Origin of the sequence: Sphingomonas sp. BE138 (assembly GCF_031456125.1) — a bacterium.
GTDB lineage: Bacteria > Pseudomonadota > Alphaproteobacteria > Sphingomonadales > Sphingomonadaceae > Sphingomonas.
Map to the genome: position 1 here is coordinate 171498 of NZ_JAVDUC010000004.1, position 56440 is coordinate 227937.

The window sequence follows — 56440 nt, forward strand, 5'->3', positions numbered from 1 at the left end:
ACCCCATCGCTCATCCGAAAATCCTCTTCACTCGCTCGATCCCGACCGCCAGCGCCGCCACGTCTTCGGGGCCGTTATAGACCGCGAAGCTGGCGCGCGCGGTCGCCTCCACGCCCAGCGCGGCCATCAGCGGCTGCGCGCAATGATGCCCGGCGCGAATCGCGACCCGGCTCTCGTCCAAGATGGTGCCGATGTCGTGCGGATGCACCCCCTCCATGACGAAGGAGACGATCCCGGCGCTGTCGTCCGGCCCGAGCACGCGGATCGAATTGACGTGCGCCAGCGCGGCGCGCGCCTCGCGTACCAGCGCGGTTTCGTGGGCGTGGATCCGGTCGAGCCCGATCGCACGGACGTAGTCCACCGCCGCCGACAGGCCGAGTGCGCCGACGATATGCGGCGTCCCCGCCTCGAACCGTGTCGGAGCGGGAGCATAGGTGGTGCGCTCGAACGACACGCGGTCGATCATCGAGCCACCGCCCTGATACGGCGGCATGGCGTCGAGCAGCTCGGCACGCGCCCAGAGCACGCCGATGCCGGTGGGGCCGTAGAGCTTGTGCCCCGAAAATACGTAGAAATCGCAGCCGAGCGCCGCGACGTCGACCGCGAGGCGGGGGACCGCCTGACAGCCGTCGATCAGGATCTTCGCGCCAACCGCATGCGCGATCGCGCTCGCCTTTTGCACGTCGAGGATCGAGCCGAGCACGTTCGAGACGTGCGCCAGCGCGACCAGCTTGTGTTCGGGACGGATCATCGCCGCCATCGCGTCCAGGTCGATGCGGTGATCCTCGGTCAGCGGGATCACGTCGATCGCCGCGCCGACGCGCTCGGCGACCATCTGCCACGGCACGATGTTGCTGTGATGCTCGAGCATCGACAGCAGGATACGGCCGCCGGGCTTGAGGTTCATCGCCGCATAGGAGTGGGCAACGAGGTTGATCGCCTCGGTCGCGCCGCGCACGAACACGATTTCGTCGGCCTTGGCGCCGATCAGGCCGGCGACGTTGGCGCGCGCCGCCTCATAAGCGAGCGTCATGTCGGCGGAGCGCTGATACACGCCGCGATGGACCGTGGCGTAGGAAGTGTCATAGCCGCGCGCGATCGCATCGATCACGACCTGCGGCTTCTGCGCGGTCGCGGCGGTGTCGAGATACGCCCAACCCTCCGGGATCGCGGGAAAATCCGCGACCAGATCGAGCGGGCGGTCGGTGACGGTCACGCTCATGATCGCGCCCGAATGTTGCGAATGTTGAGACGCTGGCGGGGTATCACAACGCGCTCTCCAGCCACGCATCGGCATCGGCGGCGAAGGCGTCGCGGACGGTCTCGTCCGCGATACGGTCCAGCGCGTCGGCGACGAACGCCTTCGTCAGCAGCGCCTTGGCGCGGGCTGCGGGGATGCCGCGGCTTTCCATGTAGAACAGCGCGCGGGCATCGAGTTCGCCGACCGTCGCGCCGTGCGCGCACTTCACGTCGTCGGCGAAGATCTCCAGCTCGGGCTTGAGGTTCACGGTCGCGGTGCGGTGGAGGAGCAGTCCCCGCAAGCTCTGTTCGCCGTCGGTCTTCTGCGCGTGGCGCGCGACCTCGACCGCGGCGGCGAGGCTCGCCTGCGAGTGATCGGCGGCGACCGCGCGCCACAATTGGTGCGACTGACCGGTCGGCTCGGCATGGCGGACGCGGACCGCACATTCCTGCCGGAGCCGGTCGCGGGTCAGCAGCGCGCCGCCATATTCGGCGTAGCCGCCCTCGCCCGCCAGCGTGATCGCGGCATCGATCCGCACGCCCTGATCGCCCGCGGCGAGCATCGTACCGACGAGGCTGGCGCCCTCGCCCAATTCGGCCTCGTCACGGATCGTGACGAACCCCGCGGCCTGCGTCATGCGCACCGCGCGCATCAGCCGCGCGGCCTTGCCAAGCCGGATGCGGGTGTTGCGGTTCGACCAACCGGCACCGACGAACGTTTCGACCACCTGTGCGGAGGTATCGGAGCCGAGCACGATCTCGGCAGCGACGTGGTTGTCGGCGGCGGTGGCGACATGGACGACCTGCACCGGATGCGCGACCGCCTGATCGTCGAGGTGCAGCGACCAGCCGGCGGTGGCGCGCTTGCCGAGCGCGTGGGTGCCGGGCGTCAGGTCGCCAACACGGACGCGGTGCAGGTCGCTGGCATTCTCATCGAGCACGCCGTCGACGAACAGCAGCTTGGCGCCGGGCAGGTCGAGAAACTGCGCCTGCGGGCGGGCGATCGGCGCCAGCGCGGCGGCGGCGGCAATCCCGCCGAGATCCGCCCAGCGCCACGCTTCCTCGCGGTTGGAGGGAAGGTCGAGCGTCACGCCGCGACCTCGGCATAGCCCTGACGCTCCAGCTCGTGTGCCAGCTCCGGGCCGCCGGTGCGGGTGATACGGCCGTCGGCGAGGACGTGCACGCGGTCGGGCTGCACATAGTCGAGCAGGCGCTGATAATGGGTGATGAGCAGCACCGCCTTGGTCGGCTGGCGCATGATGCGGTTGATGCCGTCGCCGACGATGCGCAGCGCGTCGATGTCGAGCCCGGAGTCGGTTTCGTCGAGGATCGCGAACGCCGGGTCGATGATGCCCATCTGCACCATCTCGTTGCGCTTCTTCTCGCCGCCCGAAAAGCCGACGTTGACGGGGCGCTTGAGCATGTCCTGCTGGAGCCCGAGCACATCGGCCTGCGCGCGGGCGAGCTTCAGGAACTCCGCCCCCGACAGCGGCTTCTCCCCGCGGCTGGTGCGCTGGGCGTTGAGGCTCTCGCGAAGGAACTGGACGTTCGAGACGCCGGGGATCTCGACCGGATATTGGAAGCCGAGGAAGACGCCGGCGGCGGCGCGCTCGTGCGGCTCCTTCTCCAGCAGATCCTCGCCGTTGAAGGTGATCGCCCCCCCGGTCACCTCGTACCCGGGGCGACCGCCGAGGACATAGCCGAGCGTCGACTTGCCCGCGCCGTTCGGTCCCATGATCGCGTGGATCTCGCCCGCATTTACTTCGAGCGAAAGGCCCTTGAGGATTTCCTTGCCGTCGATTTCGGCGTGGAGGTTTTCAATCTTTAACATCGTCATCCCGGCGTAGGCCGGGATCCCGTCCCGACCGGTGTAACTGGACCCCGGCCTTCGCCGGGGTGACGGAAGGGATTACCCCACCGAACCTTCGAGGCTGATCCCCAGCAACTTCTGCGCCTCGACCGCGAACTCCATCGGGAGTTGCTGCAAGACCTCGCGCGCGAAGCCGTTGACGATCAGCGCGACCGCCGCCTCCGCATCCAGCCCGCGCGACATGGCGTAGAAGAGCTGGTCCTCGCTGATCTTGCTGGTCGTCGCCTCATGCTCGATCTGCGCGCTGGGGTTCTTGACCTCGATATACGGCACGGTGTGGGCGCCGCACTGGTCCGACAGCAGCAGCGAGTCGCATTGCGTGAAGTTGCGGACGTTCTCGGCGGTCGGTGCAACGCGGACGAGGCCGCGATAGGTGTTGTCGGAGCGACCGGCGCTGATCCCCTTCGACACGATCGTCGACTTGGTATTCTTGCCCAGGTGGATCATCTTCGTGCCGGTATCGGCCTGCTGACGGTTGTTGGTGACCGCCACCGAATAGAATTCGCCGACCGACCCGTCGCCCGCCAGCACGCACGACGGATATTTCCAGGTGATCGCGCTGCCGGTCTCGACCTGCGTCCAGCTGACCTTGCTGTTTTTGCCCTGACAGAGCGCGCGCTTGGTGACGAAATTGTAGATGCCGCCGACGCCGTTCTCGTCGCCGGGATACCAGTTCTGGACGGTGGAATATTTGATCTCGGCATCGTCGAGCGCCACCAGTTCGACGACCGCGGCGTGGAGCTGGTTCTCGTCGCGCATCGGCGCGGTGCAGCCTTCGAGATAGGAGACGTAGGCGCCCTCGTCGGCGACGATCAAGGTCCGCTCGAACTGGCCGGTGTTCTCGGCATTGATGCGGAAATAGGTCGACAATTCCATCGGGCAGCGCACGCCCTTCGGCACGTAGACGAACGTGCCGTCGGAGAAGACCGCGCTGTTGAGCGTCGCGAAGTAATTGTCGCGCTGCGGCACGACCTTGCCCAGCCACTTGCGGACGAGGTCGGGATATTCGCGGATCGCCTCGCTGATCGACAGGAAGATGACGCCCGCCGCCTTCAGCTCGGCGCGGAAGGTGGTGGCGACCGAGACGCTGTCGAACACCGCGTCGACCGCGACCTTGCGCGCGCCCTCGACCCCCGCCAGCACTTCCTGCTCGGCGATCGGGATGCCAAGCTTCTCATAGGTGCGGCGGATTTCGGGATCGAGCTCGTCGAGCGAGGCGATCGTCTTCTTCTGCTTCGGCTCCGCGTAGTAATACGCGTCCTGATAATCGATCGGGGGGACGTTGAGCTTCGCCCAGTCGGGCGCCTCCAGCGTCTGCCAGAGGCGGAACGCCTTCAGCCGCCAGTCGAGCATCCACTCCGGCTCGCCCTTCTTCGCCGAGATGTAGCGGACGGTATCCTCGCTCAGCCCCTTGGGCGCGAAATCCTGCTCGACCTCGGTCGCGAAGCCCCATTCGTACTTCTTGGCGACGGCGGCATGCGCCTCGGCGTTCTTGGTGGCCATGATTATGCCTCAACCTTCATCTGCTGCTGCGCCAGCGGCGCGTCGGCGGCGAGTTGCGCCAATGTGATCCCCGCAAGCGCACCGCGGACGGCGCGATTGACCGCGCCCCAGTGCGGCTTCACCCGGCAATTGCCCTCGATCGCGCAATCGTGGTTCGCCGCATCGACGCACGAGGTCATCGCGATCGGCCCCTCGACCGCCTCGACGATGTCGGCCAGCGTGATCGAGACGGGCGGGCGCGACAGCCGGATACCGCCGCCGGTGCCGCGCGCACTGTCGATCAGCCCCGCCGCCGCCAGCTTGCTGACCAGCTTCTGCGCGGTCGGCAGCGGCACGCCGGTTTCCTCCGCCAGCACGGTCGCATTCTGCCGCGCCAGCCCACCGCCCACATCTCCACTGCGGCGGGTAGCGGCGCTGAGCAGCACCACGGCGTAATCGGTCAGGCTGGACAGTCTCATGACGGGCGCATCAGTTGCGAACCACTCTCAAATCGGATCAGATCGTTCCGATTGGGCAGATGGTCGCTTTGGCGCTGAAAATCAACCGTTCCGACGGGCACAAAAAAAGGGCCCGGCATCGCTGCCGAGCCCCTTCAGGAAAGAGACTTCCCTGCGGAAGCCCTTCGGGTCGCAAGAGCCTTATGACGCTGATTCGGCTCCCAAGATTGGATAGATGCGACGCGAGCGCCAGCAAAACTTACAATTTCCCGGCGCTTGATCTCGCGTCGCCGTGGGGCGAAACGCATCCGCATGGCCGACCTGCTTTCCCGCGTCGCACGAACGCTCGATCCCGAAACCGCGCATATCTGGGCGATCCGCGCGCTGGGCGGCTGGGGCAAGGCGGGCGCGCCGCTGGCGGGGGCGATGCCGCGGCTGGGAACGCGGGTGGCGGGGGTGAGCTTCCCCAATCCGGTGGGGCTGGCCGCGGGGCTCGACAAGGATGCACGGGCGGTGTCCGGGCTGATGGCGCTGGGTTTCGGCTCGGTCGAGGTGGGCACGCTGACCCCGCGTGCGCAGCCGGGCAATCCGCAGCCGCGGCTGTTCCGGCTGAGCGAGGACCGCGCGGTCATCAACCGCATGGGGTTCAACAACGGCGGGCTGGCAGCAGGAGTGGCGCGTGCCGCCGCCGCCGATCGCCGCGGCGGCGTGCTGGGGATCAACGTCGGCGCGAACAAGGACGCCGCCGACCGCGTCGCCGATTACGTCGCGGGGGTCACCCGGGCGGCACCGGTGGCGGATTACGTGACGATCAACGTCAGCTCGCCCAACACGCCGGGGTTGCGCGATTTGCAGGCGGGCGCGGCGCTCGACGAGCTGCTGGCGGCGTGCGTGGCGGTGCGCGGGGCCACGCCGTTGTTTCTGAAGATCGCGCCCGATCTCGATCGCGCCGGGATCGACGGCGTGGCCCGGGCGGTGATCGACCGCGGGGTCGACGCGCTGGTGATCGGCAACACGACGATCTCCCGACCGGCGTTGCGCAGCGCACACGCCGCGGAGACGGGCGGTCTGTCGGGCGCGCCGCTCCGATCGCTGGCGGCGGCGAAGCTGGGGGAAGTGCGCGCGGCGACCGGCGGACAGGTGCCGCTGGTGGCGGCGGGCGGGATCGACAGCGGCGCGGAAGCCTATGCGCGGATCAGGGCGGGTGCTTGCCTGGTGCAGCTCTATTCGGCGCTGGTTTACGAAGGGGCGGGGCTGCCGCGGCGGCTGGTCGGAGAATTGGCGGCGTGCCTGGCGCGCGACGGCTTCGCCAACGTGGCGGAGGCGGTGGGGGCGTAGCGCCGCCTACCGCTCCACCGGGGCGGGTTCGATTGCGACCTTGCCTTCGCGACGCGGGTCGTAGCCGCCGTCGAGGCGACCGTCGCGCAGGATGATGCCGTGAAGGCCCGAATCCTCACCCTGACCGGCGCGCACGACGATGCCGCGCGCCGCGAGGCCATCGCGCACCGCGGGCGGGAAGCGTGACGCCTCGCCCTGGAAGCTGTCGCCCCGCGCGATCAGATTGGGGAGCGCCAGCGCCTGCTGCATCGGCAGCTTCCAGTCGACCGCGCCGACCATCGCCTTGCCGACATAGGCGAGGATCGCGTTGCCCCCCGCCGAGCCGAGCGCGCCGACGAACCCGCGGCCCGAATCGAGCATCACCAGCGGCGTCATCGACGATCGCGGGCGCTTGCCGGCCGCCACCGCATTGGCGGCGGGACGGCCGGCGGCGTCGCGCGGGCTGAACGCGAAATCGGTCATCTGGTTGTTGAGGAAGAAGCCGTCGACCATTCGCCCCGATCCGAAGATCGATTCGACGGTGGTGGTGATCGACACGACGTTCCCGCGCGCATCGCCGACGATGAAGTGCGAGGTGCCGGTCGGCTCCAGCGTACGGTCGGCACCGGCCACGGGCGCGCCCGGCGGGGTGCCGGGAACCGGCGCGGGGCCGGCGCGCGTGCCGATCGCCGTCGCGCGCTGCGCCAGATACGCCGGGTCGAGCAGCCCGGCGACCGGCACGTCCACGAACGCCGGGTCGCCGACGTAGCGGTCGCGGTCGGCGTACATCAGCCGGCTCGCCTCGGCGAAGAGAAACCATGCCTGCGGATCGTCGGCGCTGCGGGTGGCGATGTCGGTCCGCTCGAGCAGCCCGAGCAGCTCGAGCAGCCCGACGCCGCTGGCGGGCGGTGGCGGCGCGCAGACGATCAGCACGCGGTACGGCGCGCACACCGGCTCACGCACCACCGGGCGGTAGCCGGCGAGATCGGCGAGCGTCATCGTGCCGGCGAGCGGCCCCTGCGTCGTCCGCGCGACGATCCGCCGCGCGGTCGGGCCGATGTAGAGCGCGTCGGCCCCTTCGTTGGCGAGGCGCGACAGGAAGGCGGCATAAGCCGGGTTGCGGAGCCGGTCGCCGGCCTGAAGGAGCCCGCCGCCCGGGCGCGCGAAATAGGCGCGGACGTCGGGGGCGCTCAGCTCGGCATAATCGCCGCCCAGGAAGCGTGCGAGCCGGGGCGAGACGATGAATCCCTCGCGCGCGGTGCGCTGCGCATCGCCGAACAGCGTGCGCCACGGCAGCCGGCCATGTTCGCGCTGCACCATCGCCAGCATCGCGACCGCGCCGGGCACGCCGGTCGCGCGCCCGCTGAGCACGGCCTGCGCAAAGGGCAGCGGGCGGCCGCCGTCGTCGAGAAACATGTCGGGCGTGGCGCCGGCGGGGGCGGTCTCGCGCCCGTCGTAGACGCGCACCTGTCGCGCCGCCGCGTCATAATAGGTCAGGAACGCGCCGCCGCCGACGCCGGAGCTCTGCGGCTCGACCAGCGACAGCATCGCCTGCACCGCGACCGCGGCGTCGATCGCCGAGCCGCCGCGGCGAAGCACCGCCATGCCCGCGTCGGTCGCGAGCGGGTTGGCCGAGACGACGAAGATCTGCGGCCTCTGCGCCGCCACCGCCGACGTGGCCGGCGCGACCGCGGCGTGCGGCGCGGCGCAGGCGCCGAGCAGCAGCACGGCGGCGGACAGGAAGGAGCGGATGCGCGTGGTGCGGTGCCTGGTGCCGGTCATCGCCACCCGCGATAGCGTCGGCACGGGACAGCGTCCATGCTGGCGCGGCGACGAATTCCTTGGCATGACGCGGGCACCATGACGCAGGGGAAAGGGCGATACGCCCGCCCGTGGAGAGAGGAACGCTGTCATTACCCGCCGGCTCGAACATTTTCCAAATCTGGTCACGATGTTCTTCACCCGCGCGGCGGAGAAGGGCGACGCACCGTTCCTGTGGCACAAGCAGGACGGCGCCTGGATGTCGATCAGTTGGCGCGAGGCGGCCGAGACGGTGGCCCGGCTGGCCACCGCATTCCGCGCGATCGGGCTGGAGCGCGGCGACCGTGTGATGCTGGTCAGCGAGAACCGCCCGGAATGGTGCCTGTCCGACCTGGCGATCATGGCCGCGGGCTGCGTCACCGTGCCGACCTATACGACCAACACCGAGCGCGACCACGCGCATATCATCGAGAATTCGGGGGCGAAGGCGGTGATCGTCTCGGCCGCGAAGCTCGCCAAGGTGCTGATGCCCGCCATCCTGCGCTCGATCCGGCCGCAAATGCTGATCGGGATCGACGCGATGCGGCTGGGGCAGACCGCGATCGACGTCCACGACTGGCGCACGCTGATCGACCGTCACCCCGCCGAAGTCGCGACGGTGGCGGCGCAGGCCGATTTCGCGCGGGCCGATCTGGCGTGCATCATCTATACCAGCGGCACCGGCGGCGCGCCGCGCGGGGTGATGCAGCACCACGGCGCGATCCTGCACAACGTGGGCGGCTGTTCCGCGGTGGTCGCGGAGGATTTCGGCTGGGGTGACGAGGTATTCCTGTCGTTCCTGCCGCTGAGCCACGCGTATGAGCATACCGGCGGGCAGCATTTCCCGATCGGGATGGGCGGGCAGATCTATTACGCCGAGGGCATCGACAAGCTGGCCGCGAATATCGAGGAGGTGCGCCCGACGATCATGTTCGTGGTGCCGCGGCTGTTCGAGGTGCTGCGCACGCGGATCAGCAAGGCGATCGAGCGGCAGGGCGGCCTGCCCGCCAAGCTGCTGGCGGCCGCGCTGGACATCGGGGCGAAGCGGGACGCGGGAACGTTGCGGCTGGCCGACCGGCCGAAGGCGCTGCTGGTCGATACGTTGTTCAAGCCGAAGATCGCGCGCAAGTTCGGCGGGCGGATGAAGGCGATGATCTCCGGCGGGGCGCCGCTCACTCCGGAAGTGGGCGTGTTCTTCCAGTCGCTGGGGGTGACGTTCCTGCAGGGCTATGGCCAGACGGAGGCGGCGCCGGTGATCTCGTGCAACCGGCCGAGCGCCGGGGTGACGATGGATTCGGTCGGCCCGCCGCTCGCCGAGACCGAGGTGCGGATCGCGGAGGACGGCGAGATCCTGGTGAAGGGCGAGCTGGTGATGCACGGTTACTGGCGCAACGAGGCGGAGACCGCGCGCGTCCTGAAGGACGGCTGGCTGCACACCGGCGACATCGGCGAGATCGACGCGGGCGGACGGATCCGGATCACCGACCGCAAGAAGGACCTGATCATCAACGACAAGGGCGAGAATGTCGCGCCGCAAAAGGTCGAGGGACTGCTGACGCTCCAGCCCGAGATCGGACAGGCGATGATCGCGGGCGACCGGCGCCCGCACATGGTGGCGGTGCTGGTGCCCGACGCCGAATGGACCGCGGATTGGGCCGCGGCGCACGGCAAGGCGGGCGCGGTGCTGGCGGAGGACCCGGCGTATCGGAGCGCGTTGCAGGCGGCGGTCGATCGGACGAACGCGATGCTGTCGGTCACCGAACGCGTGCGGCGGTGGATCGTGGCGGACGAGGCGTTTTCGATCGAGAACGAGCAGCTGACGCCGAGTTTGAAGATCCGGCGGCATGTGTTGCGGCAGGTATACGGGGCGCGGCTGGATGCCCTGTACGGGGTGGGGGGGTAGGCACGTCGTCGCCCCTGCGGAGGCAGGGGCTTATCGCTCCATCCTCTCGCCGTGCCGTGAGTCATCGCTCGATCGCGCGGGCAGCGTGTTAGGGCAACAGACATAGGCCCCTGCCTACGCAGGGGCGACCATAAATCACATTTTGATGTCGTCCCGCAGGTCACGCCAATCGGGGTTGACGCTACCGATCAGGTTCAGCGTCCGCGCGCGTTTCCACTTCTTCAGCGCCTTCTCGCGAATGATCGCGTCCAGCATCGTGTCGTGCCTTTCGACATAGACCAGCCGCGCGAGCCCGTGCTCCTTGCAGAAGTCGGAGCCCCTGCCGTCGCGGTGCTGCTGAATGCGCGCCGCCAGATGCGCAGTGACACCGATGTAGAGCGTGCCACTCGCGGTGTTGGTCATGATGTAGACCCAGGCCACCCGCGGCACCTCCTGTGGAGAGAGCAATAGGCCCCTGCTTGCGCAGGGGCGACGAGATTAGGTGGTTACATTCGATCATCAAGCCGTCGCCCCTGCGGAGGCAGGGGCCTATTGCTCTATCCTTGCACGCTGCGCCGGCCTACTTCGCCCCCGCCCCCTTCGGCACCACCGCCATCGTCCAGTCCTTCTCCGGCTTCAGGTATTTCGCCGCGGTCGCCTGCAACAGCGCCGGGGTGATCGTCGTGAAGTCGCTGACCAGCGTTTGACTCGCCTCGATCCGCTTCGGGTCGAACGTGCCGCCGCTGGTCTGGAGCAGCCAGAACTGGTTCCCCGACGACGCGCGCGCCATATACTGCAGCATCGGAACGATGGTGCGGCGCAGCTCGTCGTCGGTGATCGGGGTCGTGACCAGTTCCGACGCGATCTGGCGCGACAGCTGGAAGAACAGCGGCACCTTGTCGGGCGCGACCTTGCCGATCGCGATCAGGCGGCCGCCGCCGGGCTGGCCGACCGGCCACTGGCTCTGCGCGCTGGGCGAATAGCTGGCGCCCGCCGCCGAGCGCAGCCGGTCGAACAGGCGGTCGGCGAAGACCGCCGCGAGCACGTCGAGGCGGCGCTGCTCGGCATGGTCGGCGGAGCCGCCGCCGGTCGGCCAGGCGATGACCGCCGCGGCCTGGTTGTCGTCGCCGTCGTGGGTGCGGATCACCGGCTGCGCGACGTGCGCCGGGAAGCGTACCGTGGGGGAGCGGGGATCGTCGGGGCGGCGGGGCTTCAGCGCGCCGAAGCTCTTGGCCACCGCCGCGATCGCCTCGTCGGTCTTCACGTCGCCGAAGACGTCGACCTCGATCGGACCGGTGGCGAGCAAAGGCTGCCACAATTTCTTGAACGACGACGCGTCGAGCTTCTCGATCTGCTGGAGCGTGGGCAACCCCCAGCGCGGGTCGCCGTCGCGCAGCAACCCTTCGAGATCGCGTGCGAGCACGCCGTCGGGCGACGACGACAGCCCGGCATAGCCCGCCAGCATCGCCGCGCGCGCGCGCGCCACCGGCGCGGCATCCCAGCGCGGCGCGGCCAGCTTGGCGGCCATCAGCGTGAGGTTGTCGGCATAGTCGCCCGGCGTGGTCTGCGCACCGAACAGGAACGCATCGTCGCCGATGTCGAAGTCGAGCCCCATGCGCCGGCCGGTGGTCAGCTGGTCGAGGTCGCTCTGGTTCAGCTTGCCGATCCCGCTGGCGATCAGCGCGTTGTCGCCGGCCCACGCCGGGGTCGAACGATCGGCGGGAAGCGCCTGATAGCCGCGGCCGAAGCGGACGCGGATATAGACGCGCCCCGTCTCCGATCCATTCGGATAGATCAGCGCGCGCACGCCGTTCGCGAACGTCACCTGCTCCATCGGCGGGTCGCCGACCCGCGCCTGCGCGACGACCTTGCCCGGCTGGCCGAGCTTCGGCACGCGCGAGAAATCGACCGCGGCCTGCTGCGTGCGCTTGCCCGCCAGCTTCGACACGTCCGCCTTCATCGCCGCCGCCAGCCGCGCCGCCGCGGTCGGATCGGCGGTGCGGGTGTTGACCATTGCGCGGTTCGCGTCGCCCTTGAACAGGCGGTTGGTCGATTCGATCATCGCCGCGGGGGTGAACATCCCCTTCTCGCGCGCCTGACGCAGGATGTCGTAACTGGTCTGCGGCCCGGCCACCGTCTCGCGAATGTCGAGCGCGCTGACCATGTCGTCGGCCTGCTTGGCACCGGCCTCCACGCGTGCGGTGTCGACGTCGTTCTTCATCGCGGCGTCGAATTCGGCCAGCTCGCGGTCGATCTCGCCCTGCGTCGGGGGCGTGACCATCGCGTCGGCGATTACCGCGCGCACGTCCTTGAGCGCGGCCTCCCAGTCGTTGCCGATCGGGATCACGTTGGTGAAGGTGCCGTTCGCCGAGCGCGAGACGTCGTCGAGGTTGACCGAGGCCTGGAGGAAGCTGCCCCCGGCGCGCGCGCGCGTCTCCAGCCGGCGGTTGATGACGCGCAGCGCGAGCTGGTCGACCATCCGCTTCTGATTGAAGACGATCGTATCGCTCTGGTACTTCCACGGGCGCAGCACCGCGGTGGCGACCACCGGGGGCAGCGCAGGCTCGGCGATCGTCTTCGCGATCGGCTCTCCCGCCTTGGGCGTGCCGAAATCGGGGTCGGCCGGGTCGGCGCCCTTGCCCTGCCAGCCGCCGAAATTCTTGACGACCAGCCGCGCGGCGACGTCGGGATCGATGTCGCCGGAAATGATGACGACCGCGCGCGACGGGCGGTACCATTTGTCGTGGAACGCCTGAACGGTGCCGGGCACCGCCGCTTCGAGCGTCTTGATCGTGCCGATCGGCGAGCGGTTGGCGAGCGGTTGCCCGGCGAAAAACGTTTCGCGCAGCGCGTCGCCGTAGCGGACCTGCGGCCCTGGCGCCTCGCGCTGCTCGGCGAGCACCGCCGGCCGCTCGGCAGCGAGCCCGGCGTCGGTGATCGCGGGTGCGGCCATCATGCCGGAGAAGATCTTGAGGCTTTCGTCGAGCTTCACGTCGGTCGCGCCGGGCAGGTCGAGCTTGTACACGGTCTGCGTCGGCGTGGTCGACGCGTTCGAATCGCTGCCGAAGGTCGCACCGAAACGTTGCCACACGCGCTTCGCCTCGCCGTCGGGCACATATTTCGAGCCGCGGAACGACAGGTGCTCGATTAGGTGCGCGAAGCCCTGCTCGGCATCGGTTTCGTAGAGCGAGCCCGCGTCGATGCGGACGCGCACCGCCACCTGCCCCGGCGGCACCGCATTACGGCGGACGGCATAGCGCAACCCGCTGGGCAGCTTACCGAAATGCCAGTTGGTGTCGGGCGGGATGTCCGAGTCCGCGAACAGCCACGGGCGCGTGTCCACCGTGATCGGCGCGGCGGCCTGCGTCGGGATGCCGCGCGTGGCGACGGGGCCGTTGGGGGTCGCGCGCCGCGCGCGCTGCTGCGCGGGGAGCGGCAGCGCGACCGAGACGAGGAGAAGGGCGACGAGCGGCTTCGCGAGCACGCGCGAATAAGGATGCATGAGAGCGAGTGTAGGGAGCGGCACGCGCCGCGGCAACGCCCGCGCGCCTTTCTTGGCCCGCGTCGCGCCACGTTCTGGCCGCGAAACGCCACTACGGCACCGGCTGCATCACCGTGGCGAAATGACGAAGAGATTGATGGCCCACCGAATGTTGAAGTCGGACGCAGCCATGACCCGTGCACCTGGCGGCGGCGCCCCGTCCCGCGCGGCGACGGTCCGGCCGTGGTCGGTGCGGGTCGGCAAGCGGCTGCGCGGAACGTTCGACCGGTTGATCGAGGGATCGTCGCTGGTGTCGAACGCGCCGGTGCTCGACGTGCGCGAGTTCGCCTGGACCGCAACGCTGCGCCGGGACTGGGCCGCGATCCGCGACGAGGCGCGCGCGGTCGCGCTGGCCGCCGACGCGGCGCCGAGCCTTGCCGCGATCTCCCCGGATCATCGTTCGATCGCCACGCCGGACAAGTGGCGGTCGTTCTTCCTGTGGGGCTACGGCTATCCGATCGACGACAATCTCGCGCGCTGCCCACGGACCAGCGCGGCGATCGCGCGGATCCCGGGGCTGACCTCCGCCTTCTTCTCGATCCTGGCGCCCGGCACGCATATCCCGCCGCATCGCGGGGTGACCAAGGGGCTGATCACCTGCCACCTCGCGCTGATCGTGCCGAACGACGGCGACGTCAGGATGCGCGTCCACGACCGGGTGGTGCGCTGGTCGGAGGGCGAGACGCTGGTCTTCGACGATACCTACGACCATGAGGTGTGGAACGACACCGGCGGCACGCGGGTGGTGCTGCTGATCCAGTTCGAGCGACCGTTGCGACGGCCGGGGAAGTGGTTTGCGGACCTGTTCCTGGGGGCGGTGAAGCGATCCGCGTTCGTGCAGGAAGCGCGCGCCAACGTCGCGAAGTGGAACGCGGCGGTGGCGAAGCTGGACGGCTAAGGGCTCGCGCGGCAGCAGGCCGCCCAGCTATACGGTGCGAAACGATCGCTTTCGGCTTGCGCGCTTGATCCCGCGCGCCGCACGCGCCACATCGCGGCCATGCTGATCGAGACCGAAGCCACGCCGAACCCGGCGACGCTCAAGTTCCTGCCCGGCCGCGTCGTCATGGACGCCGGCACGCGCGACTTCGCGACCCCCGAGGAAGCGGAGGCGAGCCCGCTGGCCGATGCGCTGTTCGCGCTGGGCGACGTGACCGGCGTGTTCTTCGGACGCGATTTCGTCTCGGTCACCGCTGCGCCCGGGGCGGAGTGGCGCGACCTGAAGCCCGACGTGCTGGCGATCCTGATGGACCATTTCACCGCGCAGATGCCGCTGTTCCGCACCGGCGGCGCGGGGTTCAGCGTGCCCGCCGAAGAGGAAGCGACGTTCGCCGAGGATCCCGCCGACGCCGACATCGTCGCACAGATCAAGGACCTGATCGAGACGCGCGTCCGCCCGGCCGTTGCCAATGACGGCGGCGACATCGTCTATCGCGGGTTCGACAAGGGCAAGGTGTTCCTGCGGATGCAGGGTGCGTGCGCCGGCTGTCCGTCGTCGAGCGCGACGTTGAAGAACGGCATCGAGCAGCTGCTGCGCTATTACGTCCCCGAAGTGACCGAGGTGCGCGCGGTCTGACGCGCGCGCTCGTCCCTCCCTTCCCGATATCACGGAGTACCCGATGGCCGCCCCGCTCGACGATGCCGCGCTCGACCAGCTGTTCCGCACCGCGCGCACCTTCAATCATTACCGCGACGAGCCGGTCGGCGAGGAAACGCTGCGCGCGATCTGGGACCTGATGAAGATGGGGCCGACGTCGGCCAACCAGCTGCCTGCGCGGCTGGTGTGGTGCGTGTCGGACGCGGCGAAGGCGACGCTGGCGGCGGCCTGTTCGGACACCAACAAGACCAAGGTGCTGGAGGCGCCGGTCAGCGTCGTGCTGGGCATGGACACGGAGTTTCACGAGCATCTGCCCGAGCTGTTCCCGCATGCCGATGCCAAGAGCTGGTTCGACGGCAACCGCGAGTTGCGCGAGGCCTCGGCGTTCCGCAATTCGTCCCTGCAAGGCGGGTATCTGATCCTCGCCGCGCGGGCGCTGGGACTGGGGGTCGGGCCGATGTCGGGGTTCGATGCCGGGGCGGTCGACAAGGCGTTCTTCGCCGATACGCCCGCGGTGCGCACCAACTTCATCGCCACGCTCGGTTACGGTGACACGGCGACGCTCCACCCGCGCAGCCCGCGCCCGGCGTTCGAGACGTTCAACCGCATCGCCTGATTCCGTCTTGGGTGTGATCCGCACACTGGTGATCGACACCGCGACCGCCGCCTGTTCGGTCGCGCTGTTCGAGGGCGACACGTTGATCGCGAACGCGCACGACGTGGTCGGGCGCGGTCATGCCGAGCGGCTGGTGCCGATGATCGCCGGCCTGCCGGACGGCGGGCGCGCCGGTCATGTGCTGGTGGATGTCGGGCCGGGCAGCTTCACCGGCATCCGCGTCGGGATCGCGGCGGCACGTGCGCTGGCGTTCGGATGGGGCGCGAGCGTCGCCGGCTATGGCGCGCCGTCGCTGGTCGCGGTCGCGGCGCTGGCCGACGATCCGACGCCGCTTGCGGTCGTGATGGAAGGCGGGCACGGTGAGGTCTTCATGCAGGGCTTTGCCGCTCCCTTCGTCGCGCTCGATGCGCCGCGCTCGCTGACCCCGGCGGCGGCGCTGGCGGCGCTGGCGGGGCGGCGTGCGATCGGCAGCGGCACGCGGTGGCTGACCGCACTCGACCCGGACGTGGCGACCGATGCGACGCTGCCCGATGCGCGCCATGCGCTGCTGCTGCCGCCCGCCGCACGCGCGCTGCCGCCGGCGCCGTTCTACGGGCGCGCCCCCGATGCGAAGCTGCCCGCGGCATGACGACGCGGGTGCGGCTGGTCGAGCTGGCGCCCGGCGGCGCCGCCGATGCCGAAGCGGTCGATCGCATCATGATCGCCGCCTTCGACCCCCGCTACGGCGAGGCCTGGACGCGCAGCCAGTGCATCGGCATCCTGTCGATGCCGGGCGTCTGGCTGACGCTGGCGCGTGTCGAGGGAGCGATCGTCGGCTTCGCGCTGGTACGTGCGATCATGGACGAGGCCGAGCTGCTGCTGATCGCGGTCGAACCGGCGGCACGTGGGCGCGGCGTGGGCGGGGCGTTGCTGCGCGGGGTGATCGCGGAATGCGAGGGGCGCGGCGTCGCGCGACTGCATCTGGAGGTGCGCGCCAACAATCCGGCGGTCGGACTGTATGTCGCCAACGGCTTTCGCCAGGCCGGGGTGCGGCGGCATTACTATCGCGGGCGCGACGGGCAGGCGTTCGACGCGCATACCTATGCCCGCACCCTGAGCGACGCGCGATAATTCGGCCTGTTGCGAGTCGGTAGCGCTTTTCGCAACAAGCGCATCGCACTACATGGACGGCATGGCTCGCAAGATCGATCTCGAAGCGCTGTGTCACGAAAAGGGCCTGCGCATCACCGAACAGCGTCGCGTCATCGCGCGCGTCCTGTCGGAGGCGGAGGATCATCCCGATGTGGAGAAGGTCTATGCGCGCGCCTCCGCGATCGATCCCGGCATCTCGATCGCGACCGTCTATCGCACGGTGCGGCTGTTCGAGGAGGCGGGCATCCTCGATCGCCATGATTTCGGCGACGGGCGCGCGCGCTACGAACCCTCGCCCGAGGCGCATCACGATCATCTGATCGACGTCGAGACCGGCAAGGTGATCGAATTCGTCGATCCCGAGCTGGAGCTGCTGCAAAAGGCGATTGCAGAGCGGCTGGGCTTCCGGTTGGTCGACCACCGCATGGAATTGTACGGCGTCGCGCTCCGCAAGGACTGATGCGGGCACGGTGCGGCTGACCGCACGCGGCTGGACCCGGCTCGCCGCGCTCGCGGGGGCGCTGATCGTCGCGCTGGCGCTGCATGGCACGTGGCGGCTGGTGCGGGCGCGCTCGCCATGGCCGCGACGTTTTCTGGGCTGGGTGGCGCGGATCGTCGGCGCCCGGGTACGGGTGGTCGGCACGCCGCTGACGCGCGATGCGGTGCTGCTGGCCAACCACGTTACCTGGATCGACATTCCCGCGCTGGCGGGCGCCACGGGCGCGGCGTTCGTCGCCAAGGCCGAACTGCGCGACGCCCCGGTGGTCGGGTGGCTGTGCACCTTGAACCGCACGCTGTTCGTGAAGCGCGGCGACCGGATGGGGGTCGACGCGCAGGTCGCGGCGTTGCGTGCGCAGCTGGGCGGCGCGCAGCCGGTGGCGATCTTTCCCGAAGGCACGACCGGCGACGGGGTGACGCTGCTGCCGTTCAAGGCCGGGCTGCTCGCGGCACTCGCCCCGCCGCCGCCAGACGTGCGCGTGCAGCCGGTGCGGATCGACTATGGCGCCGCCACGCCCGATGTCGCCTGGGTCGGCGCGGAAGACGGCGCGCGCCATGCCAGGCGGGTGCTCAACCGGCGCGGCACGTTCGCCGTGACGCTGCACTTCCTGACGCCGTTCGTACCGGAGGGCGACCGCAAGGCGATCGCGGCCGCGGCGCGGGCGCGGATCGCGGAGGCGGCGTGAGCGTCGGCGCTGCCCGCCTGCTGCTCTTCGCCGTCGCCGCGCTGGGCGCCTGCTCACGCGACGACAGCGCGGAACGGCGCGCGCGGTTGGGGGCGAATCCGACGTTCGCGCAAGTGATGCAGGTCGCCGATGCGCAGGCGGGCGCACGGCGATTCGGGCAGTGCGCGGCGTGCCATTCGATCGCGGAGGGTGGCGCGGATCGCAACGGGCCGAACCTTCACGGCGTGTTCGGGAACACCATCGCGCAGAACAGCGCGCGCTTCGGCTATACCGATGCGCTCCGGGCACAGCGCGGGGTCTGGGACGAGCGGCGGCTGGACGCGTGGCTCGCCGATCCGCGCCGGGCGGTGCCGGGGACCAGCATGGCGTTCGCGGGGGTGCGCGACCCGATCGCGCGCGCCGACCTGATCGCCTATCTCAAGACGCAGCGGTGAGCGGCGCGGCCTCGCTGGCCACATCGCGCGGTTTCCGCTAAGGGCGCGCGCATGCCCGCCGACCCGAAGACCCCGCCGAAGACCTTCCACGTCAAGTCGTTCGGCTGCCAGATGAACGTCTATGACGGCGAGCGCATGGCCGAGTTGATGGCGGCCGAGGGGATGGTGGCGACCGACGACGCCAATGCCGCCGATCTGGTCGTCCTCAACACCTGCCATATCCGCGAGAAAGCGACCGAGAAGGTCTATTCGGACATCGGACGCGTCCGGAAGGTCGCCGGTGCCGAGGGCCGCGCGCCGATGATCGCGGTCGCGGGCTGCGTCGCGCAGGCCGAGGGCGAGGAAATCGTGCGCCGCGCGAAGGTGGACGTGGTGGTCGGCCCCCAAGCCTATCACAACCTGCCCAAGCTGGTCGCGGCGGCCGCGAAGGGCGAGGCCGCGCTCGACACCGACATGCCGCTGGCATCGAAGTTCGGTGCGCTGCCGACGCGGCGCAAGGTGGCGCCGGGCGCGTTCCTGACCGTTCAGGAAGGCTGCGACAAATTCTGCACCTATTGCGTCGTGCCCTATACGCGCGGTGCGGAGATCAGCCGCCCGTTCGCGGCGATCGTCGACGAGGCGAAGGCGCTGGTCGATGCGGGCGCGCGCGAGATCACGCTGCTGGGACAGAACGTCAATGCGTGGGGCGACGACGACGGGCGCGGGCTGCACGACCTGATCCGTGCGCTCGATCGCGTGCCGGGTCTGTCGCGCATCCGCTATACCACCAGCCATCCCAACGACATGGCGCAGGGGCTGATCGACGCGCACCGCGACGTCGAGAGCCTGATGCCGTTCCTCCATCTGCCGGTGCAGGCCGGCAGCGACCGCGTGCTGCGCGCGATGAACCGACAGCATACCCGCGACGGCTATCTGCGGCTGCTCGACCGGATCCGCGCCGCGCGCCCCGATATCGCGCTGTCCGGCGACTTCATCGTCGGCTTCCCCGGCGAGACCGAGGCGGAGTTCGCCGAGACGCTCAGCCTGGTCGAGGCGGTCGGCTATGCGCAGGCGTTCAGCTTCAAATATTCGCCGCGCCCCGGCACCCCCGCGGCGACGCTGGGCGAGCAGGTCGCCGCCGAGGTGATGGACGAGCGGCTCCAGCGGTTGCAGGCGGCGCTGCTGCGCGATCAGGCGGCGTTCAATGCCGCGTCGGTGGGTCGGCGGTGCCGCGTGCTGATCGAGCGCAAGGGCAAGCGCGAGGGGCAGTGGCTGGGCAAATCGCCATGGCTGCAATCGGTCCACGTCGTCGGGCCGCATGCGATCGGCGATCTGCTGGACGTGACGCTGGTCGAGGCGGGCCCGCTGTCGCTGACCGGCGAGGTTCGGGCGCTGATCGCGGCCTGACCGCGGCGCGACGGACGATTTCGCCTTTCCGCCGCGCGCAACCGCTGCCACACTTCACGGCGATGCCATTGTGCCGTCACGCGCCGCACCTATCTCGCCCGAGTGGCGATCGTCGCCGCATGTCGTCCGTTTCCACAGGAGCTGCATGAGCCGTAAACCCGTCCCCGCCCATGCCGGCGAGCGTTCGCGCGCCGAGGTCGTCTTCGATCGCCCGCAATTGCTGAGCCGACTGTTCGGCCAGTACGACCAGCATCTGGTGGCGCTGGAGAACCGGCTGGGGGTGTATATCACCGCGCGCGGCAACCGCGTCGGGCTGGAGGGGACCGCCGAGCAGGTGGCACTGGCACGCGACGTACTCCACGATCTGTATGCGCGCATCCAGCGCGGCGAGGAGGTCGACACCGGGCTGGTCGACGCCGCGATCGCGATGGCGGCGGAGCCGGTGCTGGACGGGATCATCTCCACCGAGCGCAGCGCCGCGCCGTCGGTGATGATCCGCACGCGCAAGAAGACGATCGTGCCGCGCACGCCGGCACAGGCGCATTACATGCGCGAGCTGACGACGCACGACATGATCTTCGCGCTGGGTCCGGCGGGCACCGGCAAGACCTATATCGCGGTCGCGCAGGCGGTGGCGCAGCTGATCGCGGGCAGCGTCCAGCGGCTGATCCTGTCGCGCCCGGCGGTCGAGGCGGGCGAGCGGCTCGGCTTCCTGCCCGGCGACATGAAGGAGAAGGTCGATCCGTACCTTCGCCCGCTCTACGACGCGCTGTACGACTGTCTGCCCGCCGAACAGGTCGAGCGGCGGATCGCAAGCGGCGAGATCGAGATCGCGCCGATCGCCTTCATGCGCGGGCGCACGCTGGGCGACGCGTTCGTGATCCTGGACGAGGCGCAGAACACCACGCCCGCGCAGATGAAGATGTTCCTCACCCGCTTCGGCCAGAACAGCCGGATGGTGATCTGCGGTGATCCCAACCAGACCGACCTGCCCGGCGGCGTCGGCGCGAGCGGGCTGGCCGACGCGACGACGCGGCTGGAGGGGGTGGAAGGCATCTCGCTGTGCCGCTTCACCGCCGCCGATGTGGTCCGCCATCCGATCGTCGGGCGGATCGTAGAGGCGTATGAGGGGGTGGCCGGTTGACGTCGCGGTATATCCCTGCCAGAAATATGGGATATACGGAGCGCAAGTGATGGCATCGCTGTACATCAAGGATCCCGAGGCCAACGCGCTGGCGGAGGAACTGGCGCAGCGGCGGGGACTGACCAAGACGGCGGCGGTCAAACTAGCGTTACAGCACGAACTCGACCACGTGGATCATCGCTCGACCCGTGAGAAAATGCTCGCGCTTTGGGAGCGGCATCCGTTGCCGGTGTCGCGTGGCCCCGTCGCCGACAAGGCGTTCTATGATGACCTGTCGGGGGGATTGTGAGCTGGTTCGTGGACGCCTCGGTGATCGTGGCGTTGTCGGTGCGCGAACCCGACTGGGAGCATCACGCGGACCGGATGGACGAGGAAGCCGTCCGTTACTGGTCGCCGATGGCGCAATGGGAAAGCGTAGCTGCCACCCGAGTGCGGCTCGATATACCGGCTGGCGAGGCGCGGGTGATCGTGGATCGCGTGGCGCGCACCAACGGCTTTGCGCTGGTGCCGATCGGCGAGAACGAGGCGCGGGCAGCGCTCCTCGCCTTCGAGCGGTACGGCAAGGGCACCGGGCACCCCGCGCAGCTCAACATGGGCGATTGCTTCGCCTATGCCTGCGCCAAAGCCAACGGCGCGCGCCTGCTCTACAAGGGCGATGATTTCTCGCAGACGGACCTCGCCTGACATGATCCACATCGAACTGACCCGCGAAGACCCGTGGCCCGACGCCGACTGGGACGCGCGCGCGCTGGCCGCCGCGCGCGCCGCGATCGCGAAGACGCCGTACGGCGACCTGCTGACCACGCCCGCGCATGTCGAGATCAGCGTGCGGCTGGCGGGCGACGACGAGGTGCAGGCACTCAACCGCCAATACCGCCAGAAGGACAAGCCGACCAATGTGCTGTCGTTCCCGATGGTTCAGGCCGACCTGATCGATACCGTCACGCAGAACAGCGACGACGGCGAGGTGCTGCTGGGCGATATCGTGCTGGCGCATGGCGTGTGCGAACGCGAGGCGGCGGAGCGGAACATTACGGCGGCGGATCATTTCTCGCATCTGGTGGTGCATGGCTGCCTGCATCTGCTAGGCTATGACCACATGACCGACGACGAGGGCGACGCGATGGAGCAGATCGAGCGCGACGCCCTGGCCGAGCTGGGCATCGCCGACCCCTATCTGATTCGCGAGGATTGAACACCACGGCCATGGCCGACGACCGAAGTAGCGCCGCGAACGGCGGCGAGCACCATGAGAGCGGCATCTGGACGGGGCTGCGCAACATGATCTTCGGCGAACCGCGCGAGGCGACCTTGCGCGAATTGCTGGAGAAAGCGATCGATCGCTACGAGGAAGATCCCGCCCCCGACATCAAGGGCGACCTGACGCCGCTGGAGCGGCAGATGGTGCGCAACCTGTTGCACTTCAGCGAGCGCGATGCGGGCGACGTCGGCGTGCCGCGCGCCGACATGATCGCGGTCGAGGAGGCGACGACCTTCGACCATCTCGTCCATGTCTTCGCCGAAGCGGGGGTGAGCCGCCTGCCGGTCTATCGCGGCAGCCTCGACCATATCGTCGGCATGGTGCACGTGAAGGACGTGTTCGGCATCCTGGCCGCCGGTGGCGAGCATCCCACTGAAATCGCGGCACTGATCCGCCAGCCGCTGTACGTGCCGATGAGCCGCGGGACGCTCGACCTGCTGGCCGACATGCGGCAGTCGCGCATCCATCTGGCGATCGTGCTCGACGAATATTCGGGCACCGAGGGGCTGGTGACGATCGAGGATCTGATCGAGGAGATCGTCGGCGAGATCGAGGACGAGCATGACGAGGCGCCCGAGGTGCTGCTGGTGCCGCTCGACGGCGGGGCGTGGGACGTGGATGCGCGGGTCGAGCTGGAGGACGTCGGCACCACCGTCGATGCGCGGCTGGCGGAGGCGGAGAGCGACGTCGACACGATCGGCGGGCTGACCGCGGTGCTCGCGGGGCACGTGCCGGAGGCGGGCGAGTGTATCGATCATCCCAGCGGGTGGCGGATCGAGGTCACGGACGCCGACGAACGGCGCATCAACCGGCTGCGCTTGCACCCGCCGGTGCCGGTCCCGGAGGATGTCGAGGAATGAGGGTGCCGCAACAGCACCGAAAATAGCAGCCCGGGGGCAACGACAGGCCCCGAAATAGCCCGCGCCGTTCCGCCGCGGGCGCCTTTTCTTCGCGCTGGCGCGTCCGCGCAGGACTGCTTACATTCGCGGCCATGCGCAAACACGTCCTTGCCGTCATCGGCCTGCTCGTCGCCCTGGGCGTCGCGGTGTTCCTGTACCTGTCGTGGCCGGACAAGGCGCGGCTGGACGTGGCGGCGGTGGCGGGTGCGCGGCCCGACATCACCCCGCCCCGCGAACAGATGCTGCCGACCGTCGAGACCGCCGACCCGATCGGGTGGAAGGCCGGCGAGGCGCCGACCGCGGCGGCCGGACTGAAAGCGGCGGCGTTCGCGACCGGGCTCGACCATCCGCGCTGGCTGTACCGGCTGCCCAACGGCGACGTGCTGGTCGCCGAGACGAACTCGCCGCCGCGCTCGGGCGGGGGCATCAAGGGCTGGGTGATGCGGCACCTGCTCGGCAAGGTCGGCGCGGGCGTGCCCTCGGCCAACCGCATCACCTTGCTGCGCGACGCGAACGGCGACGGAGTGGCGGAGGTGAAGACGCCGTTCCTGACCGGGCTCCACTCGCCATCGGGCATGGCGCTGCTGAACGGGCAGCTCTACATCGCCAACACCGATGCGCTGGTGCGCGTGCCCTATCAGGACGGCGCGACCAGGATCACCGCGACGCCGGAGACGGTCGTCACCTATCCCGGCGGCGGCAATCATTGGGCGCGCAACGTGATCGTCGCGGAGGACGGCAAGACGCTGTACCTGTCGGTCGGGTCGGCGACCAACATCGCCGACGACGGGCTGGACGCGGAGCGCAATCGCGCCGCGATCCTGCAGGTGTTCCCCGAACAGAAGCAGTTCCGCGTCTTTGCGACCGGGATCCGCAACCCCAACGGCATGGCGCTGGTGCCGGGCACCAACCGGCTGTGGACGGTGGTGAACGAGCGCGACATGCTCGGCTCCGACCTGGTGCCGGACTATCTGACCGCAGTCGAGCTGGGCGATCACTTCGGATGGCCGTGGTATTATTGGGGCGGCTACATCGACACGCGCGTCGAGCCGAAGAACCCGCAATTGCAGCAATATGCCAAGCGCCCCGACTATGCGCTGGGCCCGCATGTCGCAGCGCTGGGGCTGACGTTCGCGGGCGACGCCAAGCTGGGCCAGCGGTTCGCGCGCGGGGCGTTCATCGGCGAGCACGGATCGTGGAACCGCAAGCCGCTGTCGGGCTACAAGGTGGTGTTCGTGCCCTTCGGGGCGAACGGCTGGCCGGTGAAGGGCGCCAAGCCGGTCGATGTGCTGACCGGGTTCGTCAACAAGGATGACGAGGCGCACGGGCGGCCGGTGGCGGTGGTGACCGACAAGACGGGCGCGCTGCTGGTGGCGGATGACGTGGGGAATACGATCTGGCGGGTGAGCGCGGCGGGGTGAGGGATTGAGCGAGCCCTTGGGCTCGCGCGCTCGCTGGCGCGAGCGCGTCCCCTCACCCAGCTTCGACTAAGCCTTTGCTGCGCAAACGCTAAGTCTGCGCATCCCTCTCCCCTCTGCGAGGGGCGAGGGAGGTAAACCCAGTGTTTGTAGGCTCGTCGCCCCCGCGGAGGCCGGGACCTGCTTATGAGGGCGGCACGTCAACCAACCGGGAGATCCCATCGTTCGCCGGGATGGCGTATCGGATCAGGCCAGCAGCTTCGGCCCGTCCTTTTGCAGCTTCGCGCGCAGTTGTTCGCCGAACATCCCCAGCAGACCGGGCAACTCGAATAGCGCGTGGACATTGCGGTCGGAGACGTCGAGGCGGACGGCGACGCGTTGGCCCATGCCCTCGACGGTGAAGTGGAGCGTGTCCCCATCCCAGCGATGTTCGGTGATCTGTCCGCCGGGGAGGTAGTTGGCGAACTTGCCGAAACCGTTCTCGATCCGCGCGCGGGCGCCGGCGGTGCCGAGCTGGTGCGGCAGGTCCACTTCGATCGGCTTGCTCATGCGATCCTTCCTCTTGCGTGTCTTGCGCGCCTGATACGCCTCGCAACCGTCATCGTCACGCCCTACCTGAACGCGCATGGCTTGCGATGGCGCGCGCGGCGTCGCAGGAGACGGTCGTCCGCTTGCCCGAAGGAAGCCCTGCCCTGTCTTATCGTTCCTCGATCGAAGCGCTGCCGCGGCGTTATCCGGCGGCGACCGCGCTGGTGCTGGGCGTGGCGGCGGCGTGCGGGTTCGCGCCGCTGGAATTGTGGTGGCTCGCCATCGCCGCGCTGGCGGGGTGGATCGCGCTGGTCCATGCCGCGCCGACGCGCGGGCGCGCGATGGCGCTGGGCTATGCGTTCGGGGTCGGACATTTCACGATCAACGACAATTGGTTCCAGCACGCCTTCACCTTCCAGGATCAGATGCCGCACTGGCTGGGCTATGCCGCGCCGTTCGCGCTGGCGCTGTATCTGGCGGTGTTCCCGGCGCTGTGCGCGGGGCTGGCGTGGCGGGGCCGGCGAGCGGAAAGGATCGATGCGGCGTTCGTGCTGCTGTTCGGGGCGTGCTGGATCCTGACCGAGTGGATGCGCAGCTGGCTGTTCACCGGCTATGCCTGGGACCCGCTGGCGGTGATGTGGGTGCCGGTGCAGCCGGTGGCTTGGCTGGCGACACTGGTCGGGACCTATGCGCTGTCGGGGCTGACCGTCGCGGCGGCGGGGGCGTTGCTGCTGTTGCCGGCGGGGCGCAGGCAGATCGGCGTCGGGGTGGTGGCGTTCGCGGTCGTGACGGCCGCGCAGCTGCTCAGCTATCGTACGCCCGCTGCCCCGGCCGCATCGAACACGCCGCGGCTCGTCGTCGTGCAGCCCAACGTGCCGCAGGACCAGCGCGGCGAGAGCGATCAGGCGATGATGCTGGCGCGGCTGCTCAAGCTGTCGGGAACGCCGGGTGCGGCACCACGGCTGGTGATGTGGCCCGAGGGGGTGATCCGCGACTTCATCGAGGACGATTATCCGTTCTGGGTCTATGGCAACACCAGCCCGTGGCTGACGCGGACGCGGATGGCATCGGTGCTGGGGCCGCGCGACATGCTGCTGACCGGGGGCACCGCGCTGCAATTCGACAGCAAGGGCGATGTGACCACCGCGACCAATTCGGTCTTCGCGCTGGATGCGCGCGGTCGGATCCGCGGACGCTACGACAAGGCGCATCTGGTGCCGTATGGCGAGTATCTGCCGATGCCGTGGCTGCTCAAGCCGCTGGGGCTGTCCCGGCTGGTGCCGGGCGACATGGACTTCGCACCCGGTCCGGGACCGGAGACGCTGTCGGTTCCGGGGTTCGGCGCGGTCGGGATGCAGCTGTGCTACGAGATCATCTTCTCCGGCCAGGTCGTCGATCCGGCGCGACGGCCGCGGCTGATCTTCAATCCGTCGAACGATGCGTGGTTCGGCGCATGGGGGCCGCCGCAGCATCTGGCGCAGGCGCGGTTGCGCGCGATCGAGGAAGGTCTGCCGGTGGTGCGCGCGACGCCGAACGGCATTTCGGCGGTGATCGGTGCGGACGGCGCGCTGCTGGGGCAGGTGCCGCATCATGTCGCGGGCGCGGTGGTGGTCCCGATCCCGCCCGCGCACGCCCCCACGCTCTTTTCGCGGCTCGGCAATTGGGCGGCGCTGCTCGTCGGCACGGTGCTGGTGATCGCGGGATTTGCGTTGCGCCGCCGATCGCGGTAACGACATAAAGCTATCTTTATATCGTTATCTCCCGGAGCCTCCATGCGTCAGTCGTTCATCTTCACGTCCGAGTCGGTGTCCGAAGGCCACCCCGACAAGGTCGCGGACCAGATTTCGGATTCGATCGTCGACCTGTTCCTGTCGAAGGACCCGCAGGCGCGCGTCGCGTGCGAGACGATGACCACCACGCAGCTCGTCGTGCTGGCGGGCGAGATTCGCGGCAAGGGCGTGTATGAGAACGACCAGTGGGCGCCGGGGATCGAGGCCGAGATCGAGGCCACCGTCCGCGCGACCGTGAAGCGCATCGGGTACGAGCAGTCGGGCTTCCACTGGAACGAGTTCCGCTTCCTCAACGAGCTGCACGGCCAGTCCGCGCACATCGCGATGGGCGTCGACGAGAGCGGCAACAAGGACGAGGGCGCGGGCGACCAGGGGATCATGTTCGGTTATGCGACCGACGAGACCCCGGGCCTGATGCCGGCGACGCTGTATTACAGCCACAAGATCCTGGAGCGGATGGCGGCGGACCGCCATTCGGGCGCGGCGCCGTTCCTGGAGCCGGACGCCAAGAGCCAGGTGACGCTGCAATATGAGAACGGCGTGCCGGTGAAGGCGACCGCGCTGGTCGTGTCGACGCAGCATGCGCCGGGTTATTGCGAGAAGGGCGACAACGCCGATGCGGCGAAGTACGCGGTGCTGCGCGATTACGTGATGGGCGTGTTCACCGACGTGCTGCCGGACGGCTTCATCGACGACGCGACCAAGATCTACATCAACCCGACCGGCCAGTTCGAGATCGGCGGGCCGGACGGCGACGCGGGCCTGACCGGGCGCAAGATCATCGTCGACACCTATGGCGGCGCGGCCCCGCACGGCGGCGGCGCGTTCAGCGGCAAGGACCCGACCAAGGTCGACCGCTCGGCGGCGTATGTCGCGCGCTATCTGGCGAAGAACGTCGTCGCGGCGGGGCTGGCCAAGCGCTGCACGATCCAGCTGTCCTATGCGATCGGCATCGCCGAGCCGCTGTCGGTGTATGTCGACCTGCACGGCACCGGGACGGTCGAGGAGGCGAAGCTGGAAGCGGCGCTGCCGCAGCTCGTGCGCCTGACCCCGAAGGGAATCCGCGAGCATCTGTCGCTCAACAAGCCGATCTATTCGAAAACCGCGGCGTACGGGCATTTCGGGCGCGACGCCGAGGGCGACCTGTTCACCTGGGAAAAGACCGATCTGGTCGACGCGCTGAAGCAGGCGGTCGCCTGATTTCGGCGGGGGCGTTCCGGTGGAGCGCCCCCCCTGCGCCGCCTGCACGGGCGGCGTGACGTAGCGCGCGCGTTGCTCTACCGCTGCGCCGCATGATCGCGCATCTCAAGGGCATCCTGACCTCGACCGGCACCGACCATGCGGTGATCGACGTCCACGGGGTCGGCTATCTGGTCGGCGCGTCGGCGCGGACGCTGGCGACCATCGGGCCGGTCGGCGAGGCCGCCACCCTCTTCACCGACATGCTGGTCGCCGAGGACTTCATCCGGCTGGTCGGCTTTGCCAGCGCCGCCGAGCGCGACTGGTTCCGGTTGCTGACCGGAGTGCAGGGTGTCGGCGCGCGCGTGGCGCTGGCGATCCTCTCCGCGCTGGAGCCCGCCGATCTCGGCCGCGCGGTGATGGCGCAGGACAAGGCGACGGTGGCGCGCGCCAACGGCGTCGGGCCGAAGCTGGCCGAACGGATCGTGCGCGAATTGAAGGACAAGGTGGGCGGGGTGGCGCTGGGACCGGCGGCGGCGGCGCAGGTGGTGCCGGTGGGCGCTGGCGCGGACGCGGTGTCGGCGCTCTTGAACCTAGGGTTCCGGCCCGCGGAGGCGGCGAGCGCAGTCGCGGCGGCGGAGGAGGAACTGGGCGACGGTGCCTCGCTGGACGCGCTGGTGCGGCTGGCGTTGCGCAAGGCGGCGAAATAGCGGGGCGCCGGCCGGCTCGGCAGGGTGCGCGGGACACGCACTTCGACAAGCTCAGTGCGAACGGGTCAGGGGTGCGAGCCGTGCGCGACGGCCGTCATTCCCGCCCTTCGACTGCCTGCAAGGCAGGCGCTCAGGATGAACTTCGGCCAGCGGCCAAAGGCGGGGATCCAGAACCTCCGACGTTCGCCTGTTACGAGAACCTGCGCGTCTGGATTCCCGCCTACGCGGGAATGACGGTTGAGGTGAGGTCACCCCGACTCGCGCCGGGGTGACGGACGTTACGCGCTGGCAGGGGCGCCGCTGCCGCCGCGACCGCGACCGCGACCGCCGCGGCTGCGGCGGTTGCCGCCCGGGCCGCCGGTGGCGTTGGCGTAGTTGCGGCCGCCCCCGCCCGCGCCTGCACCCGCGCTGCGTGCGCCTTGCGCCGAGCCCGGCGTCGCGCGCGGGGCGTGGCTGGCCTTCGGACGCGCCGGACCGCGCTGCTGCCGCGGGCGATCCTCGCGCGGGGCGGGGTCGGCGCCGATCGTCTTGACGCGCTGCGCCTTGAGGACCTCCGCCTGCTTCATGAAGTCGTCGGGAAGCGGGGCGACCGTCACCTTCTGGCGGGTCAGCTTCTCGATGTCCTTCAGGTACGGCTTCTCGTCGTCCGCGCAGAAGGCGATCGCCTCACCGCTGCGCCCGGCGCGCGCGGTGCGGCCGATGCGGTGGACATATTGCTCGGCGACGTTGGGCAGCTCGAAATTGAAGACGTGGCTGACGCCCGAGACGTCGATGCCGCGCGCGGCGATGTCGGTGGCGACCAGGATCGGCACCTCGCCCGACTTGAACAGCGCCAGCGCACGCTCGCGCTGCGGCTGGCTCTTGTTGCCGTGGATCGCGCTGGCGGCGATGCCGTTGCCCGCCAGCAGCTTCACGACGCGGTCGGCGCCGTGCTTGGTGCGGGTGAACACCAACGCGCGATCGATCGGCATCTGACGCAGGAGGATCGTGAGCAGCGCCTGCTTCTCCTGCTGGTTGCAGAAGATGACCGACTGGTCGACGCGCTCGGCGGTGGTCGACTGCGGCACGACGCTGACCGTCGCGGGATCGGTCAGGAACTGGTCGGCGAGCTGGCGGATCGACGGCGGCATGGTGGCCGAGAAGAACAGCGACTGGCGCTTGCGCGGCAGCATCCGCACGATCTTCTTGAGCGCGTGGATGAAGCCGAGGTCGAGCATCTGGTCGGCCTCGTCCAGCACCAGGATCTCGAGCATCGACAAGTTCACGAAGCCCTGCTCGACGCAATCGATCAGGCGGCCCGGCGTCGCGACGAGGATGTCGACGCCGCGCGCGACGTCGTTGCGGTTCTTGTTGATGCTGGTCCCGCCGAAGACGGTCGCGACCGACAGCTTCGAGAACTGGCCATAAGCGCGCGCCGAATCGGCGATCTGGCTGGCGAGTTCGCGCGTGGGGGCGAGGACGAGCATGCGGCAGTGCGTCGGCAGCACCTTCTTGCCCGCCGACAGCCGCTGGATCGACGGCAGCACGAAGGCGGCGGTCTTGCCGGTGCCGGTCTGCGCGATGCCGAGCAGGTCGCGGCCTTCAAGAAGCTGCGGGATCGAGTCGCGCTGGATCGGCGTGGGTTCGGTGTAGCCCTTGGCTTCGAGCGCGCGGACGAGCGGCTCGGCGAGGCCGAGCGTGGCGAATGACATGGAATAGGGTCCTAACAAACAGGCCCGCCGCACGCCCCAACAGGCGCACGGATGGCGGGGAAGATCGACACCCCGCGTGACTTGGGAAGCCCGTGAAAAACGACCGAGGCGGAGCCGGGACCCTGTGGGTCCGATCACGCTGCCAACGCCTCGATGGGGTCGCAGATGGCGAATTCACTGACCAAAGTCAAGCCCGCGCGGCAAAGCGGTTGCGCGCAACCCGCGGCGGCGTATCGCGTTCGCACCACGCCATGTCGCCGACACCCCCTTCTCCACCCCGTCCTTCTCCACCCCGTCCGCTGATCGATGCGCCCCCGGTCGGCCGTTGGGACTGGGACCTGGCGACGGACCGCGTCACCTGCGACGCGGACTTCGCGCGACTGTATGGCGTCGACGCGGACAAGGCGCGCGCGGGGGCGCCGATCGCGGAGTTCTTCGCCGGGATCGCGCCGGCCGACCTGCCGCGCGTGCGGGCGGCGATCGCGCACAGCATCGCCACCGGCGCGCCGTTCGACGAGGAATATCGCGTCACCGGCCTGGGCGGACGCTGGCGCTGGCTGGCGGCGCAGGGGCGCGTCGACCATGACGAAAGCGGGCGCGCGACGCACCTGCCCGGCATCAGCTTCGACATCGACGCACGCAAGCGCGCCGAGCTGCGGCTGTCGGCGCTGGTCGAGCTGGGCGACCGGCTGCGCGACCCCGGCGATGCCGGCGACCTGGCGCTGGCGGCGGCCAGGGTGCTGGGCAGCACGCTGGAGGTCAGCCGCGCGGGATACGGCACGGTGGATCCGGTGGCGGAGACGATCGTGACCGAGCGCGCCTTTTGCGCGGAGGGGATCGATGCGCTGCCCGGCATCCTGCACTTCCGCGATTACGGCAGCTATATCGAGGATCTGAAGAACGGCGTCACGGTCGCGATCGCCGACGTGCGCGAGGACGACCGGACGCGCGACACCGCCGAGGGGCTGCGCGCGCTGGCGGCGATGTCGTTCATCAACATGCCGGTCCACGAACAGGGCGGGTTCGTCGCCTTGCTCTACCTCAACCATGCCGAGCCGCGCGACTGGCTGCCCGAGGAACTGGCGTTCGTGCGCGAGGTGGCGGAACGGACGCGCGACGCGGTGGAGCGGCGCCGCGCCGAGACCGAGCTGGCGGCGCTGAACGCGCGGCTGGAGCAGGAGGTCGAGTCGCGCACCGCCGCGCTGATGGCCGTCGAGGAACAATTGCGGCAGGCGCACAAGATGGAGGCGGTCGGGCAGCTGACCGGCGGGCTGGCGCACGATTTCAACAACCTGCTGACCGGCATCTCGGGCGCGCTGGAAATGATGCAGGTCCGCGTCGCGCAGGGGCGGATCGGCGAGCTGGACCGCTATGTCGCCGCGGCACAGGGCGCGGCACGGCGCGCGGCGGCGCTGACCCACCGGCTGCTCGCCTTTTCGCGCCGCCAGACGCTGGACCCGCGCCCGACCGACGTCAACAAGCTGGTCGCGGGGATGGAGGAGCTGATCCACCGCACGCTGGGGCCGGCGATCACGCTGGAGGTCGTCGGTGCGGCGGGGCTGTGGAACACCCTGGTCGATCCCAACCAGCTGGAGAACGCGCTGCTGAACCTGTGCATCAACGCGCGCGACGCGATGCCGGACGGCGGGCGGGTGACGATCGAGACCGCGAACAAATGGCTGGACGAGCGCGCCGCCCGCCCGCGCGACCTGCCGCCCGGCCAGTACCTTTCGCTGTGCGTCACCGACACCGGCACCGGCATGACGCCGGAGGTGCAGGCGCGCGCGTTCGACCCGTTCTATACGACCAAGCCGATGGGCGAGGGCACGGGCCTGGGCCTGTCGATGATCTACGGCTTTGCACGGCAATCGGGCGGGCAGGTGCGGATCTACAGCGAGCCGGGCCAGGGCACGACGGTGTGCATCTACCTGCCGCGCCACCACGGCACGGTCGCCACCGACGAGGACGCCACGCTGCCGCTCGACCAGGCGTTGCCGGTCAAGGGAATGCCGACCGTGGTGGTCGTCGACGACGAGCCGACCGTGCGGATGCTGGTGATCGAGGTGCTCGACGGGCTGGGCTATACCGTGCTGGAGGCCGGCGACGGCGCGGCGGCGGTGCGCATCCTGGAAAGCGGGATCCGCCCCGACCTGCTGGTCACGGACGTCGGGCTGCCCGGGCAGATGAACGGGCGGCAGGTGGCGGATGCGGCGCTGGCGCACTTCCCGGAGCTGCGCGTGCTGTTCATCACCGGCTATGCCGAGAATGCGGTGATCGGCAACGGGCAGCTCGACCCGCACGTCGCGCTGCTGACCAAGCCGTTCACGATGGAAGGGCTGGCGGCGAAGGTCCGCGCGCTGCTCGCGGAGGGCTGACCTCAGCCGCCCGGCGCGTCGAGTTCGGCGAGGAAGGCGGCGACGCGTTCGTCGACCGACGCCGCGATCTCGCCCAATTGCCCCGCCAGCGCGCGCATCACCCCTGCGTCGGCACCCGCTTCGTGTGCGCGCGCCAGCACGTCGCCCATGCTCGCCTCGATCTGCACCGCCGCGGCGCCGACCGCGCCGACGTCGGTGCCGATCGCGCGCGCGGCCGCCCGCTGTTCGCGCACCGCCGCCATCACGCTGGCCGACAGTTCATCGATCGCGTCGACCGCCTGCGCGATCCCGGCATGCCCGTCGGCGACCGCACCGGTCGCGGTGCGGATATGCGCGACATGATCGGCGATCCCGCCCGCGGCGGTGCGGGTCTGTGCCGCGAGCGCCTTCACCTCGCCGGCCACCGCGGTGAAGCCGCGCCCCGCCTCGCCCGCGCGCGCGCATTCGATCGTGGCGTTCAGCGCGAGCATCGCGGTCTGCTGCGCGATGGTGTCGATCAGCGCGCTGACGCTGGCGATCGCATCCGCCGCCTCGCCGAGCGCCGCGATCTGCCCGCGTTCCGAGCGGGTGCGCGCCACCGCGTCCCGCGTCACGCGCTCGGCGGCGTCCATCCGCTGTTCGACGCCGCCGAGCGCGCCCGCGAAATCCTGCGCGCGCGCGCCGATCCGTTGCAGGTTGATCGTGGTCCCGCCGATCGCGGCGGCGACCTCCCCGGTGCGCGCGTCGATCGTCGCGGCGCGGTCGGCGATCCGGCGCGATGCGGTGTCGACCCGTCCCGACACGTCGCCCAGCGCACGGGCCATCGCCTCGCCATCGGTGCGGAAGCGGTGCGCGGCCGCCTCGATCCGGCCCGCGCGACGGCGCTCGGCGGCGTGCGCGCGCCCGGCGTGTTCCGCCGCGATCCGCAACAGCACCGGCTGCGCGACGATGCCCGCGAAGCGCCCGCCGCGCGTCAGCACCAGCCCCTCCGCGGCATCGACCGCGCGCCACGCCGCCAGCGCCGCGACCACCGGGCTGCCGATCTCGATCGTCGCGCATGGCAGCATTTTGCCCGCCACGCCCATCGACAGCCCGCGGTTGCTGAGCAGCGCATGGCCGAACGGATTGAACAGCAACGCGCGCATGTCGCGCTCCAGCAGCGCACCGCACGGGCGGTCGTGATCGTCGACGATCGCGATCATCCGCACGTCGGGCGCCGCACGCAGCAAGGTGACCGCGGCGAGCAGCGGCGCGTCGCGCGGCAGCGTGCTGGCATCGGTCGCCCAATCGGCGTCGACCACGTCGCCGGCGGGCGCGGCGGGGGGCGGCGGGACGAGGCGAAGCGCAGGTTTCATGCCGCCCGGCCTAGCTTGCCGGAGTAAACGGCGGCTTTCCCGTGCGTGACGGTACGATGAATCCGCGCGCCGGCGGAACCGCGGCGCAACCCCGGTCTTTGATCCACCGCAAGTCGGCGCCGACGCACGGCGCGTGTCGAACGAGGATTCTTCATGACCGATACCCTGACCCGACCGGCCGGCAACGGCGGCGAGACGCATCAGACGACCGATGCCGATCACCCGGTGCTGACCACCAATCACGGGATGCCGGTGTCGGACAACCAGAACCAGCTGAAGGTGGGCCCGCGCGGCCCCGTGCTGCTGGAGGACGAAGTCTATCGCGAGAAGATGAACCACTTCGACCATGAGCGCATCCCGGAGCGGATCGTCCATGCGCGCGGATCGGCCGCGCACGGTTATTTCGAATGCACCGACAGCCTGGCCGACATCACCCGCGCCGACCTGTTCCAGAAGAAGGGGCAGCGTACCGACGTCTTCGTGCGCTTCTCGACGGTGGCGGGCGGCGCCGGGTCGGTCGACACGCCGCGCGACGTGCGCGGCTTCGCGGTGAAATTCTACACGCGCGAGGGCAATTGGGACCTCGTCGGCAACAACATCCCCGTCTTCTTCATCCAGGACGCAATGAAGTTCCCCGACCTGATCCATGCCGCCAAGATGGAGGCGGATCGCGGATACCCGCAGGCCGCGACCGCGCACGACACCTTCTGGGACTTCATCAGCCTGATGCCCGAGGCGACGCACATGATCATGTGGGCGATGTCGGACCGCACGCTGCCGCGCAGCTTCGCGACGATGGAGGGGTTCGGCATCCACACCTTCCGCTTCGTCAACGCCGAGGGGAAGAGCACCTTCGTCAAGTTCCACTGGAAGCCGCGCGCCGGGCTCGCCTCGACGATCTGGGACGAGACGGTGAAGATCGCGGGCGCCGACCCCGACTTCCAGCGCCGCGACTTGTTCGAGCGGATCGGGCGCGGCGACTATCCGGAATGGGATCTGGGCGTGCAGCTGTTCGACGAGGAATTCGCCAACAGCCAGCCCTACGACGTGCTGGACGCAACCAAGATCATCCCCGAGGAGGTCCTGCCGGTGCGGATCGTCGGCAAGCTGGTGCTCGACCGCTATCCCGACAATTTCTTCGCCGAGACCGAGCAGGTCGCCTTCTGCCCCAGCCATATGGTGCCCGGGATCGACCATTCGAACGACCCGCTGCTGCAAGGGCGGCTGTTCAGCTATCAGGACACGCAGATCAAGCGGCTGGGATCGACCAACTGGCATCAGCTGCCCATCAACCAGGCCAAGGGGCGCGCCGATGCGGCGGGCTGCCCGTTCCTGAACATGCAGCGCGACGGGCATATGCAGATGCAGGTGCCCAAGGGACGCGCGAACTACGAGCCGAACAGCCTGCACCTGGCCGGCGAGCCGGGCGGCCCGCGCGAGGATCCGAACGGGTTCAAGACGTTCCCGGCGGAGGAGAGCGGGCCGAAGCTGCGTATCCGTGCGGAGAGCTTCGCCGACCATTATTCGCAGGCGCGGCTGTTCTGGCGCTCGATGGATCCGGCCGAGCAGGCGCATATCGCCTCCGCCTTCGTCTTCGAGCTGAGCAAGGTGTCGATCCCGCACATCCGCGTCGCGCAGCTCGCCAACCTGCGCAACGTCGACGAGGAACTGGCGCAGCGTGTCGCCGACGGGCTGGCGATCGACCTGCCCGCGGCATCCCCGACCAGCGCGCCGGTGCTCGACATGCCACCCTCCCCGGCGCTGCGGATCGTGCGCGGGCCGCGCGAGAAGCACACGCTGGAGGGGCGCACGGTCGGCATCCTGTTCGCGGACGGCACCGATCGCGAGGAGTTCGAGACGACGATCGCGGCGGTGAAGGCGGCGGGCGGCCACCCGCTGACGATCGCGCCGAAGGTCGGGGCGGTGCGGTTGTCGGACGGGACGACGGTGGCGGCGGATGCGCAGCTGTTCGGCCAGCCATCGGTCACCGTCGACGCCTGCGCGGTGATCCTGTCGGAGACGGCGTGCGCGACGCTGAAGAAGGAAGGCGCGGCGGTGCAGTGGGTGATGGATGCGTTCGGCCACCTGAAGGCGATCGGGCATAACGAGGCGGCCAAGCCGCTGCTCGACAAGGCCGGGGTGGAGCCCGATGCGGGCGTCACCGACCTGGAGGCGTTCGTCGACGCCGCCAAGCAGCGCTATTGGGACCGCGAACCCAACGTCCGCACGCTGGCCTGAGGAGGAGCGGCGATGCTCGAACACGTACCGCACTGGCTCGGCAGCCTGATGCACAATGTCCGCGCCGGCCATGCCAAGCTGGCGATCGTGCAGGACGGCGTGGTCACCGGCGACGCGCGGCTGGACCTGTCCAGCCTCGCGTTCGCCGATGGCGCGCGGCTGCCCGAGCGGTTCACCGCCGACGGCGAGGGCGTGTCGCCGCCGCTGGCATGGCGCGGGGTGCCGGCGGGCACCGCGGCGCTGGCGCTGCTGGTCGAGGACCCCGACGCCCCCGCCCCCCAGCCGTTGGTCCATGCTGTGGTGTGGAACCTGCCGCCCGAGGACGGGTCGCTGCCCGAGGGCGCGATCGCGCCGGATGGGCACGGCGGCGACGACGGGTCGGATGTCGGGCGCAACAGCTATGCCCAAGAGGGCTGGCTGCCACCCGATCCGCCGACCGGGCACGGCAGCCACGACTATGTCTTCCAGCTGTTCGCGCTGCGTGAGGCGGTGCCGGTCGACGTCAATCCGGGGCGCAGCGACCTGCTCGACGCGATCCGCGGGCGCGTGCTGGCGGCGGGGATGCTGGTCGGCACCTATTCGCGCGGCGAAGAGGCGCCGGTCGGCCCCGCCCCTGCCGCGCCGCAGGTGGCGTGACGAGGGTGACCGCACCGCTGCGCGTCCATGCGCCGCCCGTCGCGCTCGGCCTGGCGGGGCTGTTGCCGCAGGCGTTTTGCGTCGCGCTGGCGATGGTACGCGCCGACTCGCGCGTGGCGGCGGCGGTGGCGGGCGGCGGGTATGCCGCGCTGATCCTGTCGTTCCTCGGCGGGATGTGGTGGATGCAGGCCCTGTCGCGCAGCGAGGCACGGTGGTGGCCGTACCTGCTGGCGGTGGCGCCGAGCCTGGTCGCATGGGCGGCGTTGCTGATGGCGCTGTCGGGAGTCGCGCCGCCCGGAGCGGTGCTGACGCTGCTGGCGGTGACGTTGCTGGCCAGCCCGCTCGGCGATCGCGCGGTCGGGCCATTGCTGCGCAGCGTGGCGGCGTGGCGCACCCTCCGCCTGGTGCTGTCGGGCGGGCTGGGTGCGCTGACGCTGGTGCTGGCGGCGGTGGCCGGGCGGGGGTAACCGCCCGGCCCGCACTCGCCTTTTAGTCTAGCTCGCGCCGCGCCGGTGGCGGTATGGGCGCGACGCCACGGGCTTCGACAAGCCCGGCGCGAACCGCCCGCGGCGTCAGTGCCGGGCGGCGGCGGCCTTTTTCGCATAATGATGGTGCGCGACGGCGCACCCGGCGGCGGCGCCCATCAGGCCATGGCCCTTGCCGACCATATGCCCGGCGACGCCACCGGCGACCGCGCCGCGCAGACAGCCCTTGGCGGAGGCGGGGGATGCAGCGAGCACCGTGGCGGCGATCGCGGCGATGATCACGGAACGCATATCTTCTCTCCTTGGTGAGTGGAGCGAAGATAGGGCGTCGCCGCCGCTTGTCCCGTTACAAGGAGGACAGGCGGCGGACAGGTGGCGACAAGGCGGCACGCCACGATCGGCCGGCGCCGCCCCGGTCGTTCAGGGCCCGGTCGTTCAGGCGAGGGCGCGGCTGACCGCGGCGGTCTTGCGGCGACGCAGCGCCGCGCCGACCACCCCGAAGCCGAGGATCATCATCGCCCAGGTCGCGGGTTCGGGCACCGCGCCGGTGGGCGGAGTCACGGGTGCGTTGAGGTTCACCTGGAACGAGCTGCTGTCGAGGAAATCGACGTTGGAGAGGTCGATGGTCAGCGCGCCGCGGTCCAGCGACAGGTTGCCGGCATCCAGCCCGAAGACGCCGTCCACATCGCCGAGATCGGCGAAGTCGAGCGTCGACGTCTCGTTGCTGAAGTAGAGCGCGAAATCATCCGGCAAGCCGAACCCGCCGGCCAGCACCGGATTGCCCGCGTTCCGGATCGTCAGGAGCCCGGCGGAGAAATCCGCCAGCAGGGCAACGCCATACTGGTCGAGTTCGAGCGCGAACTCGGTGCCGCTGCCGACGGTTGCGCGCGAGACCGAGCACGTGAAGTTGAGCGCTCCGCAGGTCACGGAATCGCCGACCGACACGGCGGCGGAGGCGGGTGCGGAAAGAAGGGCGCCGGCGAGTGCCAGCCCGGCCAAAAGGTGCTTCTTCATGTCACTTCCCCTGTTTCGCCGGCGATGCCGACCGTTAACCTGATCTTGCAGCAATAAGTTAACGTCGCGTTAACGTTGCAGGGGCGGAATCAGATGCGGGTGTAACGAAAATACCGGATTTTTCCCGCAGCTTGGCGCGAGGGACAGCTTTCCTGCGGCGTCTCTGACGTGTGGCGGGCGCATCATCGAGCGCCATCACTGCTCGGACTGCTCCTCCACATGCTCTGCCAACCGCCGCATCGCCGCGATGACGTCGTCGCGCTGGACCGGCTTGGGGTAGAATTCGGCGCGGGCCGGGAGCGTCAGATCCTGCTCCGTGAAATACGCCGCGGTCAGCACGATCTCGATCGGCGGCCAGCGATCGCGGATGCGCGCCGCGAGCTCGATACCCTTGATCCCCCGCGGCATATCGAGGTCCATGTAGACGATGCGGATGTCCGGGCGGGTTTCGAGGATGTGGATCGCGTCATCGACGCTCATCGCCTCGACCGCTTCGAAACCGGCCTGATCGACCATGTCGAGGGCATCGATGCGGAGGATGGGTTCATCCTCGATCACCAACACGGGGTGACGCTTTATCGGAGTTGACTGTCCCATAACGCGGTACGCTACGCCTGCTGCATTTGCTCGAGGGGGCCGACATTTCCGCTGTGAACCCTTGTTCCTCGTAACGCAGGTTTACGCCGCCCGATCCCGTCAATCCCATGCGAATGATGCGAGACCCAAAGCCGCGACGGGTCGGTTCGATGGCCGGCGGCCCGCCACGCTCGACCCAGCGCAGCGACAACGTCGCGTCGGCGCCGGTGCCCGCGACCGACCAGGCAATCGCAACGTCGCCGTCCGGCACGCTCAGCGCGCCGTACTTCGTCGCGTTGGTCGCCAGTTCGTGGAGCAACAGCGACAGCGCAAGGGTGGCGCGTGGACCGATCGTCAGGTCCGGCCCCTCGATACGGAAGCGATGGGACTCATCGAAGCTGCACAGCGCGGCACGCGCCACGTCACCGAGCGATGCCGCCGACCAACTCTCCTTCACGAGGACGTCGTGCGCTGCCGACAACGCGTTGAGCCGCTTGCTGAATGCCGACAACATGGCGGGATCGGCGGTGCCCAGCGTCTGGATCGCGATGGCCTGCACGATACTCAGCGTGTTCTTCAGACGGTGCGACAGCTCGCCATTGAGCAGGTGCAGCTGATCCTCGGCGGCCTTCCTGTCGCGGTAATCACGCGTGACCGTGCCGTACCCGACCAGCGCGCCATCTTCGTCGGTGATCGGGAAGACAGAATACAGGACGGGGATCAGCTTGCCGGTTCCGAAGTGGCGGAAGCTCAACTCGCCAGACCAAGTTCCCCCGGCCGCCACGGCGGGCAGCACGTCCTTCTGCACGATCTCGTTCTGATCAGGCGGGAAGAAGTCCGCTACGGTGAGGCTGCGGCCATCGGCATCGTCCAGGCCGACAAGGCGTCGAGCCGCATCGTTGAGGTAGACGACGCGCCCGTCGGTATCCGCCATGCCGACGAAATCGGTGCTGTTCTCCGCCAGGCGGACGAAGCGATCACGTTCCTGCTCGCTGGCACGCAGATCGGTGATGTCGCGCGACACGGACAGGATGCGCGCCGGCTGCCCATCCGGGCCGTTGATCGGGCTGACCGCCACGTGCCACCAGCGCGATTTACCCGCGAACGTGTCGGCCTTGCCGATGAAGCTCGCCGCCCGTCCCTGGCGCGCCGCTCCGATCGCCGCCACTGCTTCCGCATTGGCAGCGCCCTGCCAGAAGTCCGGCCAGGGACAACCGGCGACCGTGTTGAAGTCGCTCACCTCCATCACCCGCTGCCCGCCTTCGCTCATGAAGGCGAGGCGACCGTCGAGATCGAGAACCTTGATACAGTCGGTGGAGCTGGCCAGCACGCTCGACACGAACGCCTCGCGCTCCAGCGCCTGCCGCTCGCTTTCGGCCAGCGACGCGTTCAGCGTGCGCGCCTTCGCCAGCGATGTCCGGAGCGCCCCTGCCAACGCGACGAGCCCCAGATCGACGATCAGAAACAGTCCGCCCGCCGTCCATTGCGACTGCGACAGATCTCCCAGGTGCGACGGCCCGAGAATGGAGGCCATTCCCAACGCCGCAGACAGGCACGCTGCGACGTAGCCGGGCCCGCGTGACAGCGTCAGGGTGATGGCGATCGTGGCGGGGATGAAGAGCAGCCACGGCAGTGAGGCGGGCAAAAACAGCACCCGCGCCAGGGCCATGAGCACGATCACCAGCACTGCAGCCGCATATTGGGCAACGGCCGGGAGCGGGCGATCGAACGATCGCCCGACGGCGCGGTCGATGAAAGTGCTTTCGGAAGTCGACGTCATCAGCGCTCCGCTCGAATGCCGCGGCATGCTGCACCCAGCGGCCGCGCTAGCACGTACCGATTGGCGTCGAAACGGCCCTAGCGACGGTTTTTCCGCCTCACTGTCATCGAATTTCGAGGTCGACGAGCAGCTGCCAAACCGCGCAACCGTGCGTCCCCGGCTTCTCGTCGTTCGCAGCAGCGGCGCGCTTACGCGTGAACCGCCCGGCCGATGGCGGCGACGATGCTCCGCACGTTCGAGGGCTTTTCGCAGCGCGCGACATGCTGGAACGCGGCCGGGATCGCGCCCGCGTCATAGCCGGTGGTGAAGATGACCGGCACATCCCGGCGCAGGAGCAGTTCGGCCGCCGGGAAGATCGGTTCGCCTTGGAGGTTCACGTCCAGCACCGCGCCGTCGATCGGCTCACCCGAGCCGATTGCCGCCAGCGCCTCGTCGACGGACGCCAGCGGTCCCAGCACGATCGCACCTTCGTCCTCCAGTTCCAACTGCAACTGCTCGGCGATGAGGTATTCGTCCTCCACGACCAGGATGCGGCAGCCGCGCAACGTTCGCTCACCCGTCATCGTCCGCTTCCGTCCGGTTCGAGATAGGAAGCGTGATAGTGCAATGGACCCCATCGGACTTTAACGTGTAAGTTGTTTTGGCATTTAGTTGATAAGGCAGCGCTTTTTCTATCAGGTCGCGCCCCTGCCCGCTGCCGCGCGCGGGCGCGTCGGCCGCCGGCATGACGACGCCGGCCTCCCGCCAGTCGATATGCAGGACGGGTCGCCCGCCACCGTCGGACGCGGTCGTCCTCCAAGTGATGGTCAGCGTTCCGGCAGGTTGCGCAAGCGCACCATATTTCATCGCGTTGGTTGCGAGTTCGTGGAGCGCCATCGCCAGCGTCTGAACCGTGGACGAGCGCAGGATCACGCCCGGGGGCCCGTCCAGCCGGACCCGCTCCAGATCGCCGTCCATCGCCGCCAGTTCCGACCGGATCAGTTCGCCGAAGGTCACGCGCGCCACGTCATCCGTCCGCGACAGCAGCCCCTGCACGCGCGCGAGCGCCTCCAGCCGATCCCGGAACCGCGGCCGAAAGTCTTCCAGTGTCGCACTGTTGCGGGCCGTCTTCTCGGCGACCGATCGCACCACGCCGATCAGATTGCGCGTCCGATGCTGAAGTTCGCGCACCAGGATCTGCTGCCGGTTTTCCCATTCCCGTCGCAGCGTGATGTCCTGCATGACGCCGATCATGCGGTACGGCTGGTCGTTGTCGTCGTAGAAGAAGCATCCCAGCGCCGAGCACCACAGCGTCTTGCCATCCGGATGGACGACGCGGAATTCCGCGGTGTAGGTCCGCTTCTCTTCGCGCGCGGCGATCAGCTCCTGTTCGGTGGCCGCGCGGTCTTCCGGATGCACCCGGGCCGCCCAGGCCTCGTAGCTCGGCTGGATCTCCCCGGGTTCATACCCCTCCAGCCGGTAGTGCTCTTCGGACCAGTCGACCGTGTTGCTGGGTATGTCCCAGTCCCATGTGCCGAGCCGAGCGGTCCTGAGCGCCAGTTCCAGACGCTCGGCGCTGACCCTTGCCGCATTCTCGGAACAGCGGCGATCGGTCACGTCCTGACCGATCTTCATGAAGCCGGTGGCGCGGCCCCTGGCGTCTTTCAGGGCGGTCGTCTGGCCGTCGATGAACACGCGCGATCCGTCCTTGCGGATATGCCATCGCACGTTGGGAGAGCGTCCGTCGCGCAGCGCGCCTTCGCACTCAAGTTGCGGAATCCCGGCTTCCCGATCTTCCGGCGTGAAGATGATCTCTGCCAGCTGCCCGACAGCTTCGTGCTGGCTCCAGCCGAAAACCGCCTCCGCCCCCGGTAACCAGTCGGTGATGCGGTCGTCCAGGTCGGTCAGGAAGATGGCATAGTCCCGGGCATTCTCGACGATCAGCCGATGGAGCGTCCCGGCATGCTCAAGCTGGCGAAGCTTTCCCAGCCGATCGATGACCGGGCCGAGCGTCATCGCGTAGGTCCGCAGAAAATCGATGTCGTCCTGATCGAATGCGCGCGGCTCGCGAGCGTCGACCTGCAAGACACCGAAGGGCCGCTTGCCGGGCAGCATGATCGGCACGTTCACCAGCGCGACCACGCCATGATCCCGCATGAAACCGGGAAAGTCGAATCGCTCCTCGTGGACGATGTCCCGGGTGATCAGCGGCTCACCGCTTTCTATGGCGAAGGCCTCGGACGATCGCTCGTCCAACCGGATGCGGGCCCGGCCGATGACATCATCGTTCCATCCCACGCCCGCCCGCACCAGGGCTGTCCCATCGTCGCGCTCGATCTCGAGGATCTTCGCCAGATCGGTATCCAGCGCTTCGGCGATCAGCCGGCACGCCTCGTTCAGAAGGATGTCGAGGTCGTCGCAGTCGAGAACGAGTTGGCCGAAGCGCGCCAGCACTCGTTGTCGTTCGAGCAATTCGTCCTGGCTTGCCATCGCATCCTCCCTGGCTCGCACGGGGCAAGCCTGTCGGGTGCTACGTGGGCCAACGAGCCCGCCCCATAATCTGGCGCATGCCAATTGCAGAACGTGCCGGTAAGACGATGTAGATCAACCACTTTTCCAAATTACATGGATAGCTTCCGTGCACCATGCACCGTGCACCGTGCACGTTGCACGGTCGAGGAAGACCAGACCATGTGCCACGCGCTGGTGATAGAAGACGAGCCGTTCATCGCGATGCAGATCGAGGACGTCCTGCGCGACGGTGGCGCGGATACCGTCACGATCGCCGCGACCGAGGCCGATGCGATTGCTGCGGCGCAAGCCCGGCGTCCCGACTTCATCGCCTCCGACGTCCGCTTGCTGGAGGGCACCGGACCCGGCGCTGTTGAGGTCATCCGCACGATGTTCGCGAGCGTACCGGTCACCTTCATCACGGCCTGGCCGGAAGCCTGCCGCGGCCTCGACAATGTAGAGATATTGTCGAAGCCGGTCAGAGCCACCAGCCTGCTCGACTCGTTCAGACGGGCTGCGCCGAACTGCTGACCGCAGGCGGAGCTGGCTGACGACCGTCGCCACGCCGATGGCCTGCATGGGCATGCCGCGAGGCGCCGGCGCGCTGACCGACGTCGCCCCCGCATCCCGCGCGCGACGCACGCCGCAGAGCCGATCCACGATCGCCCGTGCCGGCACCTCGCATGTTGCCCCTCGCCGCTGTCCGCCCTCCCGGCAATCACGCCAGCCGGGGGTGAGGGAATAAGGGAAAACCGGCTTCCGCTACGCCGGGGGCAGCGCCCCAAGCGCCGACGCGTCAGACACGAATATACCTGAAATACCAGACCTCGTGCCCCTGCCGTCGCGCCTTGCGTTCGTAGCGGGTCTCGGGCCAGTCGGCGGGGCGTTCGAGGAAGTCGTGCGGTACCTGCGCCTGCCAGACAAAATCGCGGCGCTGGTTCATCACCATCATCGACCAGCGGCAATAGGTCGGGTCGTCGGTGCCGAGGCGGAACTCCGCCCCCGGCTTCAGCTTGCGCGCGATCAGGTCGAGCGGGCCGTGGTTCATCATCCGGCGCTTGGCGTGGCGCGCCTTGGGCCAGGGATCCGGGTGGAGCAGGTAGACGCGGTCGAGCGAGGCGTCGGGCAGCCGCTCCACCACTTCCAGCGCGTCGCCCATGTGGATGCGGACATTGTCGAGCGCGCCGTCGCGGACATGGCCGAGCGCGCCGACCACGCCGTTCAGGAACGGCTCGCATCCGATGAAGCCGGTAGCGGGCGCCGCGGCGGCCTGCCCGGCGAGATGCTCCCCGGCGCCGAAGCCGATCTCGACATGGAGCGGACGGTCGTCGCCGAACAGCCGCGCGGCGTCGAGCGCGCCGTCTTCCGGCACCGCGATGCGCGGCAGCAAGTCCTCGACCAGCGCCGCCTGCCCCGCGCGCAATGCATGGCCCTGACGCCGGCCGTAGAGGCGGCGGATCGTTGTGGGATCGTTCATGCGGCAGCGCCTACCGCACGGGCGCGCGAAACGAAACGGAGGAAGCGATGCGTAGCGGTTGGATCGGGGCGGCGACGGTGGCAGCGGCGGTAGGGCTGGCGACAGGCCCGGCATGGGCGCAATTGTCGAGCCCGGCATCGATCTCGATGCTGCACGGCGAGGGCGGGTGGACGCCGGCGGTCTTCGTCTGCGACTCGACCGATCGCGACCGCGTGCTGGTGCTCTCCCCGCCCGACCGCAACCGCATGGCGACGCTGACGAGCCTGTCGAAGCCGGGGCTGGTCCGCTACCAGACGCGGGTGCGCGTCGGGGCGGGCGATCCGGGCGCCGGGCAGATCTATTATCCGCTGAGCACCGAAGCCGGGCGCGAGGTCGGCAACGTCCACGCGATCAATCCGGGGATGATCGATGCGGGGGCGACGACGCCGACCGTGACCTCGGTGACATATGGCCGCGACACGACCGGGTGCCGCTTCGTCGCGCAGACGCGCGTGCTGGGCGCGACCGCGAAGCGATCGGTGCAGGTGGTGCGCAGCGAGCGCGACGGCTTCGTCTATCGCAGCTACGACCACGACACCGATCTGCCCGCGATCGACACGCCCGGCGGCGGGCGGGACACACGCGCGTCGCTGACCATCACCGGCGGGCGATTGGTCGAGGAGCGCGGCGGGCGGCGCGTCTATCAGTTCGCGAACGGCGGCTATGTCTACCGCGTGTTCGCCTCGGTCGATGCGAGCAAGGGCGGCGGGGGCGTGCAGGTGTGGCAGGGCGGGCGGATGGTGCTGTCCGAACCGTTCGCCGCCTATACCGCGGCATCGTGAGCGGGACCGAAAGCGCGCGCGGCACGTTGGCACGCGGACAATCAGCGGAGCCGGCGATGGGGAAGAAAAAGAAGAAGGCGTTGCGCGAGGCGGCGGCCCGGGAACACGATGCGACCGAACCGCTGCGCGCCCTGGCCGCCACCGGCGCGATGCGCGCGCTGGCGCCGATCGCCAAGGCGACCGACGAGCCGCCGCTGCTGGCGCTGGGGCTCGGCACGCTGGCGATCGGCGCGGTGCTGCGGCGACCGGCGCTGGCGCGCAGCGGCGCGCGGATGGTGGCGAGCCACCTGCTGGCGACGGGGCTGAAGACGGTGCTGAAGGCCGGGGTCGACCGGGCGCGGCCCAATGCCACGGGCAAGGCGCCGAAGCTGGGCAAGGGGCATGGCACGGGCGATACGGCGCTGAACGCCTTCCCGTCCGGGCATACCGCCGGCGCGGTGGCGGTGGCGCAGTCGATCGGGCACGAAGCGCCGGGCATCGCGACGGCGGCGAAGCTGGCCGCGGGCACGGCGGGCGCGGCGCAGGTCGCGCGCGGCGCGCATTATACGAGCGACGTGGTGGCCGGCGCGGTGATCGGCTGGGTGGCCGAGCGCGTCGCGAGCCTGGCGATCGATGCCGGCGAGCGCTTCGCCGAGACGCGCCGCGACGCGAAGGCCGAGGAAGAGGTCGAGGCGCATCCGAGTTGAAGGCGACCTTTCATCTTGAAGGTGTCGAAGCGTCGGGTGCCTGGCACGCCCTTCGATAGGCTCAGGGCGACCGGTAGGAAGGATCGGTCGCTACAGCCCCACCGCATACAGCGCGTGGTGCGCGAGGATGTAGAGCGTGCGCTTGTCGGCGCCGCCGATCAGCAATTGCAACGGGCGTTCGGGCACGTCGATGCGGCGGGTGAGCGTGCCGCCCGGCGCATAGACGAACACCTGTCCGTTGGCGACGTAGAGGTTGCCGGCATCGTCGCGCGCGACGCTCTCGCCGCCGCGCGGAGCGACGACCTTCAGGTCGGTGACCTGCCCGCCCGCGCCGACCAGCCCGTCGTAGGTCAGGTTCTCCGATGCGTTGGTCAGCGTCACGCGGCTTCCCGGCACCGCGCCGACGAAGCCGTACGCGTCGAGCGTATCGGACCAGCGCCAGCCGAGGTGATCGTCGGGCCCCTGGTTCCATACGCGGAAGGCGGGAAGCGCCAGCGAGCCGTCGGGTGAGCGATATTCCTGCGGCTTGGCCGCGCCGAGTGCGTCCTTGAAGAAGGCGCTGATCGGCGGATAGTCGTAGGTGGCCGGGTCGATACGATCCGCGAATTCGCCGTTCGCCCAGACGTTGACCGGCAGCAAAGTGGTCGCCTTGCTGCCGGTGCGCGTGGCGGCCGGCGCGATCGCGCGGATGTCGGCGGGCCTGGCGGGATCGATGCTGTAGACGCTGCCGTCGCGACCCGCCGATGACAGCACCAGCAGGCGGCCGGACCGGTCGACCGCGAGATTGACCGGGTCGAGCGGCGCGTCGCTGACGGTGGTCAGCCCCTCGGCCGGGGTGAAGCCATGGATACGCTGGAAGAAGCGGTCGATGAAATAGAGCTTGCCCTGCGCATCCACCGCGCCGCCCGCGATCGAATAGAAGCCGTCCGCCAGCTTCGTAACGCCGGGGGTGACGGGGATCGCGGGCTGGACGGTCGCGGCGGCGGGAGCGGCGGGGATGTCCAGCCGGGCGAACTCGCGCTCGCGAACTTCCTGGCGGCGGGTCATGTCCTTGATGCTGTTTTCAAACGGATATTTGCTGGCGCGCAGGTACGTGCCGCAGCCTTTCGCATCGCAGCTGGCGAAGCCGCTTTCGGCGTTCACGTGGACGTTGCGGAAGCGGATGTCGCCGGAGTTGAACAGCTTGACCGCCGCGTCCATCGGCTTGATCGTCCGCGTCACGCGATAGCCATGGTAGTTGGCGAACAGGATGTCGCTGGAATTGTGGAACTCGGTCGAGACCGCGTTGACGCCGTCGCGGACCTCCTGTTCGGTCTGGGGGGCCAGGAACTCCCAGTTCTTCACGCCGTCCAGCACGATTTCGGCGCGATAATGATGCTCGGCGGACAGTTGGTAGACGTGGCCGGGGGTGCTGGTGTTCGACACGTGGAAGCCCGACGACGCCAATGTATTGGGCGACCAGATCGCGGAGAAGGTGCCGCCGCCCCCGTCCGTCACCATGATGCTGGGGAACTGCCCGTCGGGGCGCGCGCGCGGATCGTTCTGGTTGATCGGGCTGCCCTTGGTCAGGACGGTGCCGCCGCCGCCCTGGATCTTGACGTCGTTGACCTCCGACGCTGCGCCCGCCTTCCACAGCAGCGCGGTGGCGCGACGGTTGATCGCGCCGGTCCATAGCCCGAGGCCGTGGACGATCGCATTGCCGCCCTTCGCGCTCTCGATCAGCGCCTTGGCGCCGCCGACGCCGGTGAAGGCGGGGGTCTCGTCGGGGAGATAGACGTGCGTCAGGCTGGGGTGGAGCGCGATCAGCACGCTGTCGGGGCGCAGCCGGATCGTGTCGGTGACGCGGTAGCGGCCGATCGGCAGATAGACCACGCGGTGCGTGTCGATCGCGCGTTGCAGCGCGGCGGTGTCGTCGGTGGTGTCGTCTCCCTTCACGCCCAGGTCGTGCGCGTTCGCCCATTCGCGTACCGGCGGCAGCGCGCGGATCGCGTTCGCCGGGCGCTTCGGCACGCGTGACAGCGGGGTCATGGTGACGTCGGTAGCGGTCTCCCCGATCGTGCCGAGCCCGGCGAGCTTCAGCCCGTGCGCGAAATCGGCGACGCGGTAGCGCGCGCCCTGCCCCGCGATCGTCTTGCCGGAATCGCGGAAGCGCGCGAAGGTCGGGGTGTCGATCGCGATCGCATCGTCGAAGCCGATCTGCGTGAAGACGCTGTTCTCCTCCGAGATCAGCACCGCCGCCTGCGACACCTTCTCGAAGCGCACCTGCTTGCCCCAGAGCGAATCCGAATAGCCGCGGTCGATTTCGATCCCGACCGGCGTGTCGCGGATCGCGACGTTGACGAGCGTGAGGTCGACTTCATGCTCGCGGATCGCGGCGTCGCGCTGGCCGGAGAACTCGCTGTCGATCAGCGTGAATTGCCAGGCGGGCGAGGTCTTCTCCGACATGATGCCGTAGCGGCCGCCGAAGAAGCGCAGGTCCTCGAACTCGTTGCCGGCCTGGTAGACGCCTGCGAGGCCGGAGCCGATGTGGAAATCGACGTGGCGCAGATAGCCGTGCTGCGCGACGCGGAAGCGCACCGCCACCGCGCCGGCGTTGCCCGCGCCGATGCGGAAGTCGATGTTCGAGAGCGTGGAATAGAAGGTGCTGGAGGTCGCGTCGAAGATCGACGGATCGAACGGCACGCTGGTGCGCGGCGGGACCGGTGCCTTGCCGACGCGGTACTGGTCCTCGCCGGTGAAGGCGACCATCGCCGCCACCCCGCTGCCGAAGCCGGCGGTATTGTCGCCGAGCACGATCTGCGGGCGGGTCTTGCCGATGCCGAAGAGGCGGACGGCCGAGCGGACGAAGATGGTACGCGTGATGCGGTAGGTGCCCGAGGGGACGAAGACGACGCCGCCGTGCCCGCCGGCGGCCGCGGCGTCGATCGCCTGTTGCAGCGCGGCGCTGTCGTCGGCGCGGCCGTCGCCGACGCCCTTCACGACGATCGCCCGCGGATCGTCGGGCCGGGTCTGGTAGACCGAGGCACCGGGCACGGGGGCCGCCAGTGCAGGTGTTGCCAGTATCAGCGCCAGTGCCGCCCCGATCCGCCATCCTGCCCGCATCGCCCGTCTCCCGTCGCTTATGCGGCAATCGGTAACGATAACAGCGGCATGCTTCATGCGCGACGATGGTCGTAGGACGGGTTGCCGAAGGGTGAATCGGTCGGCGGCTGCTTCGTCATCGCGAGCGCCGAGTTTTCCGCGGCTTCGGCCATGCGGTGGTGGCGGAGCGGGTTAGAGCCTCACGCCCCCGCCCCAACCCCTCCCCCAGAGGGAGAGGGCCATATGCGGCCCGATCGGCGGGGTCCTAAGCCTGTGCGGCTTCGGTGAGCGCTTGCGCGGCGACGGCGACCTGGGTGCGGTTGCGGACGTTGAGCTTGCGCATCAAGGCGGTCATGTGCGCCTTTACGGTCGCTTCGGCGATGCCGAGGTCGTAGGCGATCTGCTTGTTGAGCAGGCCCGAGTGGACGCCGTGCATGACCTTGATCTGCGTCGGGGTCAGTCGCGCCAGCGCGGCGGCGGGGTGGACGGCGCCAGGACCGGGGACGGGCGCGCTGTCATGAACGGTGACTTCCATTCTCTCCTCCCAACCTGGTCCACACCGTCACGCGTTACAGCGGATTCGGTTGGACAGCTTTAGATCCATATGCGCCAGTTTTCGCCATCGGATCAAGCAATATGCGATAGATACCTGGAGCGATCTGTTGGACAGCTTCGTCTCCGTCTCGCCAGCCGCCGCGCCGTCCGCTACGATGGCGGCGAGGGGAGACGGCGGTGAGCGAGGAACGTCTGGCCGACCGCGCCTATGCCGCGATCGTGCGCATCATCAACGACCACGGGCTGGCCAACGGCGACCGGCTGCCGTCCGAGGCGCGGCTGGCCGAGACGTTCGGCATGTCGCGCACGATCGTCCGCGAGGCGCTGGCGCGGCTGGCCTCCGACGGGATCACCGAGGCGCGGCGCGGCGCGGGCAGCTATGTCAAGCGGCGGCCGTCCGAGCGGCTGGGGACGCACCTGCCCCCCGATGCGATGGCGGAAACGCTCGGCACCTACGAGGTGCGGTTCGTGCTGGAGGCGGAGGCGGCGCGGCTGGCGGCGGTGCGACGATCGACCGCGCAGCTCGACGCGATCGAGGCGGCGCTGGAGGCGTTGCGCGCGGCGCTGTTCTCGCATGCGCCCGCGCATGACGAGGATTGGCGGCTGCACCGCGCGATCTTCGCGGCGACCGGCAATGCGGCGTTCCTGCCGGTCTTCGACCACCTGCACGACAGCGTCATGCACATCCTGCGCGCCGGGGTGGACATCTCGCGCTCGCGCCCGCCGCAGGTGATCGGGGCGATGATGGAGGAGCATGACGCGATCGTCGATGCGATCCGGACGCGCGACGCCGACGGCGCGGCGCTGGCGATGCGCTGGCATCTGTCGCAGGGGCGCAAGCGGCTGTTGCCGTAGTGAGGCAGCCTCTTCCCGTCATTCCCGCGGAGGCGGGCATCCAGAACCCCTGACCTCGCGCTTCTATCGATGGACCGGCGCGTCTGGATTCCCGCCTTCGCGGGAATGACGGGGGCGCGGGAATGACGGGGGCGCGGGAATGACGGGGGCGCGGGAGTGACGGAGGGGTCAGGCGACCACCGTCTCCAGCCACATGCGGACGTCCTCGTACAATCGCTCGGGCGCTTGCCCGGCATCCAGCCGCAACGCGGGCTCGTCGGGGCCGGGGCGCTCGAGCGTCGCGAGCTGGCTGTCGAGGAGGCTGGGCGGCATGTAATGGCCGCTGCGCGCGCGCATCCGCCGCGCGATCTCGTCGCGTTCGGTGTCGAGAAAGGCGAAGCGGAGCGGCACGCCCGCCGCCGCCGCCAGCCGCTCGCGATAGGCGCGGCGCAGCGCCGAGCAGGCCGCCACCGCCGCGCCATGCTCTCGCGCCGCCGCACCCAGCGCCGTGCCCAGCCGGTCGAGCCACGGCCAGCGATCGTCGTCGGTCAGCGGCAATCCGCGCTCCATCTTCGCCACGCTGGCGGGGGCGTGAAAGGTGTCGCCCTCCAGGAACGGCGCATGGAGCGCCGTGGCGAGCAGCGCGCCGAGTGTCGACTTGCCGGTGCCGCTGACGCCCATCACGACGATGACGCTCGGGCTCGGGCCCGGGCTTGGGCCCGCGTTCGCCACCCGCGCCTGTGCCGTGCCCCCTGCCTGCTCCACCGCCATCCTCCCTGCCCCGCTCGCCCAAGCTATCGCGCCGCGGACAGGCCCGTGGCCATTACGACCATTGTCGGCGCGCTACGCGACCATGGTCGTAGATGGCGGGGTGGGCGCGCGTCGATATGCTCTCGATCACATAAAGGCCCGGGCTGGGTGAGCCCGTGCCACAGCTGCATAGGGGATGGATCATGGGCAACGCACATCGGTCGCGCAAACTCGGTAACGCTACCAGCATCGCGGTCCTCTCGCTCCTGCTGGCGACGCCGGCGGTGGCGCAGCAGTCGACCGAGCTGCCCGACTCGACCCGTTCCGCCGCGCCCGCGACCCCCGAGACGCTGGTCACGCCCAACAGCCCGGCGGTGCAGGAGGAAGCACCCGCCACCGCCTCCGACATCGTCGTCACCGGCACGCGCATCACCGCCAGCGGCTTCAACGCGCCGACTCCGACGACCGTGATCGGCGAGGCGCAGATCCAGGCCAATGCGCAGCCCAACATCTTCAACACCGTCGCGCAATTGCCGTCGCTGCAAGGGTCGACGGGGGCGGCGACGGGCACGTTCAGCACGTCGAGCGGATCGCAGGGGCTGAGTTCCTTCTCGCTGCGCGGGCTCGGCACGATGCGTACGCTGACGCTGCTCGACGGGCAGCGCGTGGTCGGCGCGAACGTGACGGGCGTGCCCGACATCAGCCAGTTCCCGCAACTGCTCATCAAGCGCGTCGACATCGTCACCGGCGGCGCATCGGCGTCGTACGGCTCCGACGCGGTCGGCGGCGTCATCAACTTCATCACCGACACGCGGTTCGAGGGCGCCAAGTTCAATGCGCAGACCGGCGTCTCCACCTATGGCGACGGCGGGCAGGCGCTGGTGCAGGCGGCGCTGGGCAAGAGCTTCGCGGGCGACCGGCTGCACGTCGTGGTCAGCGGCGAGTACAGCAAGGACCAGGGCGTCGGGCCGGGCAATTTCGGCGAGGACCTGGCGAGCGGGCGCGACTGGTACCGCGCCACGACCTTCGTCGACACCGGCATCCGCGACAACGGCAATCCGCAGTTCCTGGTCCGGGATCACGGGCAGGCGTATAAATATACCAAGTACGGGCTGATCAACGCCGGACCGTTGCAGGGGATCGCATTCGACGCGGACGGGCGGCCGTTCGCGTTCAACTACGGCTCGAACGGCGTGCCCGCGAAGAACGCCAACGGCGACGTCACCGGCTGCTTCGTCGGCTTCTGCGTCGGCGGCGACCAGTCGGGGCACGTCGGGTCGGGCACGTCGCTGCAATCCGCACTGGAGCGGATCAACGGCTATACGCGGATCGGCTACGACGTGGCGGCCGATACCGAGCTCTACCTGACCGCCAACATCGCGCAGGTGAAGAGCAGCAACCAGCCCAATCCCGGCGCGGCCAAGGACAATCTCACCGTCCAGTGCAGCAATCCGTACCTGCCCGCGTCGGTCACCGCGCAATGTGCCGCCGCGGGCATCACGCAATTCCGCTACGGCCTGAGCAATGCGATCCTGCCCAACATCAAGGTCAACACCGACCGCCGCCAGTATCGCTTCGTCGGCGGGCTGAAGGGCAAGGCGGAGATCTTCGGCGACAGCTGGACCTACGATCTCTATTACGAGCACGGCATCAACGTCACCGATATCAACGTCGACAACATCAGCCTGAACGGCCGCTACAACCAGGCGATCAACGCGGTGCGGCTGAACGGCGAGATCGTCTGCGCCGACGCGGCCGCGCGCGCCAACGGGTGCCAGCCGATCAACATCTTCGGCAACAACCGTCCTTCCGCCACGGCGCTGTCGTACATCGTGCCGCAGGACGGGCCGTTCCAGCACACCCGCCAGACGCAGGACGCCGCCGCGGCCAGCATCTCGGGCACGCCGATCGACCTGTGGGCGGGGCCGCTGGCGATCGCGGCGGGCATCGAGTGGCGGCAGGAGGCGTATCGCGTGCGCGCCGACCCGTATGGTGCGGGCGTCTCGGACCTGAGCCCCAATTCGGCGATGTACCCGTCCGACCCCGCGCTGCTGCCCGCCGGCAACAACTGGTATGCGGGCAATTACAAGAACGGGTCGGGCAAGTATAACGTCGTCGAAAGCTTCGTGGAGCTGAACCTGCCGCTGCTCGACAGCGACACGCTGGGGCGCGCGAACCTGAACGGTGCGGGGCGTGCCACGCGCTATTCGACGTCGGGCGTCGTCTATGCGTGGAAGGTCGGCGGTACCTGGGACACGCCGCTCGACGGCTTCCGCCTGCGCGCGGTCACCTCGCGCGACGTGCGTGCGCCGAACCTGTCGGAGCTGTTCGCGGCGCCGACCACGACCACCGTCCCCAACTTCACCGACCCGTTCAACAAGACGCAGGTGCTGATCATCCAGAACACGATCGGCAACACCAATCTGCGCCCCGAACTGGCGCGCAGCACCGAAGTGGGCGCCGTGCTGGCGCAGCCGTCGTGGCTGCCGGGGTTGAGCCTGTCGTTCGATTATTACGACATCAAGGTCGACGACGTCGTCTCGTCCCTGTCGGCGCAGCAGATCGTAAACCTGTGCTTCGAGGGGAATACGACCACCTGCGGCGCGTTCAACCTGCAGGCGACCGGCGGCGCGCCGAACTTCGTCAACGTGCAGGCGTTCAACCTCGCGTCGATCAAGACGCGGGGGTTCGATATCGAGGCGAGCTACCAGTGGAAGCAGCCGCTGGGGCTGGACGGCAACCTGACGCTGCGCGGACTCGGCACGCATGTGATCGAGTTCGTCACCGACTCCGGGCTGACGGGGGTCAAACCGGTCGATTCGGCGGGCGCGAACAGCGGCGCGACGCCCGACTGGAAGTGGCTGGCGATCCAGACGTACGAGAATGAAAACTTCAGCCTGCTGCTCCAGGAACGCTGGTTCAGCGACGGGGTGTACGGCAACCAGTACGTCGTCTGCGCGCCGGGCACCTGCCCGCGGTCGACCAACGACAACCCGACCATCGACCGCAACCGGATGAAGGGCGCATTCTATTTCGACATCGGCGCGACGGTGAACGTCACCAAGCAGGTCAGCATGTTCGTGAAGGTCGACAACGTCTTCGACCACGATCCCGAGCCGTCGCCGCAGACCAACACCGGGCTGGACGTCAACCCGGCGCTGTACGACACGCTCGGCCGCTTCTTCCGCATCGGGGTGCGCGGGCGCTTCTGACCTGGATTGATCGGCGCCAGCAAAGCGCCGATACGCTGCGGGTATGCGCAAGCGTTGCCTATTCGGCGTCCATCACTGGTCGAGCCGCGCGACCGCCCGCGCCGGCACGACCGTCCATCGCTGCGCGCGGTGCGGGCGGACCGTGGTGACGCACGGCGGCGGCGGCCGGCAGCTGCAATTGCGGGTGTGGGCGATGGCGGCGCTGGTGCTGACCGCGGGCGTGTGGTTCGTGACCTACAATCTGATCGTCCACCGCCGGACGCGCGTGCTGCACACGGTGTCGCGCACGGTGAACAAGGCCGACCGCGCGGCGGCGCGCGGTCGCGCCGCGCTGCACCGGATCGAGGGCGACCGCGGCGCGTATGTCGAAGGAAACGACGACTAGGCGGTTGGGCCTGGGGGCGGCGGCTCGGCGACGACACCGGTCGTCATTCCCGCGCAGGCCGGAATCCAGCCCCGCGACGGCTGCTTGTAGAGCCGAGCCGTCGGAGGTTCTGGATCCCCGTCTTCGCGGGGATGACGCTACGTGGCGGAGGATTGCGCCGCCACCGCGCCGGTCATCCCCGCGGGCGACAGGATCTCGATCCAATAGCCGTCGGGGTCGGCGACGAAGGCGATGTCCTTCATCCGGCCGTCCTGCGGACGCTTCCTGAACGGCACGCCCAATTCCTCGAAGCGCGCGCAGGCGGCGGCGACGTCCGGCACCGAGATGCCGATATGGCCGAAGCCGCGCGGCTCGTCGTTGCCGTTATGATAGCCGGCGAATGCGGGGTCGCTCTCCGTCCCCCAATTGTGCGTCAGCTCCAGCGTCGTCTCGCGCGCGAAGACGAAGCGCGCGCGCTCGGCCGGGGCCTCGGGCACCGTTTCGCCCTCGGCAAGATAGGCGAGGAAGTATAGCGAGAAGCGCAGCTCCTCGAAGTCGATCCGCTGGATCAGCGTCATGCCCAGCACGTCGCGGTAGAAGGCGAGCGAGGGCTGCGGATCGCGGATGCGCAGCATCGTCTGGTTCAGCGCGAACCCTTCGGTTCCGGGCGTGCGGGGCATGGTGATCTCCGGATCAGGCGAGCGTCAGGCCGACGTCGACGTTGCCGCGGGTGGCATTCGAATAGGGGCAGATCTGGTGCGCCGTGTCGACCAGCGTCTGCGCCGCGTCCTTGTCCACGCCGGGCAGGTCGACGACCAGGTCGGCGGTGATGCCGAACCCGCCCTGCGACCGCGGGCCGATGCCGACGGTGGCGGTGACCCTGGTCTCGGCAGGCACCTTCACCTTCAGCTGCTGCCCGGCAACCTTCAGCGCACCGAGGAAGCACGCCGAATAGCCCGCGGCGAACAGCTGCTCGGGATTGCTGCCCTCGCCGCCGGCGCCGCCGAGTTCCCGGGGCGTCGACAGCGCGACGTCGAAGCGGCCGTCCTCGCTGCGCGCATGGCCGTCACGCCCGCCGGTCGCGGAGGCGGTGGTGCTGTATTTGACGTCGATGCTCATGCGATCATCCCTTCGATTTCACGATAACTGATACCGCGATATATATTGGAGGAAAGCAC

The 56440-nt window shown here is 69.2% G+C and carries 54 protein-coding genes (1 of these 54 running past the window's edge); 30 read left to right on the forward strand and 24 right to left on the reverse strand.

Going from position 1 to position 56440, the window contains the following annotated elements:
- From J2Y58_RS07645 to J2Y58_RS07670, 6 genes are all read right to left on the reverse strand, one after another.
- On the reverse strand, window positions 1-14 hold the 5' portion of the coding sequence (locus J2Y58_RS07645) for an SUF system Fe-S cluster assembly protein (RefSeq protein WP_310100991.1). 463 nt of this gene lie to the left of the window's left edge; 14 of the gene's 477 nt are visible here — the first part of the coding sequence; its start codon is at window positions 12-14; its stop codon lies beyond the left edge, outside the window.
- Window positions 11-1222, reverse strand: a complete 1212-nt coding sequence (locus J2Y58_RS07650) for a cysteine desulfurase (RefSeq protein ID WP_310100994.1) — start codon at window positions 1220-1222, stop codon at window positions 11-13. Before J2Y58_RS07650 ends, J2Y58_RS07645 begins: the two co-directional genes overlap by 4 nt.
- Before the next feature lie 43 nt (window positions 1223-1265).
- Window positions 1266-2330, reverse strand: coding sequence for a SufD family Fe-S cluster assembly protein (locus J2Y58_RS07655; protein WP_310100997.1), 1065 nt, complete (start codon window positions 2328-2330; stop codon window positions 1266-1268).
- Window positions 2327-3070 carry a Fe-S cluster assembly ATPase SufC gene (sufC, locus tag J2Y58_RS07660; protein WP_310100999.1) on the reverse strand — a complete coding sequence of 248 codons (744 nt, stop codon included), beginning with the start codon at window positions 3068-3070 and terminating at the stop codon, window positions 2327-2329. The genes J2Y58_RS07655 and sufC overlap by 4 nt, the downstream gene beginning before the upstream one ends.
- A gap of 78 nt (window positions 3071-3148) precedes the next feature.
- Window positions 3149-4612 (reverse strand): Fe-S cluster assembly protein SufB, encoded by a 1464-nt coding sequence (gene sufB, locus J2Y58_RS07665; protein ID WP_310101002.1) that lies wholly within the window; start codon window positions 4610-4612, stop codon window positions 3149-3151.
- Between the two features lie 2 nt (window positions 4613-4614).
- A complete protein-coding gene (locus tag J2Y58_RS07670; RefSeq protein WP_310101004.1) occupies window positions 4615-5070 on the reverse strand; it encodes an Rrf2 family transcriptional regulator in 456 nt (151 codons plus the stop codon).
- 291 nt (window positions 5071-5361) lie between these two features.
- Here J2Y58_RS07670 and J2Y58_RS07675 point away from each other — a divergent pair, with 291 nt between their 5' ends.
- Entirely contained in the window at window positions 5362-6387 is a 1026-nt protein-coding gene (locus J2Y58_RS07675) for a quinone-dependent dihydroorotate dehydrogenase (protein WP_310101007.1), read from the forward strand.
- 6 nt (window positions 6388-6393) lie between these two features.
- Here the strand turns inward: J2Y58_RS07675 and J2Y58_RS07680 are convergent, their stop codons facing one another.
- Window positions 6394-8172 (reverse strand): gamma-glutamyltransferase family protein, encoded by a 1779-nt coding sequence (locus J2Y58_RS07680; protein WP_310101010.1) that lies wholly within the window; start codon window positions 8170-8172, stop codon window positions 6394-6396.
- 145 nt (window positions 8173-8317) lie between these two features.
- Here J2Y58_RS07680 and J2Y58_RS07685 point away from each other — a divergent pair, with 145 nt between their 5' ends.
- Window positions 8318-10069, forward strand: coding sequence for an AMP-dependent synthetase/ligase (locus J2Y58_RS07685; protein WP_310101012.1), 1752 nt, complete (start codon window positions 8318-8320; stop codon window positions 10067-10069).
- A gap of 135 nt (window positions 10070-10204) precedes the next feature.
- Here the strand turns inward: J2Y58_RS07685 and J2Y58_RS07690 are convergent, their stop codons facing one another.
- Both J2Y58_RS07690 and J2Y58_RS07695 read right to left on the reverse strand, forming a co-directional pair.
- Window positions 10205-10498, reverse strand: a complete 294-nt coding sequence (locus tag J2Y58_RS07690; RefSeq protein ID WP_405053078.1) for a GIY-YIG nuclease family protein — start codon at window positions 10496-10498, stop codon at window positions 10205-10207.
- Between the two features lie 130 nt (window positions 10499-10628).
- Window positions 10629-13550, reverse strand: coding sequence for an insulinase family protein (locus J2Y58_RS07695; RefSeq protein WP_310101013.1), 2922 nt, complete (start codon window positions 13548-13550; stop codon window positions 10629-10631).
- A gap of 169 nt (window positions 13551-13719) precedes the next feature.
- Here J2Y58_RS07695 and J2Y58_RS07700 point away from each other — a divergent pair, with 169 nt between their 5' ends.
- The 15 genes from J2Y58_RS07700 to J2Y58_RS07770 all read left to right on the forward strand — a co-directional run bounded on the left by J2Y58_RS07700 (window position 13720) and on the right by J2Y58_RS07770 (window position 24659).
- Complete coding sequence (locus J2Y58_RS07700; protein WP_310101016.1) at window positions 13720-14487, forward strand: aspartyl/asparaginyl beta-hydroxylase domain-containing protein; 768 nt, start codon at window positions 13720-13722, stop codon at window positions 14485-14487.
- 99 nt (window positions 14488-14586) lie between these two features.
- Complete coding sequence (locus J2Y58_RS07705; RefSeq protein WP_310101019.1) at window positions 14587-15162, forward strand: NifU family protein; 576 nt, start codon at window positions 14587-14589, stop codon at window positions 15160-15162.
- Between the two features lie 43 nt (window positions 15163-15205).
- Complete coding sequence (locus J2Y58_RS07710) at window positions 15206-15799, forward strand: malonic semialdehyde reductase (protein WP_310101021.1); 594 nt, start codon at window positions 15206-15208, stop codon at window positions 15797-15799.
- Window positions 15800-15815: 16 nt separating this feature from the next.
- On the forward strand, window positions 15816-16427 hold the full coding sequence (gene tsaB / locus J2Y58_RS07715; RefSeq protein WP_310101310.1) for a tRNA (adenosine(37)-N6)-threonylcarbamoyltransferase complex dimerization subunit type 1 TsaB: 612 nt from the start codon (window positions 15816-15818) through the stop codon (window positions 16425-16427).
- Window positions 16424-16909: a ribosomal protein S18-alanine N-acetyltransferase gene (gene rimI, locus J2Y58_RS07720; protein ID WP_310101024.1), complete on the forward strand. Its 486-nt coding sequence runs from the start codon at window positions 16424-16426 to the stop codon at window positions 16907-16909. The genes tsaB and rimI overlap by 4 nt, the downstream gene beginning before the upstream one ends.
- Window positions 16910-16970: 61 nt before the next feature.
- Window positions 16971-17390 carry a Fur family transcriptional regulator gene (locus J2Y58_RS07725; protein ID WP_028967193.1) on the forward strand — a complete coding sequence of 140 codons (420 nt, stop codon included), beginning with the start codon at window positions 16971-16973 and terminating at the stop codon, window positions 17388-17390.
- Window positions 17391-17400: 10 nt separating this feature from the next.
- Window positions 17401-18114: a lysophospholipid acyltransferase family protein gene (locus J2Y58_RS07730; protein ID WP_310101030.1), complete on the forward strand. Its 714-nt coding sequence runs from the start codon at window positions 17401-17403 to the stop codon at window positions 18112-18114.
- Window positions 18111-18548: a c-type cytochrome gene (locus J2Y58_RS07735; protein ID WP_310101032.1), complete on the forward strand. Its 438-nt coding sequence runs from the start codon at window positions 18111-18113 to the stop codon at window positions 18546-18548. The genes J2Y58_RS07730 and J2Y58_RS07735 overlap by 4 nt, the downstream gene beginning before the upstream one ends.
- Window positions 18549-18599: 51 nt before the next feature.
- Entirely contained in the window at window positions 18600-19934 is a 1335-nt protein-coding gene (gene miaB, locus J2Y58_RS07740) for a tRNA (N6-isopentenyl adenosine(37)-C2)-methylthiotransferase MiaB (RefSeq protein ID WP_310101035.1), read from the forward strand.
- A gap of 145 nt (window positions 19935-20079) precedes the next feature.
- Window positions 20080-21078, forward strand: coding sequence for a PhoH family protein (locus J2Y58_RS07745; RefSeq protein ID WP_310101036.1), 999 nt, complete (start codon window positions 20080-20082; stop codon window positions 21076-21078).
- 49 nt (window positions 21079-21127) lie between these two features.
- A complete protein-coding gene (locus J2Y58_RS07750; RefSeq protein ID WP_310101038.1) occupies window positions 21128-21367 on the forward strand; it encodes a type II toxin-antitoxin system VapB family antitoxin in 240 nt (79 codons plus the stop codon).
- Window positions 21364-21762 carry a type II toxin-antitoxin system VapC family toxin gene (locus J2Y58_RS07755; RefSeq protein WP_310101040.1) on the forward strand — a complete coding sequence of 133 codons (399 nt, stop codon included), beginning with the start codon at window positions 21364-21366 and terminating at the stop codon, window positions 21760-21762. Before J2Y58_RS07750 ends, J2Y58_RS07755 begins: the two co-directional genes overlap by 4 nt.
- 1 nt (window position 21763) lies before the next feature.
- The gene (ybeY, locus tag J2Y58_RS07760; RefSeq protein ID WP_310101042.1) at window positions 21764-22273 is read left to right on the forward strand and encodes an rRNA maturation RNase YbeY; all 510 of its coding nucleotides are present in this window, start codon (window positions 21764-21766) and stop codon (window positions 22271-22273) included.
- Window positions 22274-22284: 11 nt separating this feature from the next.
- On the forward strand, window positions 22285-23199 hold the full coding sequence (locus tag J2Y58_RS07765) for a hemolysin family protein (protein WP_310101046.1): 915 nt from the start codon (window positions 22285-22287) through the stop codon (window positions 23197-23199).
- A 131-nt stretch (window positions 23200-23330) separates the two neighbouring features.
- The gene (locus J2Y58_RS07770) at window positions 23331-24659 is read left to right on the forward strand and encodes a PQQ-dependent sugar dehydrogenase (RefSeq protein WP_310101049.1); all 1329 of its coding nucleotides are present in this window, start codon (window positions 23331-23333) and stop codon (window positions 24657-24659) included.
- Window positions 24660-24902: 243 nt separating this feature from the next.
- On the opposite strand, the gene J2Y58_RS07775 is transcribed toward J2Y58_RS07770, so the two are convergent.
- The gene (locus tag J2Y58_RS07775; RefSeq protein WP_310101052.1) at window positions 24903-25205 is read right to left on the reverse strand and encodes a polyhydroxyalkanoic acid system family protein; all 303 of its coding nucleotides are present in this window, start codon (window positions 25203-25205) and stop codon (window positions 24903-24905) included.
- 86 nt (window positions 25206-25291) lie between these two features.
- Here J2Y58_RS07775 and lnt point away from each other — a divergent pair, with 86 nt between their 5' ends.
- From lnt to ruvA, 3 genes are all read left to right on the forward strand, one after another.
- Complete coding sequence (lnt, locus tag J2Y58_RS07780; protein WP_310101054.1) at window positions 25292-26914, forward strand: apolipoprotein N-acyltransferase; 1623 nt, start codon at window positions 25292-25294, stop codon at window positions 26912-26914.
- 42 nt (window positions 26915-26956) lie between these two features.
- Window positions 26957-28174 carry a methionine adenosyltransferase gene (gene metK, locus J2Y58_RS07785; protein ID WP_310101057.1) on the forward strand — a complete coding sequence of 406 codons (1218 nt, stop codon included), beginning with the start codon at window positions 26957-26959 and terminating at the stop codon, window positions 28172-28174.
- A gap of 92 nt (window positions 28175-28266) precedes the next feature.
- Window positions 28267-28863 (forward strand): Holliday junction branch migration protein RuvA, encoded by a 597-nt coding sequence (gene ruvA, locus J2Y58_RS07790; protein WP_310101060.1) that lies wholly within the window; start codon window positions 28267-28269, stop codon window positions 28861-28863.
- Between the two features lie 278 nt (window positions 28864-29141).
- Here ruvA and J2Y58_RS07795 read toward each other — a convergent pair whose 3' ends face one another.
- The gene (locus J2Y58_RS07795) at window positions 29142-30554 is read right to left on the reverse strand and encodes a DEAD/DEAH box helicase (protein WP_310101063.1); all 1413 of its coding nucleotides are present in this window, start codon (window positions 30552-30554) and stop codon (window positions 29142-29144) included.
- A gap of 251 nt (window positions 30555-30805) precedes the next feature.
- On the opposite strand from J2Y58_RS07795, the gene J2Y58_RS07800 reads away from it, so the two are divergent.
- A complete protein-coding gene (locus J2Y58_RS07800; protein WP_310101065.1) occupies window positions 30806-32929 on the forward strand; it encodes an ATP-binding protein in 2124 nt (707 codons plus the stop codon).
- A gap of 2 nt (window positions 32930-32931) precedes the next feature.
- Here the strand turns inward: J2Y58_RS07800 and J2Y58_RS07805 are convergent, their stop codons facing one another.
- Window positions 32932-34263: a methyl-accepting chemotaxis protein gene (locus J2Y58_RS07805; RefSeq protein WP_310101068.1), complete on the reverse strand. Its 1332-nt coding sequence runs from the start codon at window positions 34261-34263 to the stop codon at window positions 32932-32934.
- Between the two features lie 153 nt (window positions 34264-34416).
- Here J2Y58_RS07805 and J2Y58_RS07810 point away from each other — a divergent pair, with 153 nt between their 5' ends.
- Genes J2Y58_RS07810 through J2Y58_RS07820 form a run of 3 tightly spaced genes read left to right on the forward strand, consistent with a single transcriptional unit; the run spans window position 34417 to window position 37604 of the window.
- Entirely contained in the window at window positions 34417-36501 is a 2085-nt protein-coding gene (locus tag J2Y58_RS07810; RefSeq protein ID WP_310101071.1) for a catalase, read from the forward strand.
- Window positions 36502-36513: 12 nt separating this feature from the next.
- Window positions 36514-37137, forward strand: a complete 624-nt coding sequence (locus J2Y58_RS07815; protein WP_310101073.1) for a YbhB/YbcL family Raf kinase inhibitor-like protein — start codon at window positions 36514-36516, stop codon at window positions 37135-37137.
- Entirely contained in the window at window positions 37134-37604 is a 471-nt protein-coding gene (locus J2Y58_RS07820; RefSeq protein WP_310101076.1) for a DUF3429 domain-containing protein, read from the forward strand. The genes J2Y58_RS07815 and J2Y58_RS07820 overlap by 4 nt, the downstream gene beginning before the upstream one ends.
- A 105-nt stretch (window positions 37605-37709) precedes the next feature.
- Here the strand turns inward: J2Y58_RS07820 and J2Y58_RS07825 are convergent, their stop codons facing one another.
- From J2Y58_RS07825 to J2Y58_RS07850, 6 genes are all read right to left on the reverse strand, one after another.
- Entirely contained in the window at window positions 37710-37913 is a 204-nt protein-coding gene (locus J2Y58_RS07825) for a hypothetical protein (RefSeq protein WP_310101079.1), read from the reverse strand.
- Window positions 37914-38057: 144 nt separating this feature from the next.
- Entirely contained in the window at window positions 38058-38636 is a 579-nt protein-coding gene (locus J2Y58_RS07830; protein WP_310101081.1) for a PEPxxWA-CTERM sorting domain-containing protein, read from the reverse strand.
- 195 nt (window positions 38637-38831) lie between these two features.
- Entirely contained in the window at window positions 38832-39200 is a 369-nt protein-coding gene (locus J2Y58_RS07835) for a response regulator (RefSeq protein WP_310101084.1), read from the reverse strand.
- Window positions 39181-40992 carry a PAS domain-containing protein gene (locus tag J2Y58_RS07840; protein ID WP_310101087.1) on the reverse strand — a complete coding sequence of 604 codons (1812 nt, stop codon included), beginning with the start codon at window positions 40990-40992 and terminating at the stop codon, window positions 39181-39183. The genes J2Y58_RS07835 and J2Y58_RS07840 overlap by 20 nt, the downstream gene beginning before the upstream one ends.
- 188 nt (window positions 40993-41180) lie before the next feature.
- A complete protein-coding gene (locus J2Y58_RS07845) occupies window positions 41181-41555 on the reverse strand; it encodes a response regulator (RefSeq protein WP_310101090.1) in 375 nt (124 codons plus the stop codon).
- The gene (locus J2Y58_RS07850; protein ID WP_310101093.1) at window positions 41545-43461 is read right to left on the reverse strand and encodes a PAS domain-containing protein; all 1917 of its coding nucleotides are present in this window, start codon (window positions 43459-43461) and stop codon (window positions 41545-41547) included. Before J2Y58_RS07850 ends, J2Y58_RS07845 begins: the two co-directional genes overlap by 11 nt.
- Window positions 43462-43662: 201 nt before the next feature.
- Between J2Y58_RS07850 and J2Y58_RS07855 the strand changes: the two genes are divergently transcribed.
- Window positions 43663-44013, forward strand: coding sequence for a response regulator (locus J2Y58_RS07855; protein ID WP_310101096.1), 351 nt, complete (start codon window positions 43663-43665; stop codon window positions 44011-44013).
- A gap of 265 nt (window positions 44014-44278) precedes the next feature.
- Here J2Y58_RS07855 and J2Y58_RS07860 read toward each other — a convergent pair whose 3' ends face one another.
- Window positions 44279-44959, reverse strand: a complete 681-nt coding sequence (locus tag J2Y58_RS07860; protein WP_310101099.1) for a tRNA (guanine(46)-N(7))-methyltransferase TrmB — start codon at window positions 44957-44959, stop codon at window positions 44279-44281.
- Between the two features lie 47 nt (window positions 44960-45006).
- On the opposite strand from J2Y58_RS07860, the gene J2Y58_RS07865 reads away from it, so the two are divergent.
- Together J2Y58_RS07865 and J2Y58_RS07870 are read left to right on the forward strand one after the other, a co-directional pair.
- Window positions 45007-45780 (forward strand): hypothetical protein, encoded by a 774-nt coding sequence (locus tag J2Y58_RS07865; protein ID WP_310101102.1) that lies wholly within the window; start codon window positions 45007-45009, stop codon window positions 45778-45780.
- 56 nt (window positions 45781-45836) lie between these two features.
- Window positions 45837-46466 carry a phosphatase PAP2 family protein gene (locus J2Y58_RS07870; protein ID WP_310101106.1) on the forward strand — a complete coding sequence of 210 codons (630 nt, stop codon included), beginning with the start codon at window positions 45837-45839 and terminating at the stop codon, window positions 46464-46466.
- A 90-nt stretch (window positions 46467-46556) separates the two neighbouring features.
- On the opposite strand, the gene J2Y58_RS07875 is transcribed toward J2Y58_RS07870, so the two are convergent.
- Both J2Y58_RS07875 and J2Y58_RS07880 read right to left on the reverse strand, forming a co-directional pair.
- Complete coding sequence (locus tag J2Y58_RS07875) at window positions 46557-49568, reverse strand: glycosyl hydrolase family 28-related protein (RefSeq protein ID WP_310101108.1); 3012 nt, start codon at window positions 49566-49568, stop codon at window positions 46557-46559.
- Between the two features lie 244 nt (window positions 49569-49812).
- Complete coding sequence (locus tag J2Y58_RS07880) at window positions 49813-50082, reverse strand: LuxR C-terminal-related transcriptional regulator (protein WP_310101111.1); 270 nt, start codon at window positions 50080-50082, stop codon at window positions 49813-49815.
- Between the two features lie 197 nt (window positions 50083-50279).
- On the opposite strand from J2Y58_RS07880, the gene J2Y58_RS07885 reads away from it, so the two are divergent.
- Window positions 50280-50957, forward strand: coding sequence for an FCD domain-containing protein (locus J2Y58_RS07885; RefSeq protein WP_310101114.1), 678 nt, complete (start codon window positions 50280-50282; stop codon window positions 50955-50957).
- A gap of 168 nt (window positions 50958-51125) precedes the next feature.
- Here the strand turns inward: J2Y58_RS07885 and J2Y58_RS07890 are convergent, their stop codons facing one another.
- Window positions 51126-51617 (reverse strand): gluconokinase, encoded by a 492-nt coding sequence (locus J2Y58_RS07890; RefSeq protein ID WP_310101313.1) that lies wholly within the window; start codon window positions 51615-51617, stop codon window positions 51126-51128.
- Window positions 51618-51889: 272 nt separating this feature from the next.
- Here J2Y58_RS07890 and J2Y58_RS07895 point away from each other — a divergent pair, with 272 nt between their 5' ends.
- Window positions 51890-54898 carry a TonB-dependent receptor domain-containing protein gene (locus J2Y58_RS07895; protein WP_310101119.1) on the forward strand — a complete coding sequence of 1003 codons (3009 nt, stop codon included), beginning with the start codon at window positions 51890-51892 and terminating at the stop codon, window positions 54896-54898.
- Window positions 54899-54941: 43 nt separating this feature from the next.
- Window positions 54942-55283, forward strand: a complete 342-nt coding sequence (locus tag J2Y58_RS07900) for a hypothetical protein (protein WP_310101122.1) — start codon at window positions 54942-54944, stop codon at window positions 55281-55283.
- 137 nt (window positions 55284-55420) lie between these two features.
- Here J2Y58_RS07900 and gloA read toward each other — a convergent pair whose 3' ends face one another.
- Window positions 55421-55942 (reverse strand): lactoylglutathione lyase, encoded by a 522-nt coding sequence (gene gloA / locus J2Y58_RS07905; RefSeq protein ID WP_310101126.1) that lies wholly within the window; start codon window positions 55940-55942, stop codon window positions 55421-55423.
- 13 nt (window positions 55943-55955) lie between these two features.
- Entirely contained in the window at window positions 55956-56381 is a 426-nt protein-coding gene (locus J2Y58_RS07910; RefSeq protein WP_310101129.1) for an organic hydroperoxide resistance protein, read from the reverse strand.
- Window positions 56382-56440: the final 59 nt, after the last annotated feature.

Coding starts and splice junctions, on each gene's coding strand:
- J2Y58_RS07795 (WP_310101063.1), bottom strand. CDS start 30,554: ATGTCATTCGCCACGCTCGGCCTCGCCGAGCCGCTCGTCCGCGCGCTC.
- J2Y58_RS07675 (WP_310101007.1), top strand. CDS start 5,362: ATGGCCGACCTGCTTTCCCGCGTCGCACGAACGCTCGATCCCGAAACC.
- sufB (WP_310101002.1), bottom strand. CDS start 4,612: ATGGCCACCAAGAACGCCGAGGCGCATGCCGCCGTCGCCAAGAAGTAC.
- J2Y58_RS07870 (WP_310101106.1), top strand. CDS start 45,837: ATGGGGAAGAAAAAGAAGAAGGCGTTGCGCGAGGCGGCGGCCCGGGAA.
- J2Y58_RS07840 (WP_310101087.1), bottom strand. CDS start 40,992: ATGACGTCGACTTCCGAAAGCACTTTCATCGACCGCGCCGTCGGGCGA.
- J2Y58_RS07765 (WP_310101046.1), top strand. CDS start 22,285: ATGGCCGACGACCGAAGTAGCGCCGCGAACGGCGGCGAGCACCATGAG.
- J2Y58_RS07880 (WP_310101111.1), bottom strand. CDS start 50,082: ATGGAAGTCACCGTTCATGACAGCGCGCCCGTCCCCGGTCCTGGCGCC.
- J2Y58_RS07650 (WP_310100994.1), bottom strand. CDS start 1,222: ATGAGCGTGACCGTCACCGACCGCCCGCTCGATCTGGTCGCGGATTTT.
- J2Y58_RS07775 (WP_310101052.1), bottom strand. CDS start 25,205: ATGAGCAAGCCGATCGAAGTGGACCTGCCGCACCAGCTCGGCACCGCC.
- ybeY (WP_310101042.1), top strand. CDS start 21,764: ATGATCCACATCGAACTGACCCGCGAAGACCCGTGGCCCGACGCCGAC.
- J2Y58_RS07865 (WP_310101102.1), top strand. CDS start 45,007: ATGCGTAGCGGTTGGATCGGGGCGGCGACGGTGGCAGCGGCGGTAGGG.
- gloA (WP_310101126.1), bottom strand. CDS start 55,942: ATGCCCCGCACGCCCGGAACCGAAGGGTTCGCGCTGAACCAGACGATG.
- J2Y58_RS07770 (WP_310101049.1), top strand. CDS start 23,331: ATGCGCAAACACGTCCTTGCCGTCATCGGCCTGCTCGTCGCCCTGGGC.
- J2Y58_RS07815 (WP_310101073.1), top strand. CDS start 36,514: ATGCTCGAACACGTACCGCACTGGCTCGGCAGCCTGATGCACAATGTC.
- J2Y58_RS07805 (WP_310101068.1), bottom strand. CDS start 34,263: ATGAAACCTGCGCTTCGCCTCGTCCCGCCGCCCCCCGCCGCGCCCGCC.
- J2Y58_RS07670 (WP_310101004.1), bottom strand. CDS start 5,070: ATGAGACTGTCCAGCCTGACCGATTACGCCGTGGTGCTGCTCAGCGCC.
- J2Y58_RS07895 (WP_310101119.1), top strand. CDS start 51,890: ATGGGCAACGCACATCGGTCGCGCAAACTCGGTAACGCTACCAGCATC.
- J2Y58_RS07695 (WP_310101013.1), bottom strand. CDS start 13,550: ATGCATCCTTATTCGCGCGTGCTCGCGAAGCCGCTCGTCGCCCTTCTC.
- J2Y58_RS07750 (WP_310101038.1), top strand. CDS start 21,128: ATGGCATCGCTGTACATCAAGGATCCCGAGGCCAACGCGCTGGCGGAG.
- J2Y58_RS07845 (WP_310101090.1), bottom strand. CDS start 41,555: ATGACGGGTGAGCGAACGTTGCGCGGCTGCCGCATCCTGGTCGTGGAG.
- J2Y58_RS07710 (WP_310101021.1), top strand. CDS start 15,206: ATGGCCGCCCCGCTCGACGATGCCGCGCTCGACCAGCTGTTCCGCACC.
- J2Y58_RS07810 (WP_310101071.1), top strand. CDS start 34,417: ATGACCGATACCCTGACCCGACCGGCCGGCAACGGCGGCGAGACGCAT.
- J2Y58_RS07685 (WP_310101012.1), top strand. CDS start 8,318: ATGTTCTTCACCCGCGCGGCGGAGAAGGGCGACGCACCGTTCCTGTGG.
- metK (WP_310101057.1), top strand. CDS start 26,957: ATGCGTCAGTCGTTCATCTTCACGTCCGAGTCGGTGTCCGAAGGCCAC.
- J2Y58_RS07825 (WP_310101079.1), bottom strand. CDS start 37,913: ATGCGTTCCGTGATCATCGCCGCGATCGCCGCCACGGTGCTCGCTGCA.
- miaB (WP_310101035.1), top strand. CDS start 18,600: ATGCCCGCCGACCCGAAGACCCCGCCGAAGACCTTCCACGTCAAGTCG.
- ruvA (WP_310101060.1), top strand. CDS start 28,267: ATGATCGCGCATCTCAAGGGCATCCTGACCTCGACCGGCACCGACCAT.
- J2Y58_RS07855 (WP_310101096.1), top strand. CDS start 43,663: ATGTGCCACGCGCTGGTGATAGAAGACGAGCCGTTCATCGCGATGCAG.
- sufC (WP_310100999.1), bottom strand. CDS start 3,070: ATGTTAAAGATTGAAAACCTCCACGCCGAAATCGACGGCAAGGAAATC.
- J2Y58_RS07745 (WP_310101036.1), top strand. CDS start 20,080: ATGAGCCGTAAACCCGTCCCCGCCCATGCCGGCGAGCGTTCGCGCGCC.
- J2Y58_RS07725 (WP_028967193.1), top strand. CDS start 16,971: ATGGCTCGCAAGATCGATCTCGAAGCGCTGTGTCACGAAAAGGGCCTG.
- J2Y58_RS07830 (WP_310101081.1), bottom strand. CDS start 38,636: ATGAAGAAGCACCTTTTGGCCGGGCTGGCACTCGCCGGCGCCCTTCTT.
- J2Y58_RS07850 (WP_310101093.1), bottom strand. CDS start 43,461: ATGGCAAGCCAGGACGAATTGCTCGAACGACAACGAGTGCTGGCGCGC.
- rimI (WP_310101024.1), top strand. CDS start 16,424: ATGACGACGCGGGTGCGGCTGGTCGAGCTGGCGCCCGGCGGCGCCGCC.
- lnt (WP_310101054.1), top strand. CDS start 25,292: ATGGCGCGCGCGGCGTCGCAGGAGACGGTCGTCCGCTTGCCCGAAGGA.
- J2Y58_RS07705 (WP_310101019.1), top strand. CDS start 14,587: ATGCTGATCGAGACCGAAGCCACGCCGAACCCGGCGACGCTCAAGTTC.
- J2Y58_RS07860 (WP_310101099.1), bottom strand. CDS start 44,959: ATGAACGATCCCACAACGATCCGCCGCCTCTACGGCCGGCGTCAGGGC.
- J2Y58_RS07875 (WP_310101108.1), bottom strand. CDS start 49,568: ATGCGGGCAGGATGGCGGATCGGGGCGGCACTGGCGCTGATACTGGCA.
- J2Y58_RS07800 (WP_310101065.1), top strand. CDS start 30,806: ATGTCGCCGACACCCCCTTCTCCACCCCGTCCTTCTCCACCCCGTCCG.
- J2Y58_RS07890 (WP_310101313.1), bottom strand. CDS start 51,617: ATGGGCGTCAGCGGCACCGGCAAGTCGACACTCGGCGCGCTGCTCGCC.
- J2Y58_RS07900 (WP_310101122.1), top strand. CDS start 54,942: ATGCGCAAGCGTTGCCTATTCGGCGTCCATCACTGGTCGAGCCGCGCG.
- J2Y58_RS07700 (WP_310101016.1), top strand. CDS start 13,720: ATGACCCGTGCACCTGGCGGCGGCGCCCCGTCCCGCGCGGCGACGGTC.
- J2Y58_RS07910 (WP_310101129.1), bottom strand. CDS start 56,381: ATGAGCATCGACGTCAAATACAGCACCACCGCCTCCGCGACCGGCGGG.